This is a genomic window from Marinomonas pontica (assembly GCF_026191375.1).
Lineage (GTDB): Bacteria > Pseudomonadota > Gammaproteobacteria > Pseudomonadales > Marinomonadaceae > Marinomonas > Marinomonas pontica.
This window is the reverse complement of the sequence record NZ_JAODTL010000049.1, coordinates 1-57671: the sequence shown is the minus strand read 5'-3', so window position 1 is coordinate 57671 and position 57671 is coordinate 1. Positions and strand designations below refer to the sequence as shown.

The 57671-nt window shown below is 42.2% G+C and carries 48 protein-coding genes, 6 tRNA genes and 3 pseudogenes (1 of these 57 running past the window's edge); 14 read left to right on the top strand and 43 right to left on the bottom strand.

The features are described 5' to 3' along the window. A protein-coding gene (gene dndD, locus N5P32_RS13535) for a DNA sulfur modification protein DndD (protein ID WP_265729559.1) crosses the window boundary here: on the top strand, positions 1-1560 show its 3' portion. The gene continues 429 nt to the left of window position 1, outside the view; only the last 1560 of its 1989 coding nucleotides appear in the window; its start codon lies off the left edge, out of view; its stop codon occupies positions 1558-1560. Positions 1561-1614: 54 nt separating this feature from the next. Further along, positions 1615-1986 carry a DNA sulfur modification protein DndE gene (gene dndE / locus N5P32_RS13530; protein WP_265729558.1) on the top strand — a complete coding sequence of 124 codons (372 nt, stop codon included), beginning with the start codon at positions 1615-1617 and terminating at the stop codon, positions 1984-1986. A gap of 49 nt (positions 1987-2035) precedes the next feature. Here the strand turns inward: dndE and N5P32_RS13525 are convergent, their stop codons facing one another. The 9 genes from N5P32_RS13525 to uvrB all read right to left on the bottom strand — a co-directional run bounded on the left by N5P32_RS13525 (position 2036) and on the right by uvrB (position 16535). Then, positions 2036-2365: a hypothetical protein gene (locus N5P32_RS13525; RefSeq protein WP_265729557.1), complete on the bottom strand. Its 330-nt coding sequence runs from the start codon at positions 2363-2365 to the stop codon at positions 2036-2038. 5 nt (positions 2366-2370) lie between these two features. After that, positions 2371-3207 (bottom strand): DGQHR domain-containing protein, encoded by an 837-nt coding sequence (locus tag N5P32_RS13520; protein WP_265729556.1) that lies wholly within the window; start codon positions 3205-3207, stop codon positions 2371-2373. Beyond that, a complete protein-coding gene (locus tag N5P32_RS13515) occupies positions 3173-3571 on the bottom strand; it encodes a hypothetical protein (RefSeq protein WP_265729555.1) in 399 nt (132 codons plus the stop codon). Before N5P32_RS13515 ends, N5P32_RS13520 begins: the two co-directional genes overlap by 35 nt. A 196-nt stretch (positions 3572-3767) precedes the next feature. Then, positions 3768-11033: a DNA phosphorothioation-dependent restriction protein DptH gene (dptH, locus tag N5P32_RS13510; protein WP_265729554.1), complete on the bottom strand. Its 7266-nt coding sequence runs from the start codon at positions 11031-11033 to the stop codon at positions 3768-3770. Then, positions 11014-12339 carry a DNA phosphorothioation-dependent restriction protein DptG gene (gene dptG, locus N5P32_RS13505; RefSeq protein ID WP_265729553.1) on the bottom strand — a complete coding sequence of 442 codons (1326 nt, stop codon included), beginning with the start codon at positions 12337-12339 and terminating at the stop codon, positions 11014-11016. Before dptG ends, dptH begins: the two co-directional genes overlap by 20 nt. Positions 12340-12341: 2 nt before the next feature. Beyond that, positions 12342-13931, bottom strand: coding sequence for a DNA phosphorothioation-dependent restriction protein DptF (dptF, locus tag N5P32_RS13500; protein ID WP_265729565.1), 1590 nt, complete (start codon positions 13929-13931; stop codon positions 12342-12344). A gap of 196 nt (positions 13932-14127) precedes the next feature. Next, a tRNA-Val gene (locus tag N5P32_RS13495) sits at positions 14128-14204 on the bottom strand. 82 nt (positions 14205-14286) lie between these two features. Beyond that, a complete protein-coding gene (locus N5P32_RS13490) occupies positions 14287-14475 on the bottom strand; it encodes a hypothetical protein (RefSeq protein WP_265729552.1) in 189 nt (62 codons plus the stop codon). A 32-nt stretch (positions 14476-14507) separates the two neighbouring features. Beyond that, positions 14508-16535, bottom strand: a complete 2028-nt coding sequence (gene uvrB / locus N5P32_RS13485) for an excinuclease ABC subunit UvrB (protein ID WP_265729551.1) — start codon at positions 16533-16535, stop codon at positions 14508-14510. 247 nt (positions 16536-16782) lie between these two features. Between uvrB and N5P32_RS13480 the strand changes: the two genes are divergently transcribed. Further along, complete coding sequence (locus N5P32_RS13480; RefSeq protein WP_265729550.1) at positions 16783-18474, top strand: SulP family inorganic anion transporter; 1692 nt, start codon at positions 16783-16785, stop codon at positions 18472-18474. 65 nt (positions 18475-18539) lie between these two features. Here the strand turns inward: N5P32_RS13480 and N5P32_RS13475 are convergent, their stop codons facing one another. From N5P32_RS13475 to ihfB, 5 genes are all read right to left on the bottom strand, one after another. Beyond that, entirely contained in the window at positions 18540-18854 is a 315-nt protein-coding gene (locus N5P32_RS13475; protein WP_265729549.1) for a ComEA family DNA-binding protein, read from the bottom strand. A 147-nt stretch (positions 18855-19001) separates the two neighbouring features. After that, positions 19002-19709: an orotidine-5'-phosphate decarboxylase gene (pyrF, locus tag N5P32_RS13470; protein WP_265729548.1), complete on the bottom strand. Its 708-nt coding sequence runs from the start codon at positions 19707-19709 to the stop codon at positions 19002-19004. A gap of 57 nt (positions 19710-19766) precedes the next feature. Continuing rightward, positions 19767-20936: a lipopolysaccharide assembly protein LapB gene (lapB, locus tag N5P32_RS13465; protein ID WP_265729564.1), complete on the bottom strand. Its 1170-nt coding sequence runs from the start codon at positions 20934-20936 to the stop codon at positions 19767-19769. 14 nt (positions 20937-20950) lie between these two features. Beyond that, complete coding sequence (locus N5P32_RS13460) at positions 20951-21274, bottom strand: LapA family protein (RefSeq protein ID WP_265729547.1); 324 nt, start codon at positions 21272-21274, stop codon at positions 20951-20953. Positions 21275-21348: 74 nt separating this feature from the next. Continuing rightward, positions 21349-21654 (bottom strand): integration host factor subunit beta, encoded by a 306-nt coding sequence (gene ihfB, locus N5P32_RS13455; RefSeq protein WP_265729546.1) that lies wholly within the window; start codon positions 21652-21654, stop codon positions 21349-21351. A 208-nt stretch (positions 21655-21862) separates the two neighbouring features. Here ihfB and ppa point away from each other — a divergent pair, with 208 nt between their 5' ends. Further along, a complete protein-coding gene (gene ppa, locus N5P32_RS13450; RefSeq protein ID WP_265729545.1) occupies positions 21863-22393 on the top strand; it encodes an inorganic diphosphatase in 531 nt (176 codons plus the stop codon). 100 nt (positions 22394-22493) lie between these two features. Here the strand turns inward: ppa and trxB are convergent, their stop codons facing one another. Together trxB and N5P32_RS13440 are read right to left on the bottom strand one after the other, a co-directional pair. Next, positions 22494-23447, bottom strand: a complete 954-nt coding sequence (trxB, locus tag N5P32_RS13445) for a thioredoxin-disulfide reductase (RefSeq protein ID WP_265729544.1) — start codon at positions 23445-23447, stop codon at positions 22494-22496. A 128-nt stretch (positions 23448-23575) separates the two neighbouring features. Then, positions 23576-24346 (bottom strand): HesA/MoeB/ThiF family protein, encoded by a 771-nt coding sequence (locus N5P32_RS13440; protein WP_265729563.1) that lies wholly within the window; start codon positions 24344-24346, stop codon positions 23576-23578. Between the two features lie 88 nt (positions 24347-24434). Here N5P32_RS13440 and N5P32_RS13435 point away from each other — a divergent pair, with 88 nt between their 5' ends. Beyond that, complete coding sequence (locus N5P32_RS13435) at positions 24435-25733, top strand: inosine/guanosine kinase (RefSeq protein ID WP_265729543.1); 1299 nt, start codon at positions 24435-24437, stop codon at positions 25731-25733. A 109-nt stretch (positions 25734-25842) separates the two neighbouring features. Here N5P32_RS13435 and N5P32_RS13430 read toward each other — a convergent pair whose 3' ends face one another. The 9 genes and pseudogenes from N5P32_RS13430 to N5P32_RS13390 form a co-directional block, all read right to left on the bottom strand. Next, positions 25843-26352, bottom strand: coding sequence for a chemotaxis protein CheW (locus tag N5P32_RS13430; RefSeq protein ID WP_265729542.1), 510 nt, complete (start codon positions 26350-26352; stop codon positions 25843-25845). 105 nt (positions 26353-26457) lie between these two features. After that, a complete protein-coding gene (locus N5P32_RS13425) occupies positions 26458-27324 on the bottom strand; it encodes a Tim44 domain-containing protein (protein WP_265729541.1) in 867 nt (288 codons plus the stop codon). Positions 27325-27335: 11 nt separating this feature from the next. Further along, positions 27336-28344: pseudogene (gene trpS / locus N5P32_RS13420) on the bottom strand (tryptophan--tRNA ligase). A 161-nt stretch (positions 28345-28505) separates the two neighbouring features. Next, a complete protein-coding gene (gene recD, locus N5P32_RS13415; protein WP_265729540.1) occupies positions 28506-30440 on the bottom strand; it encodes an exodeoxyribonuclease V subunit alpha in 1935 nt (644 codons plus the stop codon). A 109-nt stretch (positions 30441-30549) separates the two neighbouring features. Further along, entirely contained in the window at positions 30550-31836 is a 1287-nt protein-coding gene (locus N5P32_RS13410) for an exodeoxyribonuclease V subunit beta (RefSeq protein WP_409371107.1), read from the bottom strand. A gap of 974 nt (positions 31837-32810) precedes the next feature. Next, positions 32811-34106, bottom strand: a pseudogene (locus N5P32_RS13405) (UvrD-helicase domain-containing protein); the annotation flags it as partial. Continuing rightward, a complete protein-coding gene (locus N5P32_RS13400) occupies positions 34103-35665 on the bottom strand; it encodes an exodeoxyribonuclease V subunit gamma (protein ID WP_265729538.1) in 1563 nt (520 codons plus the stop codon). The gene N5P32_RS13400 and the pseudogene N5P32_RS13405, both read right to left, overlap by 4 nt. A 40-nt stretch (positions 35666-35705) precedes the next feature. After that, positions 35706-37475 carry an exodeoxyribonuclease V subunit gamma gene (gene recC, locus N5P32_RS13395; protein WP_265729537.1) on the bottom strand — a complete coding sequence of 590 codons (1770 nt, stop codon included), beginning with the start codon at positions 37473-37475 and terminating at the stop codon, positions 35706-35708. A gap of 114 nt (positions 37476-37589) precedes the next feature. Next, a tRNA-Ala gene (locus tag N5P32_RS13390) sits at positions 37590-37665 on the bottom strand. A 243-nt stretch (positions 37666-37908) separates the two neighbouring features. On the opposite strand from N5P32_RS13390, the gene N5P32_RS13385 reads away from it, so the two are divergent. Then, positions 37909-39135: an EAL and HDOD domain-containing protein gene (locus tag N5P32_RS13385; protein ID WP_265729536.1), complete on the top strand. Its 1227-nt coding sequence runs from the start codon at positions 37909-37911 to the stop codon at positions 39133-39135. Positions 39136-39210: 75 nt separating this feature from the next. Beyond that, positions 39211-39295: transfer RNA gene (locus N5P32_RS13380), tRNA-Leu, on the top strand. A gap of 58 nt (positions 39296-39353) precedes the next feature. Here N5P32_RS13380 and N5P32_RS13375 read toward each other — a convergent pair. Both N5P32_RS13375 and N5P32_RS13370 read right to left on the bottom strand, forming a co-directional pair. Then, complete coding sequence (locus tag N5P32_RS13375) at positions 39354-39785, bottom strand: acyl-CoA thioesterase (RefSeq protein WP_265729535.1); 432 nt, start codon at positions 39783-39785, stop codon at positions 39354-39356. A 104-nt stretch (positions 39786-39889) separates the two neighbouring features. Continuing rightward, the gene (locus N5P32_RS13370; RefSeq protein WP_265729534.1) at positions 39890-40327 is read right to left on the bottom strand and encodes a DUF4156 domain-containing protein; all 438 of its coding nucleotides are present in this window, start codon (positions 40325-40327) and stop codon (positions 39890-39892) included. Positions 40328-40504: 177 nt separating this feature from the next. Between N5P32_RS13370 and N5P32_RS13365 the strand changes: the two genes are divergently transcribed. Next, positions 40505-40702, top strand: coding sequence for a CPXCG motif-containing cysteine-rich protein (locus N5P32_RS13365; RefSeq protein WP_265729533.1), 198 nt, complete (start codon positions 40505-40507; stop codon positions 40700-40702). A gap of 110 nt (positions 40703-40812) precedes the next feature. On the opposite strand, the gene N5P32_RS13360 is transcribed toward N5P32_RS13365, so the two are convergent. From N5P32_RS13360 to N5P32_RS13325, 8 genes are all read right to left on the bottom strand, one after another. After that, positions 40813-40899, bottom strand: a tRNA-Leu gene (locus N5P32_RS13360). Between the two features lie 11 nt (positions 40900-40910). Further along, positions 40911-40984 (bottom strand) — tRNA-Cys (locus tag N5P32_RS13355). 22 nt (positions 40985-41006) lie between these two features. Continuing rightward, positions 41007-41081, bottom strand: a tRNA-Gly gene (locus tag N5P32_RS13350). Positions 41082-41177: 96 nt separating this feature from the next. Further along, on the bottom strand, positions 41178-41738 hold the full coding sequence (gene pgsA, locus N5P32_RS13345; protein ID WP_265729532.1) for a CDP-diacylglycerol--glycerol-3-phosphate 3-phosphatidyltransferase: 561 nt from the start codon (positions 41736-41738) through the stop codon (positions 41178-41180). Between the two features lie 45 nt (positions 41739-41783). Continuing rightward, entirely contained in the window at positions 41784-43607 is a 1824-nt protein-coding gene (gene uvrC, locus N5P32_RS13340) for an excinuclease ABC subunit UvrC (protein WP_265729531.1), read from the bottom strand. An 18-nt stretch (positions 43608-43625) separates the two neighbouring features. Beyond that, a complete protein-coding gene (locus tag N5P32_RS13335) occupies positions 43626-44267 on the bottom strand; it encodes a response regulator (protein WP_265729530.1) in 642 nt (213 codons plus the stop codon). A 120-nt stretch (positions 44268-44387) separates the two neighbouring features. Next, positions 44388-45038, bottom strand: coding sequence for a replication protein P (locus N5P32_RS13330; protein WP_265729529.1), 651 nt, complete (start codon positions 45036-45038; stop codon positions 44388-44390). A 64-nt stretch (positions 45039-45102) separates the two neighbouring features. Next, entirely contained in the window at positions 45103-45912 is an 810-nt protein-coding gene (locus tag N5P32_RS13325) for a DnaT-like ssDNA-binding domain-containing protein (RefSeq protein WP_265729528.1), read from the bottom strand. A 230-nt stretch (positions 45913-46142) separates the two neighbouring features. Between N5P32_RS13325 and hpf the strand changes: the two genes are divergently transcribed. The 6 genes from hpf (at position 46143) to N5P32_RS13295 (ending at position 48761) form a co-directional block, all read left to right on the top strand. Continuing rightward, a complete protein-coding gene (gene hpf, locus N5P32_RS13320; RefSeq protein WP_265729527.1) occupies positions 46143-46460 on the top strand; it encodes a ribosome hibernation-promoting factor, HPF/YfiA family in 318 nt (105 codons plus the stop codon). A gap of 171 nt (positions 46461-46631) precedes the next feature. Continuing rightward, positions 46632-47285, top strand: coding sequence for a Bax inhibitor-1/YccA family protein (locus tag N5P32_RS13315; protein WP_265729526.1), 654 nt, complete (start codon positions 46632-46634; stop codon positions 47283-47285). Positions 47286-47401: 116 nt separating this feature from the next. Next, entirely contained in the window at positions 47402-47794 is a 393-nt protein-coding gene (gene tusD, locus N5P32_RS13310) for a sulfurtransferase complex subunit TusD (RefSeq protein ID WP_265729525.1), read from the top strand. Between the two features lie 3 nt (positions 47795-47797). Continuing rightward, complete coding sequence (locus tag N5P32_RS13305) at positions 47798-48145, top strand: DsrE family protein (protein WP_265729524.1); 348 nt, start codon at positions 47798-47800, stop codon at positions 48143-48145. 2 nt (positions 48146-48147) lie between these two features. Then, positions 48148-48435, top strand: coding sequence for a DsrH/TusB family sulfur metabolism protein (locus N5P32_RS13300; protein WP_265729523.1), 288 nt, complete (start codon positions 48148-48150; stop codon positions 48433-48435). 5 nt (positions 48436-48440) lie between these two features. Then, on the top strand, positions 48441-48761 hold the full coding sequence (locus tag N5P32_RS13295; RefSeq protein WP_265729522.1) for a TusE/DsrC/DsvC family sulfur relay protein: 321 nt from the start codon (positions 48441-48443) through the stop codon (positions 48759-48761). Positions 48762-48881: 120 nt separating this feature from the next. Here the strand turns inward: N5P32_RS13295 and cobA are convergent, their stop codons facing one another. The 8 genes and pseudogenes from cobA to N5P32_RS13250 form a co-directional block, all read right to left on the bottom strand. Further along, complete coding sequence (cobA, locus tag N5P32_RS13290; protein WP_265729521.1) at positions 48882-49649, bottom strand: uroporphyrinogen-III C-methyltransferase; 768 nt, start codon at positions 49647-49649, stop codon at positions 48882-48884. A gap of 40 nt (positions 49650-49689) precedes the next feature. Next, entirely contained in the window at positions 49690-50991 is a 1302-nt protein-coding gene (serS, locus tag N5P32_RS13285) for a serine--tRNA ligase (RefSeq protein ID WP_265729520.1), read from the bottom strand. A 96-nt stretch (positions 50992-51087) separates the two neighbouring features. Further along, a complete protein-coding gene (crcB, locus tag N5P32_RS13280) occupies positions 51088-51459 on the bottom strand; it encodes a fluoride efflux transporter CrcB (RefSeq protein ID WP_265729519.1) in 372 nt (123 codons plus the stop codon). 27 nt (positions 51460-51486) lie between these two features. Next, positions 51487-52827: a replication-associated recombination protein A gene (locus N5P32_RS13275; RefSeq protein WP_265729518.1), complete on the bottom strand. Its 1341-nt coding sequence runs from the start codon at positions 52825-52827 to the stop codon at positions 51487-51489. Continuing rightward, positions 52827-53456 carry an outer membrane lipoprotein chaperone LolA gene (gene lolA, locus N5P32_RS13270; RefSeq protein WP_265729517.1) on the bottom strand — a complete coding sequence of 210 codons (630 nt, stop codon included), beginning with the start codon at positions 53454-53456 and terminating at the stop codon, positions 52827-52829. Before lolA ends, N5P32_RS13275 begins: the two co-directional genes overlap by 1 nt. 53 nt (positions 53457-53509) lie before the next feature. Then, a pseudogene (locus tag N5P32_RS18285) lies at positions 53510-56216 on the bottom strand (DNA translocase FtsK). A 175-nt stretch (positions 56217-56391) separates the two neighbouring features. After that, entirely contained in the window at positions 56392-57249 is an 858-nt protein-coding gene (locus N5P32_RS13255; protein ID WP_265729515.1) for a hypothetical protein, read from the bottom strand. Positions 57250-57476: 227 nt separating this feature from the next. Continuing rightward, the coding region (locus tag N5P32_RS13250) for a hypothetical protein (RefSeq protein ID WP_265729514.1) at positions 57477-57671 on the bottom strand (195 nt) is incomplete at its 5' end.

The following is a 57671-nucleotide window of genomic DNA, read 5'->3' as shown; positions in this document are numbered from 1 at the left end:
GAACAAAAACAAAGTTTTTTAAACGAACTGATCCCTATCGGCGTAGCTGACCTCTTCTTCTTTGACGGAGAAAAAATTGCCAACTTGGCTGAAGACGAAAACAATGCTGTATTGGCAGATGCAATCAACCGGCTATTGGGTATTGATATAATCAACCGCTTAAAAGCTGACTTGTCTGTATACCTGCGTAGCCAGAAAAAAGACAAAATGCCCGAAGATGTGCAAGCGCAGATCAACATCTTAGAAGCTATGTACAAAAAACAATACAACCTTTACCAAGAAGCATTATCTAACCTTGAAAGCAAAAAAATCGTACATACAGATCTTTTTGCTAGAAAAGAGCGCCAATTACAGACTGTTAATGAACTAGGTGGTGCTTGGGCGAGCTCTCGGCAGGCGGAAGAAGCAAAGGAGTTACAACTTCGTGAAGAAAAAAATAGCACTACTAATCAAATCAAAGCCCTACTGGCTGATACAGTTCCATTGAGCTTAGCTAAAACGCAAATCGATGCGTTGTTACAGCAGCTAACAGCTGAACAAAAGTTAAAAAAAGAGCGCTTAATTGAAGAAGAACTTAACGCTAGAATTTCTGCTATCAAACAATCCTTACTGAAGTCACTTGGTAGCGATTTCCAGCAACAGATTGAAAGTACAATCGAGGCTCAAAAACTTCAAGTCTCTAACGACTTCGATATTATTCACGATATTTCAGACTCTGAATTAAGTCGCTTACTACATATCGTTAATCTAGTCGTACCGAAACAACAAGCAGAAATGGAAACACTCTGCACTCGATTAGAAAAAATCGAAGGTGAACTAGAAGCCAGTGGAATTAATATTTCTCGTGCACCAGAAGAAAAACGTATCGAAAGCTACGTGGAAGAACTTAGTAAAATCGATAAAAAAATTGGTGCTATCGGATCAGAGATTGAACAGCATACCAAAGATGCCAAAGATGCCTTAAAGCTTGCCATGGACGCATTACGTAAGCTACGCGATCACGAAAAGCAATACAGTCTCAGCTCATCAATAACAAAAAGCATTTCTCTAGCAGAGAATACACGAGATCTATTATCTCAATTCGCCGTTAAAACTCGTGAACGTCGCATTGCAACATTGGAAAAAGAGTTCTTAAAATCCTTTAGCAAACTTGCTCGGAAAGATGATCTGCTTATCAAAGCACGTATCAACCCAGAGACCTATTCTGTAACTTTACTCGATAATAATGGCAATGCTATTGAAAAGCAGAAACTGTCAGCTGGTGAAAAACAGATTTATGCGATTGCCATGCTGGAAGCATTAGGCCGTACATCTGGTAAGGCGCTGCCCATAATCATTGATACACCTTTAGGACGTTTAGACTCTAAACACCGTAAAAACTTGGTGAGAAACTACTTCCCTACCGCAAGCCATCAGGTACTAATCCTTTCGACGGATACAGAAGTGGATGAAGACTTTTATCAGGAGCTTGCTCCAGAGGTTTCACACGCATTTGAAGTCGAATACGATCCACAAGACGGTTGCTCAACATACAAAGAAGGTTACTTCTGGCGCGCCTAGGCGCCAGCAGTAACTTAACTCATTAAATAATATAAATTAAGCGGAAACCAAGACATGTTGCCACAGAAAATGAAAATCTCCGACAGAGCCTTTACATCATTACGCCGCCTGCAGAACAACACAGGATTAACAGTAAACATTGGTGCGCGCTTGGCATTTTTTTCATCGATTGAGAGTGGACATACTTGGCAAGGCGAAGAGATTGAGCTTAAACAGCGTGAGTTGGATAAATACACATGGCTAGGCGACCACGTAAATTTAGTGGAAATGCTACTAAAACAAAAGTACCCAAACCTTGATGAGAAAGATTATTACAAGGCCTGGGCGAGTCATATAAACGATGGATCTCTTATTATAGAAAGCAAGCAAGGCATAATGGATATATCAAGAGAGATTTATAAAGCCTCTTCTTTTACTGTTGACTAATAACTTACCTTCAATTGATTCATCAATTAAAATTTAAAATAGATGACTCTTAACTGCTACCCTTTAATATTCTTTTTACTTGAGATTTTCCTATACCAGAAAAATTAAATGTTCCTTTATGTAAATCATCTATTTTTACATTTTCCAAAAATTTAAAATACTTTGATACTTCGTTAACATTTTCAATAGGTTGTTTTTGAAGAGTTTCCTTAAGAACCTCAAAGAGAGCTAAAAAACCAATGGTTTTTGTCGTGACCAAATCGGGGTTATCGAGCCAACCTAATGACTTTATTGTATCTAGGTAAGTTATAATAACTGTAAAGATATCCTTGTCTTGTCTGTTTATATATAAATTCCTAAGGGGAGCATTACTTCTCAAATCTTTTAATCTTTTACGTCCAGTAGAACCAAAAAAACCGATTGATGGATAGTATATCGGTCTTTTGTCGCATCATTTGTTATGAGTAAGCAAATAGACTCGACAATACATGCTGTAGATAAAAACCATTTGTGGTGTTTTTCATCTCCGTCAATAGATGAGTAAATATGGCCGTAAAGAGGGGATTTTTTATCTTTATTTAAGATTCTTGAAAAGTATATCGCCAATGTATCTGGAGACCAATTATCAATATCGGTATCTTCTAAATCGTATCCAAACAATTCATAAGCAACACTTTTATCTACTTTCTTTTGATTATAGTTAATTGATGTAAAAACCTCAGCTTGCTGCGCAAATGCCAAATCTAAATATACGCTACACAACACATCAAAATCTTCGAAACTATTGCTCTTGGCGGCCTCTTTTAAACCTTCTACTCTGTGTTGGCCATCAATAATAGATGCTAACGGTTTATCTGTAGGAATCTGCAACTTATTGTCAATAACTTTCCAACGTAAATCATCATTATCAACAAAATTACCTTCATTATCAAAGTTTGCGCTGAGTATTATGGGACTTGGAAAAGTAGCATTTGTAGCTCCTGTATATAGAGCTATTTGCTTTATACGCTCATCCTTCAACTTTCTTTGCACACCTGATAATTTGCCATTTTGATTGTATGCAGCCATAGAAAAGGTAACTTTCATTAACTTAGAAGCTGGTATTTTGAATACATAAAAAACACCTAGTGGTTGCTCTAATTTTATAGTGGTAGAATCGTAATACGGCTCTTGTTGCTTTGATTTTTTATCCATTGGTAATAGCTTCCATTGATGTGTCATCTTTATCACCGTCAGGTTTCCACTTAGCGGTTGGTTTAAATTCTTCTTTGGATGAGGAAAGCATAATCCAGAGCCCCCAAGTAACTACAACACAGAAAACAATCAAACTAATTTTGTTTTGGGACAGTGAAATATATAAAAGTGTAATTATAATAATCAGAACCACTACACCTAATACTGTACAATCTCTCAGTAAATCGTGCTTATATGTATTATCTTCTATATTCTTATATTGATTAATAAGTGCTATAACTCCATCTATAAGTACTGTTACTAAAAGTGGAACTATGTATGTAAATAGTGCTTCAGGTGTGTAGAGGCTAAAAACGTTATCCCAGCTCCAGACAAAAGAAGAACTGAGCATTGAGTAGTTTATCCCGAAAGTCCCCACAGGGATGAAGATAAGGAAAAACACTATTATAAACAATCTCGATTTAAAAGGTTTTAAAAATAGTTTCCAAAGATGCTCTATCATTTAACGGCCTCATTTTGGTAAACATAATGCATATAATTTCTATATGCATCACAAATTAATTCTTTTAATTGTATTAAAAAAAGTATCATATACGATCTCCCAATAAGGAGACCTTAACAACCCTAGCTCCTTGCTCAACAACACCATATTCATTCATATGCAAACCAACAGAGATACATTCACCTTTTTTCAACTTAGCCAACTCTTGTAACCAAGCTTTTTTACTTGAAGCTGGTACAGCCTGTTCTAATAATTTTGCGTAGCTATCAATCTCTGTTTCAGCAGGAGCAAAAAATAATTTGTGGGCGGCTTGAAATAGGCGATCCTGTTCATCTTTTTTCAAATTACTTAATGTTTGTGTCGCAAGAATTAACGACAAACCATATTTACGCCCTTCAGTTAACATTTTACCTAAAGGACTATCTAGCTTTTGATCTAAATTTTGAACTTCATCTAGTACTACTGGTAGAGGTGTATTCTTACTTCCATTTGTGCATGCATAGGAATATAAATCCCAAAGAATAAACTCTGTGGCTAATCTCCATATATCTCTGGATAACCTAGCAAGTTGAATTAACCTAGTAGTTGGATGTTGAGATTTAAAAATACCTTCCCAGCCTTGAGATGACTCGTCACAAGAGAAAAGATTGGCTCTAACCATAGGGTTAAGCTTATTAGCTAATGCTTCACCATGCTTACCTTCTTCTTGTAAGTCTGTTAACATCCTTACAAAGTGGTAATCGGCTCCATATAGATCAATACCTTTTTCAATTACTTTTATTAAGGTCGGTAACTGCTGACTCCCTATATCTGAATAAACGGCATTAAATACTGATGCTACCCTAGAAGCTACATCGTGTGATTTATCCGAAATTTTAAAGCCTGCAACTTCTTGAGTTTGTTTACTAAAAGGATTTAATTCTAATGGTTTATGAACCACTAAATCTGTTCTAGGTTGTACTTTATTTGTAAATTCAGGCTCAAGTTGTTCTGGTAAAAAACCATTGGTATAGTCTATTACCATCGAATTTAGTTGGTGCTTGGCGAGTTCCATCAATAACCCCTGAATGCAATAGGTTTTACCTTGTCCTGAACGACCAAAAACAATTAAGTGTCTATTCGCTAAGTTTTTATTGCCATACTCCCAATAAATGGGTTTGTGATTATCTATAGCCTGTCCAATTAAAACCCTACAACTTTCAATATTATTTTCACTAAAAGATTTTGAGCTATTGCTAATTACATTCTCGCTTTCAGAAGTAAAAAAACTATCAACGGGAATGATAGGTAAAGAGTTAATCGATTTGCTTTTATTAATTAATTCTAAAGATTGTTCGGCATTTCGCATCACATTAGTTATTTGATCAAAGCACCTTTTCAATACATGTTTATGGATACATACTTTTTCGTTTACTAATAAAAAAGCTTCTTCACGAGATGTAGAGTTGTCTAATGCTTCTCTGCAAATATCAGATAGTCCGGAATATCCAATATCATTTTTAGAAATAAGATTTTGTATAAAGTGATAATGCTTATCAAAACTCATCGAATGAGCTTTTAGCAAGGAAATATAGAAATATTTGTTATACTCTTTATTCAAGCGCTTATTTAGGTGTGATTGTATTTTTTCACCTTCAACAATTCGAGTTTCATTTTCAAGATATTCGAAAGCTAAACCCAGTGTGCCTTCTATATCTACACCATTAAATGCATTATCTACATGTGCGTAATGACTTTCATCAATGCGGACGATTACACCATCAGTTAACAGCTTATCTAAATAAAAGGAAGCATGACCAATTGACTGACTCCTGATTTTAGATGCTACATCCTTTTTAGAAAGCATTTTTAATGAGGTTTTAAATAAATCAACTAACACTGTCTTTTGAGAAGCAAGAGTAAATTCACTATCTAAGCTAACTGTATCTGCACCTGACTTACCATTAAAATAAATACCAAAGGGCTCGCCAAAAGCTCTGACAATATGTCTTACTATAAAATACTCATCAGAAAAGCCTATAGGCTTATATATATCAGCATGAAGGTTAACCGAGTTTCTTCCTGAGTGCTTATGTTCATTCAATTTTGAATAAACTTTACTTAATATTTGTTGCTTATCATCTTCACTAAGATTTAGGAAAGATATGTGCCTATAAGTTCCGCGATCTATTTGATATACATATTCTTTATCTGTTGCACGCATTAAATTAGGTTCTAATCTATCTACAAAAAACTTAGAACTTGATAGATGCTTTTCATTTGCATGCTTTTGTATTGATTCCCATACCTCACCATTTGGAAAGTCTAATAATGCATTAGTTATTCCTGGGACTTTTGATAAGGCTCGTGGTTTAACCTCTTCTTTATTTCTTTCAAGAATACCATCCTGAATCCAAATTGAAATTTGATTTTCAGCTATGGCTAACTCAATATTCATATTCTCATATAAATACCAAGACAAGTCTTCAATATTGGCAGGAGACTTATTCCATATCCAAAACTCTTCAAATACAGCTTTATTGAGGTTTGGGGATGTAACTTTTGTTATTTCATTTTCATTTAATGCACAACAAACTTCTAAAAACGAATAAAAGTTCTTATCTGTATTAAAATACTCTCGTAGCGAAGGGAATAAAGGTGCCCTTAACTCGCTAAGGTTCGCTTTGGTAATTGCCCATATAACTTTTGGTGAAATACTTAATTTAGCGATGAAATTCTTTTTTGCTTTTGATTCAATTTGTCTAATTCTTTCCCTCGTAATATCATAACTTTTACCAATCTCTTCAAGAGTTTCACTAGTACAATTGACACCTAAGCGTCTAGATAAAACATCATTATCACGTGTATTTTTTTGTAAAAAATAACTTTCGAGATCATTAATTAGGTAAGTTTCAAGATCATCTAGTGGGAGATCAAAATCCTCTAATTGTAGTGGGCTATCTTCCTGAAGGCTAACTGAAAAAGAGCCTTGATTTAAATGGTTAGTGAATTCGAAAAACCTATTCACTTTTGTTTTCCCAAAACCATTTATCTTTTCAAGTGATGGAACTCCGATATCCATCACTTGATTCACTGTTATATTTTCACCAAACTCTTTTAATAGGGTATTAACTAAAGCTCTATACTCATTAGTAACGTTGATGGTGCTCAGCTTAGGTGAATCGACATCTATAACTGGTTGTTCTACATTAGCTGTAGTTTTATCACTTGTTAAAGCTTCCTTTAAACGATAAAAAGATAAAATATCTGAGGACTCAAAATTTTCAACATGCTCTAAATCACTTTCTTTTAATGATAGTACATCTGTAATGTTTATATCTTTTTTAAAAAGGTTTAATAATTTTTCTACAATATTTTCTAGCTGATTTGGATAATCAAATTTTGCCACACTCTTTTGTAGAGCTTGGTTATTTACAGCATCTTGAGGCGTTGTATTTGTGCTGTCTTCAATATTTGTAGGATAGGTTACTTCAACAGAGCCTTTATCTTCTAAGGGCTGGTTGATAAAAGTGGTCAGTTCACTCTTAAGTAAATTTAATTTACTTATTTCTGGATAATCAGACAGCTTTTGGTATTTATTAGACAACTCTTCTATAGAGTTCTCATGGATCATTTTGACAAATTCATGAGGCAAGCGAAGCTTTAAAACATTAATTTCTTTATCTAAATCACTTTCAATTCGAGATCGTTCCATGCCTTCATTGACTGCTAGAGCTATACCTGCCGGATAGTTAGATAGGTCACAAATCTCATAATCACCTTGTAATAAAGAGTCAGGGTTATTACGTATTTTTGAAAAATAACTTTTTGGAAAAACATTATATAACTCAAACTTGTCAATTTGAGTTAAAACTTGCTGGATAAATAGCGAACGATACACTTTTCCTTTAAATGTTTTTGGCTCAAGTAAGCGCTTCATATGATCGGCTAATGCTTTAGTTTGCTTTACCGCCTTGGTAAAATCAGTTCCTGTCTTTCTAGTTTTTACCTCTAAGGGTAATAATACAAGTTGATCACTTTTAATTCCCACAAACAAAATATCGTCAGATAATGCACCTGTAGTTTTATTATGTAATCGAGCAGAAAAATCATTATCTTTAATTTCTAAGCCAAGATTGCCAGTGACTCTAAGCATTTCCCCTACCGAGAGAGGAATCCAGGTAATATCGCTCGTGATAAGTAGACTCGATAAAAACTTATACGCTGCAACAATCCCTTGCTTTTCCTTTATTTGTTTCTTGGTGTTTTCAGTTTTTTTCTTACCGGATTCTTTAACAATGCTTAATAACCATTGCCCATTTAATGCATTAAAAGAATTAATTAACTCATCAGATTGGCTTTGTAATAAATCTTTATAAAGGCCAACACGAGAGGATACTGTTATGGCATCATAAGCTACTGAGTTGGTATATTGATCTGCGTAGTGGATTAATATTGTATCTTTGGTATCGAAAAATTCTAGAGTCACCTTCGGGTCAATGATGCAAGTCCATAAACTTGAATCATATGACTTAGATAATTTATCTCTAAACGTATCTTTAACTGCAAGTACAGGTACGTTACCTTTTATGTATTTAGCCGATTTATCTCGATACGCAAAAAGTAACTGGTTATATAAGGAGGCTAAACTAAGAGATATATTCTCTGCTTTTACATTCTTCAAGCCAAAACCAGTGTAGAAAACTTCATTTTCTAAATAAGAAGCTTCACCAGATAAAACACCATTACATACAATACCTGATTTACCTTCATTTACATTATTTGATCGCAGAGTAACTTCTTCATTATTTTTGAAAAAACTTAAATGTGCGTAATCATAATCAGTAAATTCTCTTACTTTATGAATAGTGACATTTTTTCTCATTTTTAATATTAGGTCATCCAGAACATCTTCTTTATCTGAACCATTTAAGCGAACTAATTCACGTAGTTCTTCAATTTTTCTTGTTTCAGAAAACTCTTCAAATGCAGTGAAATGATATTGCTCATCGTATACATTAACTTGTATCTTCTTAGCATTACCTTTTGTTTTTTTATAGTAGTTTAAAATCCCCTTAAAAACGTGTGAGTTCCTTTGATTATTTATTGAGTTTAAAATTAAAGGCGCATCTTCACTTTGTTGAAATAACATATCAAAGCATGTCACAAAGTCTTGAATTTTCTCTTGTACTAACGATGATATGTAGTTATTTCCAGAGTCTTTTTGTGGGACGACTTCTAACCAAAGTTTGTTATTACTCAATGCTTGCGTTCTAACAAACCCTTCACCTTCATCAAATAATACAGGTAGCAGGCCCGCGGCATTAAACTTATCAACAGTCGTAGGCGGTACATGAATAAAAGAGTTTGTATTATCTACAAGTCTTAATTTGGCAAACTCTAGAGCATATGACAAACAAACAGGATGGAAAGGACTAAAAAATTCTTCACTCCCCTTTTTGATCATTCCTAATTTCATTAAGTTACGGCTTCTTTGGCTTAGTGCTTCTTGAGGAATACTATCTAATTCAGCTTTAATATTAAGAAGTACAGCTTCAATTAAATTAAGCAGTTCAGTAGGCCAATTAGTAATAGATAATAAAGTCTCATTTTCTGTTAACCATAAAAATAATGTTTTATATGCTTGTACTACTTTAGGATAGTCGTTCTCTATATCATTTAGATACAACGAGTTGGAGGTTTCATCATCAAAATATAAAACACCTTCGCTGATGATTTTATACTCATCAATACATAGTTCTTTTGCTTTTACAGAAAGCTCCTTCTCTCTTCCACTGATAATAACTCTTGAGTTTGATGGTTTGTATTTAGGTATTCTGTCATTATCAAATATATCTATGCCTCGTTGTGTATCAAATAGACTAGGCAATTTGACACTTTCAATAACTTTTGTACCTGTAATGCTAATAGGTAAATGGTAGTCGTTTAAAACTAACTCAAAATTACCTAAGATATCTCCTTCATAGCTTTGCTTGAAGTTAATTTCTTTTATACCCTCACAATTAATTTCACTTTCAGAACCTGTAAAGTTATGAACATTAAGGTTTTCTGGATTGAGGGATAGTTTATCTTGAACATTTTCAAGAATGAGTTTGCCTTTATTCCTTTTTATTTCAATTTCTATTTTTTCAAAAAAGTTTTGTAAATAGAAAGTTTTCTGTTCGACAAAACAACAGTTGAATTGAAAGCATTCTCTTTGAGAAGGACGCATAATTTTCAACTGTAGAAAAATAGGTTTACCATCAAATGCTATTTTTACATTTAGTGTTGAATGTTGCTCATGATTAGTAGTACTTATGCCAATTTGATTCTTCTTAAAATCACCATGAAGAGTAATTTGGTCTTGTTTTAGTGCAGGCTCTCCTCTTGTCATCCTTATCTTTAATTCAATAATTCCAGGAGCTACTTCACCTATTAAGGATATGTTTTTTCTGGCAGATCCTACCTCAGAAAGTCGTTTCCAATCTTCGAGTTTAGAGCCGTTAATCTCGATATCAACAAGGTCTAAGTTTCTATCCTTATTCCGTTCAATTTCAGCCTCTATTTCTGAAAAAGTTCTGTCTTTATATTCATTCTTATTTTTACCTGTAAATTGTTCTTTAATAAAGCGCTCACTAAAGCCTTTATCCTCCAGCTGTCTTTGTAGTTCTACAGGTTCTTCTCCAAAGTCATGTACTATACCGCTAATTATTTTTGACAAAATAGCATTTTTATCTAGTTCTCTCTTAAGTTCTTTTTCATTACTAATATCTGATAGTCTTGGCTCTGGAAAAAATCCATGTTCCTTTAGGTCAATTCTTTCTTTATGGATAGATTTATAGAGAGATTCATAACCAAAAATACTTAGATTTTGATCTTTAATTTTCCGTTCTGTGCTAGTGACTAAATATTTAAAAATTAACTCGTCTTTAATCCCTTTCCCATGTTTTATTAGTGCATCATTCACATATCTAGGTGTGAATACACTATTGTTTAAACTTACATCGATAAATGTAGATGTAAGTGTCTCTAATGAACTATTGTTGATTACAAATAAGATTGCATTGTCAACATCATTTAGCGCATCTCTAATGCTAGCAATATAATCTTCATGATTCGAGTTATTATCTTGATCACCTAGGTGGTGTAACATGACAATAATTTTTTTACCATTTTCAGTCTCTATATAATTCAACGTAGATTTTCCAATGACAAGAGGTTTAAAGTTTAAATTTTTAAACCCGTTATACAACTGAAGTGATTGTGCCGGATTAGAACTGATAAAATGATATTTAGTATCTATTGAATTTGACGTTGTTATAAATTGACAAAACAACCCAGCTAAAAATTCTTCAAATGGTAGTTTTGACATAGACTGCATCCCCGCTGTCACTTAATTTTTCGATATTTCCTACATTTTCGTAGAATTTCAATAAGGCTTTCTTGGACATAATATCCAACCAAATGCCACGTTCTTTAAAGCCTTCAATTACATCATCAATAAGAAGTTGGCTTTCTAATGAGCCACTTATAATTAGATTAGTAAGCAGTAATAACATATTGGAATTTAAAACAAAATATTTACCAGCAGCCTTTCTATCAGTAATAAACTCAGCTGCGAATTTTTTTTCAAATATTTCAACGACTTTCTTATTAGCATCTTTTCTTGATGTTTTTTCGAATATTTGTTTCTGTAAATTAAGGCCGGAGTTAACTGCTGCCTGAAGTGAATCTTCATGCCTATAACCCTCATCAAACAGTTGCCCTATACATTGATTAAGCTGATTTACTTTAGGAAAAAAATCACTACTATTAATTAACTTCCAACTTGGCTCTTGTGATAGCTGGCTAAAATAACCTAAGTAAGGAAAAAGATACAAAGCAATGCCATTTGTTTTACTAAATAAATGATCGTACCCATATTGATTACATTCATGCCTTTCTTTACTTGCCCTCTCTGTTTCTAATATAAAATAAAGAGGTTTAGCTGTAGGCGTTGTGTATCGATTACTGGGAATGCAAAGGTGCTTGGTTAGTTGAGTTAAATATAAAAATGTATAAATATTTATAAAACCTTCTAACTCGCTTAAGAAATAGCTGGGATTTTTTGTTAGCGTTTTAATGTCTTTTGAAAATGCTTCAGCTAAAAATGGTAAATAGGTAATACTACCTTCATTGAAGGTTTTAGTTTTACAAAGCTGTTGAATTTTTTCTATCAATAATGACTCAAGCGGGTTATTTCCACTAGATATTAATTTTTCACTTAAGGGTGATATTAACAACCCCTGAACAATTTTTATCATTGTTTTGGTTCTAGATGTTAGCGTTTCTTTGTTGCTCACCAAGTATGCCAATGGCGTGATGTTATTTATAGCATTTGTGGATAGGTAAAGTTCATCAAATACATCAACTAACTCACGGGTATCTCTACTATTTCGAAAAGACTCTAGCACTTCTTCTTTTAGCTGCTCTCGATCTCTTTCCCCTAATGATAATTGAAATAAATCTTCTATAAGTGATTGATAAACTCTATCCCAATCTAACTTATGATCTTTAAGTGTCTGAGGTCCGATGGGTAAGAATTGATCTGCAACATTGCTATATGCTGAACTATTATTGTTTTCTACAAGTTTCTTTACATCTGAAATAGAAGATTCGATAATACTAATATGTTCCATTCCTATACCTCAACTGTATATCTACTTCTATTTTTACTAACAGAAATAGTTTTATTATTGCTTATCAATTTCATTGATTCGGTTTTTATAGTTCGGTCTACAATATGTGAAATAAGCTCATCAAACTTAGCAATAGTTTCTAAGTTTTGACGGTTGGGTCTAAAACCATTCGAGATAAAAACAGCTTGAATCATTGTATTGAGATCAATATTAAATATATAGACAGGTTCATTGTTTATAATTAGCGGAATTGGGATTATGTCTGTTGATTTTAATTTATGACTTTCTATCCAGTCTAAGTCTGCTTGAATATTCACCTTGTTACAGATTAAATAATCTTTTAGCTTTCTACTAACGATAAAGCCATCAACCTTAAAAGGTAAAAGTCTATTAGAGTATTCCAATGCAGAATTAACTATTAACTCTTCTACAATGTTTAAACATAAATCTTCGTCTTCACTCGTTAGTTCACTTTTTTGAAATATATTAATTAAACTCAAGTAATTTGTGAGCGATTTTTGTAAAAATGTTTTTTTTGAGAAATCAGCTAATGATGATTTTAGAGTTTCTTCCCCCAAGAGATATGCGGCTCTCACAATTCCTTCAGGGGTTAATATGAAGTTAGTAAAAGATGTCAGTATGTTAATGTCATCTTGCACTACAGATGACAAAGTTTGAGTAGTATATTCGAGGTAAAAGCTATCTAGTACTTGACTGCGTAACTTAATCGGATCTAATTTCGTAAAGCATCGGCTATATTCATTATCAAATTTAGTAAAAACATTTCCAACAATGCCATTTTCATTTTCCATTGTTAATATTTGATAGATAAAATCCACGAAAATTCGGGGGATAAGGAATTGCTCTTCTAAAAGTCTCGCTAATCCAAATAGTTCAATTAACTTATTTTGAAATGAAGGTAACGATAAAACCTGAAAGTTTTTCGAAACGTAAGAGTTTTTTTCTAATTTGTAGCATTTATAGAAAGGGTTATTTGGTGATTCTTCCGTGAGTTTACCTAGAAATTTAGATATGAAATCTGAGGTTATTTTGGAAGATGAAAAATTTAATCGTGGATAACATTCGAAATCATAAAAACTAACTGTTTTTGATACAAAGCCTTTTATATGTCTATTTTTAAAATAATCTTCAAAAGACTCTTTGATATCATTATGCCGATTGCTTCCTTGCTTAATATACTTTTGAAGCATCCCAATGTTGATACCAATAGCTAAAGGTTTGTTGCTTAGCTTAAACAAATCAAACTTTTCATCTAAACAGTCTATAGCTGATTTGTGTTGGCTATTACTATGGGTGGCATCTAAATGGAAATCGATTGAATTACAAAATTTTTTGTATAGCTGAGTCAAGATTTCAGATTTTCCATCTCCTGAGCTTCCACATAAACAAATAATGCTATTAGTGTGCGTCCGTGTCAACGCGTCTTCTAATGCACCTTCAAATTCGGTCTGAATATCAGGAGTAATATAAAGATGATCTTTTAGCTCTTGTAGTTCATCTACAGTATTATCTGTGCGTAATGTTGATACAGAGTATTTCGAAGACTTTGAAAGTACACTAAATGCTTCCACTAATTTCAATTTTTAATCCCTATTAATCAAAAAAAGTTTCTTTTACTATACTGTAAAGGTCATGCATTTTGCTACATTTTTGAGGAATAGGACACAAATGGGCCAAAGGTGGGACAAAAATGGGCCAAAATCAGATACAAAAAAGCCGAACACTGGGTTCGGCTTTCGTAACTTACTGAGGAGTAAGTATAAATTTTGGTAGGACTAAGCAGATTCGAACTGCTGACCTCTACCATGTCAAGGTAGCGCTCTAACCAACTGAGCTATAGTCCTAAAAAGTGTTGGCTATTATACGCAGAGGTTTGGTTTTGACAAGCCCTCGTTGGTATTTTTTAAAGTCTTTGTTTTCACACCATTATTCGTTAACTGGAACGAGCAATTCATGGCCAATCACTTCGTCTATTAAACCATACGGCACTTTGTATTTTTTACCTTTAAACTTAACGAGCGCATAGTCATAGCACATTTCGATGACGGTGCAATTCACTATCACGCCGTTGTCGATAACGCGGACTATATTGTAATTCCGTAAAGTGATGGCCATTTTAGGCTCCTTTTTGTTTTCAAACCTAAGGTCTAGGACTCTCCAACGTCTTTTAATTTTTTCTGTAGCTGGCGAATCTGATCTCGATAACCCGCCGCCAGTTCGAATTTCAGCTCTTCAGAAGCTTGAATCATTTCTTTTTGCAGTTGAATCATAGCTTTACGTACTTGTGCCACGTCTTCCATGCTTTCCACTTGGTAATCTTTGGCGGTCTCGGCGACTTTTTTCGCCTTGCTGCCACGCTTGCCTGCGCCAGGGTTGTACGCGCCTTCCATGATGTCTTCAACGGATTTTGTAATACCGGTTGGCGTAATACCATGTTCTTCGTTGTAGGCTTTTTGTTTTTCACGGCGACGATCAGTTTCACTGATCGCACGTTCCATGGAACCCGTGATCCGATCCGCGTACAAAATGGCTTTACCATTCACGTTACGGGCGGCTCGACCTATGGTCTGGATGAGGGATTTTTCAGACCGCAAAAAGCCTTCTTTGTCCGCATCGAGAATCGCAACCAAGCTCACTTCAGGAATGTCTAAACCTTCCCGTAATAAGTTGATCCCAACCAAGACATCAAACTCACCCAAGCGTAAATCACGAATGATCTCGACACGCTCAACCGTATCAATATCTGAATGAAGATAGCGCACACGAATACCATGATCACTCAGGTAGTCACTCAAGTCTTCTGCCATACGCTTTGTCAGCGTTGTCACGAGCACACGCTCCCCAATAGGAACCCTCAGGTTGATTTCAGACAGTAAATCATCCACTTGAGTAGCGACTGGGCGAACGTCTAAAATCGGATCGATCAACCCAGTCGGACGGACGATTTGCTCCACTACCCAGTCTTGATGCTCTTCTTCATATTTCCCCGGTGTGGCGGAAACAAAGATGGTTTGAGGCTTAATTTGTTCCCATTCTTCAAAGCGCATTGGACGATTATCAAGAGCCGAGGGCAAGCGGAAGCCATATTCCACTAAGTTCTCTTTACGAGACCGATCACCTTTGTACATGGCGCCAATTTGCGACACAGTCACGTGAGATTCGTCGATCACCAACAGTGCGTTAGGCGGCAGATAATCAAATAGCGTCGGCGGCGGTGAGCCTTCTTCACGACCAGACAAATAGCGAGAGTAGTTTTCAATCCCTGAGCAATAACCTAGCTCTTGCATCATTTCCAAATCGTATCGCGTTCGTTGATCAAGACGCTGCAATTCGACAAGTTTATTAAGGGATTTTAATTGCTCAAGTCGCTGGTCTAATTCTACCTTGATACGGTCAATTGCCCCTTCGATTGTTTCTCGTGGTGTGACGTAATGCGTCTTTGGGTATATGGTCACACGGGGCACTTTTCGCAATGTTTTATTGGTTAACGGATCAATCATCGATAAGTTTTCGACTTCATCATCAAACAATTCGATACGAATAGCCGTGTCTTCAGAGTCTGCAGGAAACACCTCTATAACGTCGCCGCGAACACGAAAATTACCGCGCTCCAATACCAAATCATTGCGGCTGTATTGCAGTTCAGCCAAACGACGCAAGACATCTCGCTGGTCTATTTTGTCACCGCGATCAAGATGCAACATCATTTTTAAATAGGATTGCGGATCCCCCAAACCGTATATGGCGGAGACAGTGGCGACAATAATAACGTCGTCGCGTTCCAGTAAGGCTTTGGTCGCTGACAACCGCATTTGCTCTATGTGTTCATTGACCGAGGCGTCTTTTTCAATAAAGGTATCGGACGCAGCCACATAGGCTTCAGGTTGGTAATAGTCGTAGTAGGAAACAAAATACTCTACAGCGTTATGAGGGAAAAACTCTTTAAATTCGCCATATAACTGTGCTGCCAAGGTTTTGTTGTGCGCCATGACAATGGTTGGGCGTTTCACTTGCGAGATAACATTGGCAATGGTGTAGGTTTTACCCGACCCCGTCACCCCAAGCAGGGTTTGATGAGCCAAGCCAGCTTCCACCCCTCGAACCAATTTTTCAATGGCTTTAGGCTGGTCACCCGCAGGCGAATAAGATGAAACAACTTGAAACTCTTGCGACACAATTTTTTCCCTAGGCTTTACTATCGACCCCGTAGATTAACAAATTTTTTATTTAGCGTCTGATGTTTCCTCTCATATTCTTGCCCCATTGAGACAAAAAAAGACTCAAAAAAGAAAACACCCCAGATTCGACTTTACCAACCAAGTCACGCTATATAACATAAGGGGATATACTTATACCTAATAATTCAAAACGCTTATTTGTCTTTTAGGTGGCCTTTTTTCGCATCTATCCTGAGCACGCTTCATGAACAAGCTTGAAAAATACTTGCCAGCTTCGGCATGGATCAAAGAGTATTCACGATCTAAACTGCAAGCAGATATCCTGGCCAGTTTTATCGCCACTATTCTGCTGATTCCACAGAGTATGGGGTATGCCTTATTAGCGGGGCTGCCTGCTGTCGTTGGTTTGTACGCGGGCATCATTCCTTCTATTTTATATTCTTTATTTGGCACCAGTCGCACTCTGGCTGTAGGGCCTGTCGCCGTTACCTCCATGATGACAGCCACTATTCTAGCGCCCTTTACAGTATCTAGCAGCGATCATTATGCCGCTATCGCTATCATGTTAGCGTTTTTATCCGGTGTTTTTTTGATAATGATGAGTCTGCTAAAAATGGGCTTTTTGTCCAACTTATTAAGTCATCCGGTTATTTCTGGTTTTATCAGCGCTTCTGCTATTTTGATCGCCGTTGGGCAATTCAAACATTTAATTGGGGTACAAGCCCAAGGTAATAATCTTATTGAGTTGGGGCAAAGCATGATGCTGCATATTGAAGACATCAATATGCCGACTGTTATTTTAAGCATCATTTCCGTGCTTTCCTTAGTCCTTCTCAAACGCCATCTAACCACTACCCTAAGCAAGCTTGGATTATCGGAAAACACCGCCAATATGTTGGGTAAATCTGGGCCTGTCATCGTCGTAGTTGCTACTACCAGCTGCGTTGCTGCTTTTTCTTTAGACTCATTAGGCATCAAAATTGTCGGTAGTATTAACAACCATTTACCTACTATTCCTGTTGAATATTTCACGCTTGATACGCTAATAGACCTGTTACCGGGCGCATTTTTAATCAGCATCGTTGGCTTTGTCGGCTCTGTTTCTGTTGCTCAGTCCTTTGCCGCAAAACGCAAGCAAAGCATCAACCCGAACCAAGAGCTTGTTGGGTTAGGATTAGCAAATTTAGGAGCCGCGTTTAGTGGTTCTTTTCCTGTGACAGGCGGATTCTCTCGCTCCGTGGTCAACGTCAGTGCTGGAGCAACAACGCCTATGACAGGAATATTAACAGGGCTACTCATGCTTTTTACGCTGCTGTTTTTAACGCCATTGTTTTATTACCTGCCCACTGCCGTGTTGGCAAGCTGCATTATCACGTCAATCCTTCAACTAATTGATTTTAAGGACTTTACTCGGCTTTACCGATTTTCTAAACAAGAAGCATTGGGTCTGTTGGCCACATTTTTTGTGGTGCTGTTTATCAGCATGGAAACTGGAATCATTGTTGGTGTCTCGTTGTCATTGTTGTTCTTTCTTTGGCACACGAGCCACCCACACATTGCCGTGGTTGGTCGACTGCCAGGGACAGAACATTTTCGTAACGTAAAACGCTTTGATGTGGAAACAACGCCTAATATTATGACAGTTCGTATTGATGAAAATTTGTTCTTTGCGAATGCCAGAGTACTGGAAGACTATGTCTTAACCCTCGTCTCTCAACACAAGAACACAAGACATTTAATTCTGATGTGTAACGCGGTAAACATGATTGACGCGAGTGCATTAGCGAGTTTAGAAGCCATTGATGACAGATTAAAATCCGCAGGGATTACATTGCATTTGTCAGAAATCAAAGGCCCCGTAATGGACAAATTGAAAGGCTCTAGCCTGATCGAGAACCTCAGCGGTAAGGTTTTTTTACACAACATCAGGCGATAAACGCTTTAACGGAGCGCCAAGCAGAACTCACTTAGTCTGTGCTTGGCGTCCTTTAGAATATCAATTTATGGTTTTTTAGCAGACTCTTCACTAACAACACGAATAAGCTCTTTGTTGCGTACTAAAAGTCCCTCTCCTATTCCCTTCACACTAGACAACTGATCGACACTTTCAAAGCGGCCATTGGCTTCACGGTAGGCCACAATGGCCTCTGCTTTTTTCATACCCACACCAGACATCACGGCAGAAAACTGTGCGGCTGTAGCGGTATTAATGTCCAAGGGGGTCGCGGCAAACACGGAGAGCGGCATAAAAGCCAAAGAAACAACAAGAAGTGAACGAGCAATACAAACGCGAAAAATACGATTTACATTCGTCATAGAAACATCCTTTTTAAACTCTTTAAAAACGCAAAGACGGCATCATGCCAATAAAAAACCACTTTCCAAATCAACAATACAGTAGAAGTAGAAAGTGGTTTTAGAGTAAAAGCTTTTTTAACAAACTGCAACAGTCGACAGTGTGAATTAAACCGCCACACCCAACTCTGCATTTGCTTGAGTCAGCACAGCAATGGGATCTTGCGCTTGTGTAATGGGGCGACCTATTACCAGATAATGACTGCCTGCGGCCATGGCTTCAGCTGGTGTCATAATACGTTTTTGATCTCCCTGGTCCGAACCCGCAGGTCGAATTCCCGGAGTCACCAAGACAAAGTCTTTGCCCAAATCCGCAGACAACATACTGGACTCTTGAGCAGAACACACCACACCGTCCATACCGGAAGATTTAGCCAATGCAGCAAGACGCTTAACATGCTGTTCAGGCGTTGCGTCGATACCGATTTCAATAAGATCCGTTTGATCCATGCTGGTCAACACGGTAACGGCAATCAATAAGGTGTTGTGGTCCGTCAATTTTTGCAACGCATTCGCCGAGGCTTCCATCATACGACGCCCACCTGAGGCATGAACATTCACCATCCACACGCCCGCTTTGGCCGCCACACTTACCGCATTTGCCACGGTATTGGGAATATCATGAAATTTTAAATCAAGAAATACATCAAAATCTAATTTATGCAGTTCATCCAAAATGGCAGGACCCGATGTGGTAAACAGCTCTTTACCGACTTTGACTCGACACTGTTTTGGGTCAAGTCGTTTCGCCATCTCAATGGATTGCGCCATGGTTGGGTAATCTAGGGCAACCACTATAGGGGATTGGCAGCTCATTCAGTGTCCTCTTTCTTCAGTTTCTATCAATAATATGTTCGTATTGGCTGGATGGAGTTATTCACCTTCCAAACCATGAATCGGCTTAACAACACCCCAATTTTTACAACTCGGGCACTGCCAATGTAATTGGTGACCAGGAAAGCCGCATTGACGGCATTGGTATTTGGGTTTGACTTGAACCAGTTGATCTATGAGTTCAAACAAAACCACTAAATGCTGCTGGTTATATCCTTGGGAATCGGCAAGTTGCAAACTGATCAACTCTTTAAATCCCTTTATAGTCGGATGCAATCTCAGCTGCTCAACCAGGAACATCTCAGCATAATCTTTATCGGTTTCCATATAATGCTGAACCAGCGCCATAATCAGAGCCGTTGACGGCTTTTTCTGGTTCTGTTCCTGCAAAAATTTGATATAACCGCCGCTCCCCCATATTTTTTGGTAACAGGCTTTTAACTGGGGGATGATAATGGAGATAAACTCTGGGTCTTGCTCTACCGCATGTTTCAATTCTTTAATAGCATCGCGGTAACGGCCTTGATGGTTCAACACATCAGCAGCACCAATACTGGCCCGTATACAGCTAGAATCGACGTCTAATGCCTGTTTGTAATGCTGAAAAGCCGGTTTCCAATGCTCTTTTTTTTGCATTTCTTGCGCCATCTCACAATGAAAATGCGCTAGCCGCTTTATTTCTTTCTTACTCGGTGTTTCTTTAATCAACTCAGAGCCAATCTGAATCGCTTTATCCCAACTTTGTTCAAACTCATAAAGATCTACAAGCAACGCCAATATTTTCGGCTGAAATTCCGTTTTACGAGATGTCGAAGCCATGTTTAGCAACAAACGGCCAGCACGATCCAACAGACCTGCCGACATAAAATCACTTGCCAACTCCAGCTGCACCATACGCATTTCACGTTGTGATATTTCTGGACGAGCCAGTAAGCTTTGATGAATATTAATCGCCTTCTGAATTTCACCCTTTTTACGGAATAAATTGCCTAAGGTAAGGTGAATATCAAAGGTGTCAGAATTGACTTCTAATGAATCAACAAATGCGTCGATTGCTTCGGAGTGTTGGTCATTGAGTAAATGATTAAGACCACGAAAGTAGTCCGTTGGAATGCTTTTTTTGACTGATTTATTTTTTTTGGTCGGGCTTTTTCGGCCCATTGCCCAGCCAACAAAGAGGGCGACAAACAGAACCAAAAACAATCCCATTTCAGTCAACTCGATTACTCCTTCCCTACAGAAAGCTCTTTCGTAATAGAGGCTTTACGTAGTGCGTCGACTTCGTCACGGGCTTTTTCATATCGTCTCGTCAATACTCTGATCTGTCGTTCACTGCGCAAATACGCAACAGAACTTACCAAAAGAGCCACACAAGCCCCCACTGTAAAGGACAAGATAATATACAAGGCGACACTGAGTTCTGGCCCTTGCCAAAAGACAAGATCAAGAGGAATAAGTTGCGGATTACGGATGGCAAAAAACACACCAACGGCGAGAAAAAAAGTAACAAGAACGATGTAAATAACTCTCTTCAGCCATTTAAGCATAAAACAACCTACCAACATTAGAATGGCGATATTATGCCGTGATAGCTCAAGAATTTCGAGGCATAAGATGTAAATTAGTTAAGTTCATTAATCTCATCATCAGGCAAATTAACCAACTCTCTTAGCTCTTTACCTGGTTTAAAATGCGGCACGTATTTCGCACTTAGATCAACAGATTCACCTGTTTTAGGGTTTCTGCCAATTCTTGGCGCTCGATAATGCAGAGAAAAACTCCCAAAGCCTCTTATCTCAATGCGTTCACCATTCGCTAAAGAATCAGACATATGTTCTAGCATTGCCTTAATAGCTTGCTCTACATCTTTCACTGGCAAATGGGATTGCTGATCGATTAGCAGCTCTATCAGCTCAGATTTTGTCATTACTGTCCTCGCGACTATAATTTGATCACAGTGTAAGACTAGCTAAATTCAGAAAGAAAGCAATAAGTTAACGTATTTTAAGGCCGTTTTTACTTATTTTATTCCATGGAAATAGAGAATATTACGAATGGACTGCTTCCACAACTAGCATAGAAGCACTCTAGCTTTTATAATATCGCCAATATTTACCACATTGGAAGAAATTATAATGAGCTATCACAATATCCCTGCAGGCAAAGATGCGCCAAATGACATCAACGTAATCATCGAAATTCCAGCTCAAGCGAACCCAGTAAAATACGAAGTTGACCATGATATGGACGCGCTTGTTGTTGACCGTTTTATGACTGCGCCAATGTTTTACCCTGCTAACTACGGCTACGTAAACAACACGTTGGCAGACGATGGGGACCCAGTTGACGTATTGGTTATTACACCGTACCCAGTGGTTCCAGGTTCCGTCATTCGCTGCCGTCCTGTTGGCGTATTGAACATGTCTGACGAAGCTGGCATGGACGCAAAATTGGTTGCCGTTCCTCACGAAAAACTAAGTAAAGAATACGGTCACATCCAAGACGTGAACGACATTCCACAATTGCTACGTGATCAGATCGAACATTTCTTCGAAAACTACAAAACCCTTGAAAAGGGCAAGTGGGTGAAAGTAGAAGGTTGGGCGAGCGCAGAAGAAGCGAAAAAAGCCATCGTTGAAGGCATTGAAGCATACAACGCTCAGTAATTCGTTTGCTCTAAACGCGTTATTGAAAACAAAAAAACCGATCCTTGGATCGGTTTTTTTGCCTCTGACATCGTCCTAATTTGGCTTTCGCCTAAAAGAACTATTCTTGAGAGTCTAGAAAACGCTCCGCATCCAGTGCAGCCATACAGCCAGTACCCGCGGATGTAATTGCTTGACGATAAATGTGATCAGACACATCACCCGCTGCAAACACGCCTTCGATGCTTGTTTGAGTCGCGTTTCCGTGTGAACCAGATTGAACTTTCAAATAGCCATCGTTCATCTCTAATTGACCTTGGAAAATGTCTGTATTTGGCTTGTGACCGATCGCCACAAACAAACCTGCAACCGCGATGTCTTTCATTTCGCCAGTTTGGTTGTTTTTAATTCGCACACCAGTCACACCAGCATCATCGCCCAACACTTCATCCAGTTCAGAGTGCCATTCAATTTTTACATTGCCATTTTTGGCTTTTTCTAACAACTTATCAGACAGAATTTTTTCTGAGCGAAATTTATCTCGACGGTGAATGACGGTCACTGTTTTCGCGATGTTAGCAAGGTAAAGAGCTTCTTCAACAGCTGTGTTACCACCACCAATAACGGCTACATCTTGGTTACGGTAGAAAAAGCCATCACAAGTCGCACAAGCCGATACGCCCTGCCCCATGAATTTGGCTTCACTTTCCATACCAAGATATTGAGCACTGGCGCCAGTTGAAATAATCAAGGCATCACAAGTATAAACACCGCTGTCACCTTCCAAACGGAAAGGGCGGTTTTGCAAATCTACTTTATTTACGTGGTCAAAAATAATTTCCGTTTCAAAACGCTCAGCATGCTTACGCATACGCTCCATTAATTCTGGACCTTGCACGCCTTGATCATCACCTGGCCAGTTATCTACTTCGGTGGTTGTGGTCAACTGACCACCCATTTGCATGCCTGTAATCATCACAGGATTAAGGTTCGCGCGAGCGGCATAAACAGCGGCCGTATAACCAGCTGGGCCAGAACCTAAAATCATTAATTTCGCGTGTTTCACATCGCTCATGTCATTGCTCCTGTAAATGAATGCTTGCCCAACACCAAAAATGGCGGGCTAAAAATACTGTGGTGAATTCTAACGAAAATTCGCTGGAATACTTAGAGAAAAATATTAATTACTAAAATAGGGACTATCTATGAGTTTTCAAGCATCCCATTGTTTTCAATTACGCAAGCTGAACACTCTGGGTCCTGAGTTAAACGCATTTCACGCCAACTTCCCTCAAAGCCGTCAAAAAGTCTCAAAACGCCATGTTTAACCCTTCCGCAACCACTTGCTAACTTGAGCGCCTCTAGCGCTTGATACACACCTAACAAGCCAACCACAGGCGCGACAATGCCGCTTTCATTGCAACTCAACTGATGATCAGATAAAGAAGGATACAAACACTCATAACAAGGGGTCGATTCTCGACCATACAAAAAACTGACTAACTGCCCTTCCCAACGAATCGCAGCGGCACTGACTAACGGTTTTTTTCCTGTCATACAAGCACGATTAATCGCTTGCCTAGCCGTAAAATTGTCGGTGCAATCCAACACAACATCCGCGCGCTCCACTGCGTTTAACAGACACTCACCCGTTAAATTCTGCGCAATGGTTTCAACTTGGACGAGAGCGTTCTTACTCGCAATTTGCTTCGCTGCCGCATCAACTTTATTTACGCCGATCTGGTTTTCATCATACAGAACTTGGCGCGGCAAATTACTGCTTTCTAGTTGGTCGCCATCCGCCAAAATCAGCTGCCCCACTCCGGAAGTGGCCAAATACGTAGCCGCAATGTTTCCCAAACCTCCTAAACCAATCACCAAAATTTTTGCTTGTGAAAGGTTTAACTGTCCTTGAATATCGAAATTAGGCAATAACAACTGCCGACTGTAACGATCTAACTCTGCTTCGTTCATTTTCACCTTACTTTCTTGTTAGTTATCCTGCCCGACTGGTCAATTCTTTGCTAAACTCGCTACATTATCTTTATCCACGAGCATTACTATGAAGTTTCCCGGCAGACGCAAACTCAAACACTATTTTCCTGTATCTCAACCAAAGCCCGTTCTGCCGACATCGGAAGTTCGCCCCGATAAAGATACCTACATTGTTGGCTTGGACGAAACCATTGTCGATGTAGTTGCCAATGTCTCTGATCAATTTTTGGACACCTTCAACATCCAAAAAGGCTTATCGAATCTTGTCGATGCTGACACCGCTTCCGCTATTTATAGTGAGCTCACGGCACAAAACAGCATCTCAGACCATTTTGCTGGCGGCACCATTGGCAACACGATACACAACTACTCGGTACTGGCCGATGATAAATCTGTCTTGCTTGGCGTCATGTCGGCCAACATTACTTTAGGGTCACCAGCTTACCATTATATTTGCCATACCAGCAGCAAAGTCGATATGAATCACTTACAAGGCGTTCCCGGTGACATTGGTCGTGGCATTACTTTAATTACCCCAGATGGCGAACGCACTTTTGCTATCGCCCCAGGCGATATGGACGAGTTAGATGTTGATCACATCCCAGAAAACATCATAGCTGGCGGTGCAGCATTGGTCACTTGCGCGTATCCATTACGTCACCAAGGCAAACCCATCAAACAAGCCATGCTAAAAGCCTTGGAATATGCTCATCAGCATAACGTGCCAACGGTACTAACACTGGGTACAAAGCACCTTGTAGAAGACAACCGCGAAGAATTGCTCGAACTGATTAAAAACTACGTCAATGTTTTAGCAATGAATGAATTAGAAGCGGAAGCATTAACAGGCTTTTCGGATCCTCTGCAAGCCGCCAGTGCAATTTTAGACCATGTCGACATGGTCTTACTCACCGCCGGTCCAGATGGTATGTATTTGTGCGGTCATACTGATAACGACCTAAAACGCGAAACCACCAACCCAATTAAGTCTGGCAGCTTAGCCGATTTTAACCGCTGGGAATTCAGTCGCCCAATGTTACGCAAAGCCTGTAAACAGCCAGTAAAGGTCTTTTCTCATATTGACCCTTATATGGGTGGGCCCGAAAAAATCCGCAATACCAACGGTGCTGGTGATGGCGCATTATCGGCTTTGCTGCATGATATTTCCGCCAATCACTTTCACAAAGAAGCAATTCCAAACTCCAGCAAACATTTAGCTTCGTTTCTTGCGTATTCTTCTTTTGCGCAAATCTGTAAATATTCCAATCGTGTGAGTTATGAAATACTGGCTCAAAATGCGTCACGCTTATCGAAAGGATTGCCAGAGCGAGAAGACAGCTTAGAAGAAGCGTATTGGGAAAGATAAGTATTAACCACGATTTATAAACAAATCGCAGACATAAAAAAACCATGCTCAACGGCATGGTTTATTTGAATTTGCTTTAAAAAATTGGCTTTGAAAACCGTTTTCGGGCTTAGTTCATCGCTTCTATGCCAAGCGCTTCATTACGCTCAAACATACGGTTCAGCTCAAGTAAAATAACCAATTCTTCTTCTTTCTGATAAACGCCTTGAATAAACATCAAAGCTTCATCATTACCAACACTAGGGCTTTGCTCAATCTCACCTTGATACAAGTAGAATACTTCTTGAACCGCATCAACCAACAAGCCAACTTGTTCGCCGTCGTGTTCAATGATGATGATTCGAGTATCGTCTGTGATCGTACACTCAGGCAAACTAAAACGCACACGAGTGTCGACAACCGTCACGACATTACCACGTAAATTAACAATACCTAATACATAAGATGGTGCACCAGGAACCGGAGCGATTTCGCTATATCGCAATACTTCTTTAATCTGCATGACGTTAATCCCATAGGTCTCGTCAATCAGTTTAAATGTCAGGTATTGCAACAACTCACCTTTCTTCGTTTCCGACAAGGCGTTACCATTTTCTTTAATAGGCGCTAATTCAGACATGGCTCACATCCATATTCAATTTAATAAGAGTAATGTAGAACTCATCACAAGCTTTGTCTAGCTTAAACAATATGTGATGAGTCTACGAGCAAAGTTAAGTAACAATTAGTTGTCTTGTTGTATACCAACTATTGTCCAGTTTGCATTAGGCTCAGACATGTTCTTTTCCAAGTGCCAAATTTCATTGGTATCGGATGTCTGATCCCCCTCTTTAATCCAGCCAGAAAACTGCAAAGAAATGGAGGCAATAGAACCAATATATTCACCACGAACCAGTTCAACCATCAAGGAAATCACTTCGGTGCGAGGCTTGTCATCACCATGTGTTGCACGTTCTGCAACCAAGAGGTTGTAAAGTTCTGGGCTAACGTAATCCAAGATCTCATCAAAATTATTGTCATCCCATGCTTTTTGCAAAGCGATGTAATGATTTTTTGCTTCTGCGACAAAAGCTTGCTCGTTAAAACCAGGTGGTAGCTTAATCTCAGGCTCAGCACCAAACCCAGTCATACCGGACATTGGAGAAGGCTGAACACTATCACGAGTCGAATTTGGCATTTCGCGGAACATGCCATTTGTCCCTGCCGCGTTAGCTTGAGCAGCACGACGTTTTGGCGCGATGAAGAACTTGTAAATCAAGAAGCCAATCACAGCAAATAACAAAATATCGCCGAAAGAAATGCCATCAAATGCACCGCTTCCTAGCAAGGCCGCAAAAATACCACCCGCCAACAAGCCACCCAACAGACCGCCACCTAAACCACCTAAAAAGCCAGGTTTTTTAGCACCGGCCGCAGCAGCTGTAGAATTGGTTGTACTTGCTGGCGCCGCTTTCGGCTTAGACACAGAAAAGCTTTTACCAAAACTTTTGCCACCGCCAAACTTTGATTTTGCTTGTAAATCAGCGCTATAACCACCCGCGCCAATTGCCAAAACAAACGCCATGAACATGGCAAATACGGTTGTTCTCACAAAACTCTCCTTTATTTAAAATTGACCAAACCGACGGCACTGCGTAAGTCTGATATCATGCTACGTGCACGAGCTCGCGCTTTTTCAGCCCCAGCTTGCAGAATGTCTTCTACGTGTGCAGGATTGGCCATCAACTCAAGGTACTTTTCACGCGGCTCACTCAGTTGACCATTAACTAGAGCAAAAAGTTCCTTCTTCGCTTCACCCCATGCAATGCCGTCCGCAAAGTTCTGACGCATCTGCGCCGTTTGTTCAGGGGTAGCAAACGCCTTATAAATATCAAACACGGTAGAATCATCTGGGTCTTTCGCTTCACCAGGTTCTAACAAGTTTGTCTTGATCTTATTAATCCCTTTTTGCAGCTTTTTCTCAGTATCAAATAATGGAATGGTATTATTGTAACTCTTACTCATCTTACGGCCGTCTAGGCCTTTCAGAATAGAACCTTCTTCACCAACAACCGCTTCAGGTAAAACGAAGTGCTCACCAAATAAATGGTTAAAACGCCCCGCTATGTCGCGCGCCATTTCGATATGCTGAATCTGGTCACGGCCAACAGGGACTTTATGTGCGTTAAACGCCAAAATATCCGCTGCCATTAATACTGGGTAACAAAACAAGCCCATAGTAATACCAAAATCCGGATCTTGATCATTGGCAAGGTTTTCATCAACGGCGCCTTTGTAAGCATAGAGCGCGGTTCATCAACCCCTTAGCAGTAACACAAGTCAGTAGCCAGTTTAATTCGGCAATTTCAGGAATATCAGACTGACGGTAAAAAGTTGCTTTATCGGTATCCAAGCCACACGCTAGCCGGGTCGCCGCAATTTCTAAACGAGACTGTTTCACACGTTCAGGATCCTGACACTTGATCAACGCATGATAGTCCGCAAGGAAGAAGTAAGATTCCGTATTGTCTTGACGGCTTGCTTCGATCGCTGGACGAATTGCTCCCACATAATTACCTAAATGCGGAGTGCCTGTGGTGGTAACACCGGTTAAAACAATTTCTTTTGCCATTGTTGTTACTCTTTCCTACTAAACTGGATGTCTAAACTGTAAACGCCGCTTACCCTATCACAAAAAAACCATGGCAAGAATCGCACATTTCGATTATTTAGCCTGATGTTTTACAAGCTTTTTTGATGCGTTTCTCATTAGTGGAGGCGAATACATCAATATCAATCCCAAAGCGCGCTAACAAGCCCAGAATATCGCTGAATGCGTGTACTGGTTGCTGCCCGAATGAGTCCGCTCCCTCCCCACAAGGTGAACGATTTTTTCGCCCGAGTGATGCCTGTATATAGCAATTCTTTGGTCAAGACTGGCGATGGCGTCAAAGGCAGCAACAAAGCAACTTGATCAAACTCAGAACCTTGGGATTTATGCACTGTCATTGCAAATACCACTTCAAATTCACTCAAACGACTCGGCAGCAAGCCGGTAAAAGAGCCATCAGGCTGCATAAACCAGACACGAAGACGCTGAAATTCATCAGGCATACAAAGACCGATATCACCATTAAACAGCCCCAATGCCGCATCGTTTCGGGTTAGCATCACGGCTTTCCCTGGATACCAAACATGCGGGTCTTTTACTCGCCCACGCTGATAGAAGTATTGCTCTAGTTGCGCATTGATCTTCTCGACACCAAACTCGCCTTGGCGAACCGCGGTCAAAATCTGATAACGGGAAAACACCTCATAGAGCTTGGTAATGTCTAGATTCTGGCGCACCGCCTCCCAATAGTTATCGTAACCTTTAGCAAGAGTCGCAATATCAGCTTTAGTTTGCCCTTCTTCTGGTACTCGCCACTCTACATCGGCGTAATTAGATTGAAGACAACCCAATACCGCTTGGCTATCACCTGCGTTCATCGCTTTTGCCAAATGACCGATACCGCTATTCGCATCAAAGCGATAACTGGTGCGCAGCAATGTCAGCGCTCGACTTATTGGCGGTGCCGACGGATTACCAAACGGCGCCAGATTTTCCCCAGTAAGATAACTTAGTCGCTCAGCCCATTCTGGTTGAAAGTAAACCTCTTCGATGCCATAAGATAAATCCCCTAACACACTGCCCGCTTCTACCGAGGCGAGTTGATCTTTATCGCCTAATAAAATCAGTCGAGCATGAGGTGGCATGGCATCAATCAACTTCGCCATCATGGGCAAATCCACCATGGACACTTCGTCCACCAGCAACACATCCAGATGCAAAGGATTTTCTTTATTATGCTTAAATCGACTACGCCCAAAATCGCTACCCAATAAGCGATGTAAGGTGCTAGCTTGTTCAGGAATGGCACGTTTAATGTCATCGCTTAATGGCAAATCCGCTTTGGCCTTTGAGATGGACTCCGTCAATCGCGCCGCCGCTTTACCGGTTGGTGCGGCCAGCTCGATACGTAACAACCTACCTTCCGCAAATGATTGAGCCACCAGCAAGGCCAACAAGCGAGTCACAGTGGTTGTCTTGCCAGTTCCGGGACCACCGCTGATCACAGAGAAAGGCAAACTCGCCGCATTGGCAACCGCGACTTGTTGCCAATCCACTGTATCGGATTGGTTAGGGAATAGTTGCGCTAACAAATCGGCATTCACAGCATAAGGCGCAACAGAAAATTGACCTTTAAGATAATTCAGCACCTGTTGTTCATATTGAAAATAACGATACAAATACAAACGCGTGCCTGCCAATACCATAGGTCGTTCAGCTAAGCTTGTCGCAGAAGACACCAAGCGACTTGCTTGCAGAGATTCGCACCAAGCAGAAACGCTATTTACGCCGCTAGGATGTAATGCCGTTCGTAACTCGTCTAAATCAATACCTTCTGGCGGACGTTGCCAAATGGTCGCTAGATCGATACAAATATGCCCCGCACCAAGATACGCACTGCACAAAGCGCCAGCGATATAAACCGCGCTCTTATTGTCATCTGGATTGCTTTCTTTCGCATGTTGCGCCAGCTGCTCAATCCACTGGCAATCAATCGCTCTTAACACGCCCTTGGCTTGCCAAGCAGACAAACTGAATGACGTCGTAGCAGATGGACTTTCCTCAAGCGCTTTTTCATCAAGAGCGTCGAGCAAACCTAGCTGATTAGAAAAGTCCATATTGTACCGCCTCGTGATTTTCTGGCTTATCGCTTTCGCCACTAAACAGCTTGTCTAAAGCGGTAACATGCTCAAGACTTAAGCGGCTTTGGAAAACACCGCTTTTTGTTCAGGCTGCATACCGCGGAGAAACAAATACACCACGCCACCCACGTGTTTTTCGTAATCGTAGTGTGGCAAACGCTGCTTTAACAAGCGATGCAACGCCAAGGTATAAAGCTGATATTGCAAATCGTATCTGTGCTCGGCAATGGCATGAACCAATTCTCTCTGGTTCGTAATCAGCAAAGTCGTCGCCCAAATAGTTCGATTTATAATCCAACACGTAATAGCGCCCTTGGTATTCGAACAGCAAATCGATAAAGCCTTTTAGCATGCCTTTTAACGGACGATCCTGAATCATTGGCGCAACACGAGACACTTCATCGTGTTCGCGAGAAATACGATCCAATTGCAAAGCATTCATGCCAGTCACCGGAATAAAAAACTCCATCTCTTTTCGGCAAGCCGATGGCGACAAACTCCCTAAACTCATTCCCGCCATTAGCTCAGTATTCACTATGTCTGGCAGCCATTCGCTCAATACATCTTGCCATTCATCAAAACCCTGACGTTCATAAAAATCCGCCATTAACTTATGGTGACTGGTTTTTAATAAATCGTTAAAGCTCGGATTGCTCGATACATCATGAAGCGCTTTGCCTTCCAGTGTGTCATGCAAGAATGTCCCCGGCTTGGCGCCTTTGGGGAAAGTAAAGCGATTTTGCTCTGGCGCTTCTTGACTGTCTTTTACATCAACGTCTTCCGCCAATGGATCCAGCAAGCGTGTGGTTTCATCCAAGCCAGGCACACTTTCGTCGTGTTGCTCTTTGTCTTCTACCACCAGCGAGGAGTAACTTCCCACCCACCAATCTCGTTCCACGCGTCCGGTAAAGGCTCTTGCATGAGGCTCGGTCAATTGCGCCTGATCCATCTTGAAGCGCGGCAAACGCGGTGGTTCCTCAGGCAATTCCAGCAAGCCCATTTGTCCATTTTGGTAGCGCTCACAAAGACGTTCGATACTTGGGTACAAGTCACCAGCTTCCAGCGGCTCGCCTTCGCTAATCAAAGCGCCAACGCCACTAAGGTGAACATCTGATACAGCGCCATGGGATTTATTCGCGCTTTTACCCACTTCCATTGAACCAATAAAACACGCCTCTTTGGAACGCGTTAACGCCACATACGCCAAGCGAATTTCCGCTGCGTACAGTTCTTCCTTATGAAGCTCGGTTTGCGTTTCATCAGGATCAATAGCAATCCACAATTGCTGTTGCGCATCGTGATACAAAGCCGATTTTTCTTTATCTCGATATGGCGTAAACGCAAACGGCAAATACACGATGGGGTATTCCAAGCCCTTACTTTTGTGAATGGTGACAATTCGAACCAATTCCGCATCGGTTTCAAGGCGAATCTTTTGCTCGTCACTGTTGCCGTTCGGGTTTTGAATCGCCAATCTGAGATAGCGTAAAACCCCTTCTTTAGAATCCAACTCAAGGGACTTTTGCTGTAACTTTCTTCGGTTAAATGCAAAAAGTCGGTTAAGCGGCGTTCACCACCGGTATGGCTTAGCATGTTCGCCGCTAAAGCCACGTCCTGCATAAACTCGCGCAACATGGGTAACAAGCCTTGTTTGTCCCAGATTTCTAGATAATCACGGAAAGCTTGCCCCCATTTTTCGTACACGACATCGTCGTGATTCAGCGTGTCCAAGTCTTCCAATGACCAATCGACCAAACTGGTTGCCAAGGCGGAACGCAGCTTGCTTTCTTGCCCATTGGATAAAATCGCCGTCAACACGATCAGTAGTTCTCGCGCCTCAACGGTTTCAAATACGGAACCTTTATCACTCAAATACACGCTGGCAATACCACGTTGGCGTAACGCGTCTTTTAGGGCATTGGCTTGGCTAAAGTTGGTTACCAACAAGGCAACGTCTTTTGGTCGCACGCCTTGGCCATCAATGAGCGCCTGCCCTTGCTGACCTTCCAGTAAGATTTCATGGAGATGCGCCGCGCAGGATTCCGCCATGGTTTGACGATACTCTTTCGACGAAACTGGCTCGTCACTGCGTTGATACAAAAACTGTAGTGCGGCTTGTGTTTGACCTTGTCGAGAAAAGCCACTGGCAACGCCACGGTCCTGTACTTCCACGAAAGGAATTCCCGCTACTCGAAAGGGTTCCGCTTGCGTAGTAAAAAGTCCATTAACAGACTGAATCATGGCCGCAGAAGAACGATAATTGATCGCCAAAGAGTACACAGCGTCTACCCGTTTTTTTGCTGCCAGATAGGTATAAATATCCGCGCCACGAAAGGCATAAATTGCCTGTTTAGGGTCGCCGATCATGATCAAGCCTAGCGTATTTTGGTCCACTTGCGCTGACGCATAAATCGTCGAGAAAATCCGATATTGCACCGCATCCGTGTCTTGAAACTCATCGATCAGAGCAATGGGATAAAGGTGACGAATACGTTCGGCTAACTTGCCTGCTTCGTCTTGCGTTAGCGCCACATCGAGAGAAGTTAGCAAGTCTGTGAACGTCAGAGATTGTGTGCTGCGCTTCCAGCGCTTCATACGTTCTTGGGTTTGTTGCCAAAGTTGAGTCAGCAATACCGCTTTTAATCGCCCCGCATCAGGAAAGCTTTCCCGCAAAGACTGCACCAAGCCAAAAAATTCGTGCGCAGGCAAATCGCCGCCTTTGCTCAATCGGCTAGCGTGCTCATTGGTATCAAATTTTTCGAGGCTTTTGTCTAATTCAAAACGCGAGGAACGCGCCCATTGCGTCATAGCCTCAATATCTTTCGAGGGGTCTTTGCGCCAAAAAGTGCGCTTAATACCGCTGCGCTCAAGGGCATCAATAATATCTTGCGACTGACTCAACCACATGGCGCGCACCGCCGCCATGGTTTCTTGAGCCTGACTTAACGCACTTTCCCAGTCGTAATCTGGTACAGCGATTTTGGCGTCAGGCTGATTATTCAGTAAATATAAGTCTTTCAACAAGGCGTCTGGATTCGACCAAATTGGCTGAATCAAAGCCGCTTTGGTGTCGTCCATTGGATAAAACACACTACGCCAAACGTCTTTCACTGCCATAGACAATGGCGCCAGCTCGTCGGTCTCAATGGTTTGTTGGAACAACATGCGGCTTTCAAACGCATTCTGACTCAGCATGCGCTGACAAAAGCCATGAATAGTGAACACCGCCGCTTCGTCCATTTGCTTTTCGGCGTACAGTAATTTTTCAATGGCGCCAGCGCGTTGTTCGGCTGACATTTGCGCCATCCAATCCGCGAGAAATACATCGCCACTTTCGCCCTGCAATAAGGCTTTTCGCGCCACGCGTATGCGTCCACGAATACGGGCTTTTAGCTCGGCGGTGGCGGCTTCGGTAAAGGTCACCACCAAGATTTGATCCACTGTCAGCGGCTTGTCTAAATCTGCGTTATTTCCAGATAAAGACGGCCCAGTTGGCACCAGCAAGCGCAAATACAAGTTGGCAATAGTGTAGGTTTTCCCCGTGCCTGCACTGGCTTCGATTAGACGTTTGCCAAACAATGGGAAGGTTAAGGCGTTGAGCGGCTCAGGAATGAGAGTTTGTGGCTCTGCGGAATGACTCATTCCATCACCTCCAAATGACGATGCATGGGCAACCAAATTTGCTCACACAAGGCGACAAATTGTTCCTTTTGGCGATTTAAATCAGGGAAATAACGCTGCCAATAAGCATCGTCTACCTCACTGCGAGTAAAAGCACTGCTGTTGTCTTGGTAAGGCTTCAATGTTTGCTCCCAAGCGATATCCGCGTCTTCTTGCGCTTTGCTCGAACAATAGCTTTTACACCAGGCGTCAGCACTTTTGGCCGGTAAGGCAATCGGCTGACACAAGCCTTGCTGCAATAACGCCAGCATAGTGTTGAGATAGTCTTGAGCATCCTTCGGCGGGATAACAATAAAACTGTGCTGTAGCAATTTACCCGTTTTGCTCAGATTAATAAGATGATGCTGCTTGGGCGTACCTTGAGCACATAAAGCCAAATGCTCAATCCACGCCTGCATTTTTTGATGGGCGGATAAATCGCCAATGCGATAAGACAAGCGTGTCGTCGCCGTCGGCAAATCCAACCAAGCTTGCAAAACAATACTGCCAAGGGCCAAGTTCACTTCAATCGGTTCACATTCTTCTAATGCATAACCTTGCAACACAGAAAAAAGCTGCTGACATTGACCGCGACTCTGCTGCAAAGACAAGCGACCCAGCGCGCCATAAGGTAACGCGCCCATCAAAGATAAACGCTCGACAAACTGATCTTCATCGCCTTTTAGCATGGCTTGCAACAAACCTTCGCGCAGCTGATAACCCGCCAAGCCATCCAGTGCGAACGGTTCGTCTTCTTTCTCTTCCTCTTCTTGCAAGCTCAAATAGGCTTTTAATCGACGCTGGGTGAAGTAACGCGTCGGATGGCCAATAAAACGCGACAACTCATCAAGGGCAAGCTCTAACCTTGGCTGCTCCAAACCATCCAACGGTGAAAACTCGAAATGCTCATCATCCATAGGAACACTCAACAAAGCTGGCAACCATTGTTCGTCATAGCTGTACAAACGTTTATCAGATGCCTGCGAATTGACATCTAAAGACGGTTGAGACGAATAATACGCCGCGTTAAATGGCTGCAAAGGATGTTCAAGAATCAGTTTTTCTAACAAGGCTTTCTGTGCATCGTCTGGCGCTAATGCTTGATCGCCTTCAAACACACAACTTTGGCCGATGTATTCCAGCAATTCACTTACTAAGATAGACGGATTTTTCTCACTGTTGTCTTGAATACTGCGACCCACATAACTGATATAAAAACAATCTCGGGCAGACATTAGGGCTTCAAGGAACAAGTATTTATCGTCTTCTCGTCGGCTTCGGTCACCACTGCGATATTGCCCAACCATCAAGTCAAATCCCATCGGTGCAACACTGCGAGGGTAATCCCCTTCGTTTAAGCCCAATACACAAATCACTTTAAACGGCACAGACCGCATGGGCATCAAGGTACAAAAGTTCACTCGACCTGCTAAGAAGCGCTGACCGCCTTGAGATTCTTGCAACAAAGGCGACAACAACTGGCGGATAACTTGCTGATCCAACGGGGCGTCAAAATGCGCTTGTTGCCATTGCAGGGTCAAGGCGTCAAGCTGCTTAGTCAGTAAGACCTGAAAGGCATCGTCATCTTTCTAATAAGAAGAAACGCTCTGCCAAATAATACAGAGTCGAAATCCATTCTTTCGGCGCGAGGGATTCCATCAATTTCGATTGAGCATCATTAATAGCGACCAAAAATTCAGCCAGTTTACCGGCCACTGACGCTTCTAAGCCTTCCACATCACCGTAACTTAGCGTGCCTTCCCAAATATGGTCGTGACCCATGGCGTAACCCAGCAACATGCGACGCACGCCATTCAGCCAAGTATGGGATTCTTGTATTGGCAGATCATGTTGCTGCGCGGTTTTGCCATCTAGCCCCCAACGAATACCCACTTCTGTCGACCATTGGCGAATACGCTCTAATTCATCGGCGGTTAATTCAAAACGCGCCAACACCGCTGGGACTTCTAATACGCTGATCAATTCGGACAAGGTGAAACGACTTTCGCCTAAGCCAAGCAAATACAAATAGGCGTCAACAATTGGGTTTTCCATGCCGCCAGATTGGTCAATCAAGGCAAAGGGAATCTGCTTTGATCTTCCGAAAACAGCCTTAACAAACGGGCTGTAAGTATTCACATCGGGCAACATGACAATGACGTCTTTTGGCGTCAAACTCGGATCACTCTCGAACATCTGCAACAACTGATCATGCAAAACCTCCACTTCCCGTAACGGACTGTGGCAACGATGTACACGAATGCTTTGATCATCTGCCGCAACGGGATGCCGATAGTCAGCGTTGGCAATGCTGGCGTCTCGCTCTTGTTTCGAGCCATGATTTTCTAAAGTCAGCACATCTTGCTGAATCCATTGCAGCAAACCACTCGATTGCTCACGCAGATAATCTTCAAATACTTCTAGTTCGTTGTCAGCCATTTCTTGCAGCTGCGCAATGTAGTCTCGGCCTAAACGCCCCCAGCTGGCTAACAAAGGATTGGCGTCCAAATGCAAAGTATCGGTGCTCAATCCTGGCTTGAGGGTTTGGCGTTTTATTTCTCGACCTAAGTAATGCTTATCAACCACATCGCCCCAGTAAAAACGACAAGGGTTCTGTAAAAATAAATGCACATCAATCCAGCCAGAAGCGGCCAGAACGCGAAGAGATTCAAGGGTATTCGGCGGCAAAGAAGACACACCAAAAATAAAGATTCGCTCTGGCACGCCAACAGGTCGGGAAGACGATTGTGTGGCGTCATGCAAAGCTTCAATCAGATTACCTCGATGATAAAGCGAGGTTCCCTGCTGGCTGATATCGGTAACCAGATCACGCCACAAAATGGCTTGCCAAGGTTGCTGCTCAAAGATCGCTTTCAGTTTAGAATCTTGTGCTTCGCCACCTTCCCAAGATTTGATCCAATCTGGGCGATATACCAGATATTGATCGTAAATATCGGCAATGCTGCTGCATAACTGGAAGCGGCGGATTTGTGTGTCGTCTTCTTTAAGATACCAACTCAGCGCTTGAAATTCCGGTTCACCGAGACGAGTATCCAACAGGCGCATCAAACGCCACACTAAGAAAGGTTTGTTAAATTCGCTTTGCGAAGGAATATCGTCCAAGGTTTGCGCAAAGGTTTGCCAAACAAAGGTAGAAGGCAGAGGAAACACCAAACCTGCGGCAATGGAATGCGACTCAGCCAGAAACATCTTCAGCCATTGCGCCATACCGGGGTTTTGCACCAAAATGGATTCATCATCAAAGGGGTTTTCTGGTGGTGAAACAGCTAAAATTTTGGCAAGTAACACGGCTAAATCCTCTAGACGGTTACCTGTATAAAGTTGAAACATGCACGAATCCTAGGCTTCAAAAAGGATCTTAATAAAAATACCATTAAGCCTAACCTTGGATGCAACAAAAAAGAAGAACTGAATGATTTAATTAAAAGAGAAAAGGAAGTTGATTGGTGGAGCCTAGCGGGATCGAACCGCTGACCTGTTCGCTGCCAGCGAACCGCTCTCCCAGCTGAGCTAAGGCCCCACAAAACGCTAAGCGTTGGTGGACTGAATGTCCTGAGAAGATCAAAGATTATTTGAACGCGGTGAATTTTATGGATGCTTTTAATAGGTGTCAACCTTTTTGACAGACTATGAATTATTTTTTCCCAATAATTAAAAAGCATTTCACCACATTCCTCGTTGCCATAATCCAGAAAGGTATGTTTTGATACCCCCTATTTTGAAGAACTAGAACAACAACTAAAAAGCAATAAAAGAGAAGTATATGATCGAATTTCCAACGGTCTTAGATGATCTAATGATGGCTCAACAACCAATTTTGAAAAAATCAAAAGACATCTTTGGTTATGAGCTTTTATTCCGTGGAAAGGACGCCTTAAATGCCAATATTTCGGACGGAGAATCCGCGACCAGCCAAGTATTGGTTAACTTATGCATTGGCATAACCAAGCTAGAATCGCAACTAAGAAAGCCTTTTTTTGTCAATATGACAACCGATTTAATGCTGTCTGATGCCTTCTTCCCGATCGATCCAGATACCGTTTACATCGAAATCCTAGAAAGCCAACAGCTCACACCAGACTTCTTTGAGGCCTTAAAGAAATGGCGATCAGCAGGCTATCGCTTTGCACTAGACGATTATCAGTTTGACGCAAATTACGAAGCTTTATTACCGTGGATTTCAATTGTTAAAATAGATGTATTAGCGACTCCGCCAGAAAACTTCCTGGTTCAAATCGCCGAACTAAAAGCCCGAGGCTTAATCCTGCTCGCCGAGAAAGTCGAAAACGTCGAGATGTTCGAACTCTGCAAAAAAATTGGCTTTGACTTATTTCAAGGGTATTTCTTGCAACGACCAGAACTGATCAAGGGCAAGAAAATAGACTCCGCGACTCATGGCGCGATTGAATTGGTTAATGCCCTACAAGACAAAGACATTAGCATCGAAGCCATTACCGAGCTGGTGGGTAAAAATCCAAAACTGTCCTATCAACTATTACGAATTTTAAACAGCCCAGTCTGTGGCGTGTCCAAAACCGTTGTATCTATTAAAGAAGCGGTTATATTTTTAGGTTTAGTTCAACTTAAAAAGTGGGCATTGCTCATCACGCTCACGTCTTCCACTAACCAGCCTAAAGCCCTGTTAAAAATACTCCTCACTCGGGGTCGTTGCTGCCAACTACTGGCGCAAAGCAACCAGTCAGATTTAGCCGACACAGCGTTTATGGTCGGACTTATGTCAGGCATTGACGCAGTATTCAACGTTGAGAAATCCGTCGTGCTGGAACAAATCGCCCTAGATAAACATTCTAGGGCTGCCATTATGAGCCAAACCGGAGAATTAGGCAGCTATTTAAGCCAAACACTCAATTGCGAAGAACAAAACTGGGATGATATCCAATCCATGACCCCACAAAAAAGAACAACCTTAAACAGAGCATTTTTAGACGCGATGTTGTGGGCCGAGGAAGTCATGCTATCGATAAATTAAAAAAAACATTTATTTTTCACTTAAACGATTGACACTCTTAGAAAAAAACATAGAATACGTTTCACCTTTTTCAAGGCCAGTGTGGTGGAATTGGTAGACACGACGGATTCAAAATCCGTTGCCTTCGGGTGTGGCGGTTCGAGTCCGCCTACTGGTACCAACATTAAAAAAGCGCTTACTTCGGTAAGCGCTTTTTTTGCTCTCAATTTTCCTTCAGGTTAATAATCGTCAAATCCATGCAGCACATAATCTGGTAAATCTTCTTCTTTTGGGATCGGCGTCGATGCGCCACTCTCATCAATCGCAACAAACTTGAACATACCTTCCGTTACTTTTTCGCGCTGGCCAATTCGGCCGCGGCGAACCCATGCTTCCACTAGGATATTCATGGAAGTACGACCAACGGATTCAACCCTGGTATACACCCCCAAAATGTCGCCAACTTTTACAGGACGGATAAAACTCATCCCATCCAAGGCTACCGTCACCACACGAGACTGCGCGCGCTGCCCTGCACAAATCCCTGCCGCGATATCCATTTGAGACACAACCCAACCACCAAAAATATCACCCGCAGGATTAGTATCCCCCGGCATCGCCACCGTCCTAGTCGTAAGACGACCTTTTGCCTTTTCTTCTAATCCCGACATACCACACTCTCACCCAGTTTCGATCATTTACTTAAAAATGCACAATTCAAAAAATAATATCACAAGGCCGCAAAAACCCTTATATAGCGCAGCATAAAATGCCATTACTTTTCAGCTGACAACTCATAATGAATCGCCGTTCCTGTCACCTCTGCAGTTGGAAAAGAAAAGCTCGAACCAATTGATGTACCAACACCACCCGCACTGCTGACGGCAACTCCCACACCGGTGCCTAAACGCCGAAAAGACAACTGAGTAACATCGTCCAATATCACGCCATTCGCACCAATCTTGGCGGCTTGTTCTTTCAACTCTTGAACGGCTTTCTCTTTTCTGGACTCTTCCGTAAAGCCACCATCACTGGACGCCCTCACCGTGCCAATCACTTTATAGTCAAACGCAGGCGCCTCCTCAAAGATCGTCACCTGCTCCACCTCAAGCTCTGGCATCTGCTGCCCCGTCACGACGTGAGACCCAGTAGAACAGCCAAGCAACAGCACAGGTAACACCAATACAGACAAGCATTTAATAGAATTGATCATCACAGCACCTCACCTTAGAAGCTTAAATAATAACAGTCTTACACAAAGACCACGAAAGCAGATTGATAAAAGTATGAATATTCCACCAAAAGACAAACCAATAAACCCAGCCTCGTCTATGATCTAATCATAGAGGCCAAAAAAGCAAAGCAACAAAAGAGAAGTAAGAGGCACACCATGAACGAAATCATTGAAAAAGACATCACTTGCCCATACTGCGGCGAGAGCATTGAAGTCATTATTGAAACTCTGGACGAAAGCCAAGAATACATAGAAGACTGCCAAGTCTGCTGCCGGCCGATCACCTTCAACATCGACACAGCCTTCGACGGCTCAACCTCGGTGTCGGTTCACTCAGAAAATGAAACTTTCTAAAAACACGAAGCAACATGAAAATTGACAAAAAGAGAAAAACAAAAGGTACTTTAAAGGAGTAAATCAGAAGAGAGTTTATAAATTTCAGGCATAAAAAAAGGCACCATAAATGGTGCCCGGGACCGGAATCGAACCGGTACGCTCGTTAAAGCGCAAGATTTTAAGTCTTGTGTGTCTACCAATTTCACCACCCGGGCATATCTGACATTGGAGGCCGGAGTCGGAATCGAACCGGCGTTCACGGAGTTGCAGTCCGCTGCATGACCACTCTGCCATCCGGCCTTCTATCAGATTATCTTTTGAATGGAGCGGGAAACGAGGCTCGAACTCGCGACCCCAACCTTGGCAAGGTTGTGCTCTACCACTGAGCTATTCCCGCGTCTCAAAAGACGGTGCCTATTCTATGTATTTGAGCTTTCACGTCAAGGAAAAAATCCAAATAAATAACTAACTTAGGCACTTTTTTCAAATCTGTTTAGTTTTTGTTCGACTCTTTGGACATGAGTTCTGGCCATGCGGCTTTTAGATAAATGTACATAGACCAAAGCGTTAATAAGGCCGCAGCAATTAATACCACCTCACCAATATGAGCCACCAGCGTGTCTGGACGGCTTCCTAGTAATATAAAAATCGCTAACATTTGCATGGTGGTTTTTAGCTTACCAATATAGGACACGGCAACACTGGCACGCTTACCCATTTCCGCCATCCATTCACGCAAGGCCGAAATAACGATCTCTCGCCCTACAATAACGGCACTGGCTAACGTCAACAACGGGTTGGCGTAACTCGCGACCAGCAAAACCAAAGCAATCGACACCATCAGCTTATCCGCCACAGGGTCAAAAAAAGCACCGAAGGCTGAGGTTTGATTTAACTTTCTCGCCAAGTACCCATCCAACCAATCTGTGATGGCCGCCAACGCAAAAATAACAGCACAAGTATGGTAACGCCCTTCCCATGGCAAATAGTAAATTACAACCAAAACAGGGATCATAAAAATCCGCACGGAAGTCAATATATTCGGTATGTTCATCTTATTCCTAATAATTACGCCAAGTGCACCAACACTCAGCCAAGCTTAACTTTTATGAAGGTAGAGATAAATTTCTTCGGCCTTTTTCGCACTAATGCCTTTCACTTTAGCAATGTCTTCCTGACTGGCTGACAGCAACTCTTGATAGCCACCAAAGGCCGTCAACAACTCTTTACGACGATTCGGCCCAATACCCGGAATGTCTTCCAATACTGAATGACGACGTTTTTTATCTCGTCTACGTCTATGGCTCTTTACAGCAAAGCGATGCGCTTCATCCCGTATGTGCTGAATCAAATGCAACGCCGCAGAATCTGGTGGCAATACCACTTCGTCTTCTTTCGAACCAATGTACAAGGTTTCTAGACCCGGCTTACGGGTATCGCCTTTTGCGACCCCCAGTAAAAAAATATTCACCAGTCCCAATTCTTTTAGTACATTTTCCGCTTGCGTTAGCTGACCTTTACCACCGTCAATCAATAACACATCAGGTGCTTCTAACTCGCCACTTTTGACACGCTTATAACGACGCGTCAGGGCTTGTTTCATGGCACCATAGTCATCACCCGGTTCAACACCTTCAATGTTAAATGATCGATAGCGTTTTTTATCTGGTCCGTCAGGCCCGAATACCACACATGAAGCCACCGTTGCCTCACCACTGGAATGACTAATATCAAAACACTCCATGTGTTTAGGCGCTTCAGGAAAACCCAATAGTTTTTGCAGCGCTGTAATACGACTAAAATGATTGCGTTTATCTGACAAACGCGCCTGCAAACCCTGCTCCGCATTCAACTTTGCCAAATCCAGCCAACGAGCTCGCTGACCTCTGACATTGCTTAGCACTTCTATTTTTTTCTGCGTGGTTTCAAAAATACCTTCCACCAGCGCATCACTGTCTTCTAGTTCATGACTAATGATAAGCGTCTTAGGTAACTCTTGAATACCACCCAGATAAAATTGCGCAATAAAAGACGATAATAACTCGCCTTCACTGATTTCGATCGGCATTTTAGGGTAGTGACTTTTACTGCCAACGACTTTACCTTTGCGCACCATCATCACATGCACACACAAACCGCCGGGCTGAATAATAGACGCAAGCACATCAGCGTCTCCCGTTTGTCCGTATACATGCTGTTGTTCTTGAATGTGTTTCAGCTGAATAATTTGATCGCGCAATTCAGCGGCTCGCTCAAACTCCATGTCTGCGGCGGCCGCGCTCATTTGAGCAGTGATTTCAGCCGTCAGTTCTTGGTCTTTCCCTTGTAAAAACATACGCGCGTGACGCACGTCTAAATCATATTGCTCGTCACTGATCAGACCCACACAAGGCCCAGAGCAACGTTTAATCTGATACTGCAAACATGGGCGGGAGCGATTCGAGTAGGTGCTGTCTTCACACTGACGCACTTTAAACACCTTCTGCATGGTGTTTAAACTCTCTTTAACTGCACTGCCACTTGGAAAAGGACCGTAAAGCGTTCCCTTATCCGTTTTATCGCCACGACGAAACAATAAGGCTGGGTGTGGGTGGTTCGACAACAGAATGTAAGGGTAGGATTTATCGTCGCGCAAAAGAATGTTATACGGAGGACGATGTTGCTTAATCAGCGTTTGCTCCAAAAGCAAAGCTTCTGTTTCGCTTTTGGTTACTGCAATTTCTATGGTGTGAATACGACTTACCAAGGCCATGGTTTTCGTCGTCAATCCGGTGACGCGAAAGTAGCTCGCGACACGATTTTTAAGATTCTTTGCCTTACCCACATAAAGCAACTCACCCTTCACGTCGTACATGCGATAAACGCCCGGACGTGTGGTTAGATTGCTAACAAAATGCTTTGGATCAAATTCTGAATGGCTCAAACAAACCTCGTTCTTCGCCTACCCCATACCAAGCACATTATAACGGATGGCCAAATGAATCAGCTCAACGTCACTATCAATACTTAATTTGGAAAAAATTCGAGTACGGTATGTACTCACTGTTTTAGGGCTCACATTAAGTAGCTCGGCGATTTCATTGGATTTTTTACAATCGATGATCATCTGAGCAACCTGCAATTCTCGATCAGACAACTGCCCTAGAGGCGAGCCTTCGCCATCTATTGAAAATTTAGACAGCGCCATTCGCTGGGCAACGCTTTTAGAAATATAATGCTCACCTTTGGAGACAGCCTCTAATGCTTCTAAAATCTCTGAGGTTTTTGTCCCTTTTGTCAAATAACCTGATGCGCCAGCTTCAAGCAATTTCACTGGGTACAAATTGTCTTCTAACGCCGACAACGCGATGATTTTAATTCTAGGGAAGAGACGTTTAATTTCTTTTGTTGCTCCCAATCCACCAATGCCCGGCATATGGACATCCATCAGCACAATATCCGGTTGCAGCGTCTTACTTTGCACTATGGCATCTTCACCACAATGCACAACCCCAACCACATCCACACCATTTACATCCTGTAAAACACGACTAATACCTTGGCTAACCACATCATGGTCGTCAACAATCAATACCTTTAACATAACAACCTCACCAAACTGTCCTATATATTGTGTCGACCTCACCTTAATAAGGTGAGGTCTCGCACACAGCATCCTGCTATTTACCAAATTATGTTATATAACAAACAGAAAGACACCCCATTATTCTGGCAAAGTGTCTTTGTAACCCATTTTTTGCAATGCTTGCTGACTCATTTCTCGATATCGAATACGCACACCCGTGCCATGAGTCTTTTGAGTGTAATAAAGTAAGGGCACTATTTGCTCTTCTTCTACGCCTAACTCAGCCGCAATTCTGCTCGCCAAGCCCTTTACGTTAAGCGTCTGCTTATCTTCGATCATAATAACCTTCGGAATCACTAAGCGTTCACCCGCAATAACACGGTCGACCACTTTTAAGTAGCTTTGCTCAAACAACGGCCAGCTAACTCGCTCTTCTTCCGATTTTAATTTGTACCAACCGGTGTCTGACCCCGCAAAAAACACCGCGGGATGACTCCATTTATATTGCAAAGGATCCGTTCGACAAGCACAAGCCTCAAGATAGGCAGTACGAGGATCCGCTAAGCCATACGCTTTGTAGGCGGTATTAATTAACTTTAAAAAATCCGCAATGGTTGGCGGCCAAGCGTGGACTTCTTTGGTTCGCTCAACGGCGTAGGCTAACAAAGGCTCTTGAAAGCCTTTTAGAGCAATCGCCCACTCTCGTTTTGCTAATTTCACTTCATCTGTGGTGCTGTATGCCGAGGCAAATTTGTGCGTATAAATCGCCTTAAAACGAGCAAACAGCATATTTACTAAAACACGAGTTTGTTGCTCAGCCTCCGTCGGCCCCGACTCTCGCGCCGCGCCATACTCACCAGTCTGTGTCGTGGATGTTGTTGAGGGCGTCGCTAACCTGTTCTCTAGAGGTTTTAGTAAATTTTGAACTGCCTGAGGTTCCTTCATATGAAGACCTATCCGATTGTTTGTATTGCCACTGACGTTTTACGTATTTAAAAAATTCGCTGTTCCAAGTTCTCACGTTTTTGCGCTGTTCTTTGATTCTGAGTAAGAACTCAGTCTGCAAAGACAACGCAAATTCACGGGCGATACCCGCTTGCCCTATTTGCTCTAATGTTGCCTCTTCAGGCTGCCACTGATCTGGCTGTCGAGCACGCTCTTTCTGTTCTAAATATAAATCGAAGTCCGTCACGCCGCGACGGTCATTCACAACCGGGGGCGAAAATGGCGCATCGTATTGTCGAGCAGGCTGTTTCGCAGGGTAACTTTTTGGCTGAGGGGTAAACTCTTCCGGTTTCTCCCGAGACGCTTTATGAAGACGATCCATCTTGCTCATTAATGAATCTTCTTTTGCCGTTATCTCTGGTGCAGGCGATACCGCTTGCGCCACTTTTTGAGAGGACGCCAATTGAATTTCGATCACTTCTTCCTGACGCTGAAAACTTAATAGCTGACTAATTTGCAAATTCGCCAATAAACGCATCAACATCGGCACTGTCCAGAACGGCAGTTGAGCACTCAGCCGGCTCATTTCAACACGCAATAGCGTTGAGTTAGCGAGGTACACCTGCTGCTTTAGAAAAGTCAGCAATACGGTTTCCTCTAAGCCTATCTGAGCCGCCATTGAAAATGATATCGGTAATGAATAGTCGTTATCCAACATAAATCTCGCTTCGCATAATTAGCACAACAGTTTATCAAAAGCCTTACCCATAAGCACGACAACCTTCATGCAAAGCATTCATATTTGACAAGGCATCTAGGCAACTTTGACAGCATTCAAAAACCCACCTATGCTGAAACTACAGCAACATTGATTTCAATTTACCTGTCGTCTTTTTTAATTTGAACTCTGTTGTCTGCCCTGCGAACGTTACTCTGGAGGCAAGTAGTATGCACACTACCAAAATTTCTGGACACCATATCGACGTCACCCCAGCAATCAAAGACCATATTAATGAAAAGCTTGAAAAAGTATCCAAGCTGACAGACCAAATAACTTCCGTTAATGTCACCCTATTAAAAGACAACAAATACCAAAAAGCAGAAGCCAGCCTACATCTTCCTGGCAAAGATATTTTTGCGGCGGCGTCTTCTGAGGATCGACTTTTTCACGCCATAGACGACATGGTTGACAAACTGGTACGACAAATAGACAAGCATAAAACCAAACAAAGCAGCAGCGTCCACAAAACATTGGAGCCCCATTAAACACCAAACTAAAAACACCAAACCAAACTGAGTCACAGTTTGACTTAAAAACACCGATCAATGCGGTGTTTTTTAGTATTTGGGGTTTAATAAACAATCTAACTTGAAGTTTGGAACTTTCGCACGCATATTAAGTCTATTGATAGTCTTAAACCCTAAAGGAGTTAACTCATGCGTTACACAGAAGCCCTTTCGACACATACGTCACAAGCGGCAAATAAAACGCTCCGCAATACTTACGGACTGTTGTCGCTTACCCTATTGTTCAGCGCCTTCACTGCGGGCATGAGCATGGCTTTCAACTTACCCCATCCTGGTCTAATTATTACTCTAGTAGGCTTTTATGGTTTGCTTTTCCTAACACACAAATTTAAAAACAGCGCCGCTGGTATTCTGTGTGTATTTGCTTTGACTGGCTTCATGGGCCTTACCCTTGGCCCCATCCTAAGCGCTTATATGAACATGGCAAACGGTGCGAGCTTAATCATGAGCGCTCTAGGCATTACTGGCCTATCGTTCCTAGGCTTGTCTGCTTACGCATTGGTTTCAAAGAAAGACTTCAGTTTCCTTAATGGATTCATCACGGTTGGCTTCTTTGTTTTGTTATTTGCTGTGATCGCTGGGATTTTCGTTAAAATGCCAGCATTACAAATCTTTATCTCAGCGGGTTTTGCGCTTTTCTCTGCGGCAGTTATTTTGCTGCAAACCAGTGAAATCGTCCGCGGTGGTGAAACAAACTACATTATGGCGACCGTCAACTTGTATGTTTCACTGTACAATATGTTCCTAAGTGTATTATCACTTTTGGGTATGTCTCGCGACTAATCGCAACGTACCTCACTATAAAAGGCCGCTGACTGCGGCCTTTTTTGTGTGTAAACTTCACAAAATAACTTACAAAACAAAATAACTTTCAAAGTCCGTTCAAAGGTTAGATTGCAATGCAATACACGCTGCTCATCACAGGCTCACCTTATCAAAGCAAAGCCTGCCACTCTGCGCTTCGCTTTATAAAAGCCGCCGTCTCCAAATACCCAAATAGCATAAAAGGGGTGTTCTTTTATGAAGACGCTGTGCTTGTTGGCAGCCAAATAGCACAACCACCAAGAGATGAGATCAACCTCACCAAAGAATGGCAAGACATCGCTGAGCAGCAAAACATCCCTCTCTATTTGTGCATTGCCGCGGCCGTAAGACGCGGTATCATCAACGAAAATGAAAGTCGTCGTTATGCGCTGGAGCAACACACTTTGGCAAAAAACTTCCAGCTTGAAGGATTAGGAACACTTGTTGATCTAATGAACACCACCCATAAAATCATTCAGTTTAGGTAATCCATGAAACACACTCTCATTCACCTAAACGCCAGCCCTTATACAAGCCTAGCCTGTAAAGAAGGTTTAGACCTTGCTCTGGTTCTGGCCACGTTCGAGCAACCTGTCGATTTATGCCTTTCTGGCGCGGCGGTAGCAATTTTGTCCGACAACCAACAGCCAACACCAGAACACGGTAAAAATCTACATAAGCTGTTAGCTGGTCTGGAGTTTTACGACATTGAAAACGTCTACATAGAAAAAGCCAACGCACAACTTGAATCCAATACAACTTGGCAAGGCGTGCAGCCGCTTGATGAAGTCGAGTGGCAAACGATGTTTTCACAATACCAACAGGTTTTCCGGTTTTAATTATGCGACTACACCAAATAAATCAACTCGATTACCCTGCAACACTCGAGGCAACGTGGCAAAACAGCGTGCAAGCTGGCGATCAAATACTACTTATTGAAGAAGGCTTTTTAAGAACCATTCAGCAGACTAGCCTGATACAAACACTCATAAACGCGAAGCAAGCTGAGCTATATTATCTAAAAAGTGACGCAGCAGCCTACGGCCTATCACCAAAGCTAGGCATCGCCCTCTCCGATGAAGAATGGGTCGAGTTAACCTTTAGCGCAGAATCAAACATTAGTTGGTAGTCGATATGACAGAAAAGACGTTAGTTTTAGACGAAGAAGGTTATTTGCTTAATCTACAAGATTGGACACCAGAGCTTGCTAATCAATTGGCGCAAGAAGTTGACATTGAGTTAACGGACGCACATTGGGAAATTATTCATTTATTACGAGAATTCTATCAAGAGTTCGAAGTATCCCCTGCCATGCGCCCATTAGTCAAAGCGGTATCAAAAAAACTCGGCGCCGAAAAAGGTCGAAGCATATATTTAATGACGCTTTTTCCCGGTAGCCCGCCGAAATTGGCCGCCAAAATTGCAGGGCTTCCCAAGCCCGCAAATTGCTTATAAATAAGACAACAAACCATGTAGGTCGGCCTTTAGGTCGTCAAAAGCAGGATCACACCAAACCAGAACCTTTGACGCGCTAAAGCACGACCTACAACACCACTAAATGACATCTCGCCACAACTAATACTTTCCGTACCATTCTAGTTTTTCCTGCAGCGAGACAACTTCACCAATAATCAATAAGGCAGGCGATTTGGCTTCGTTCACCACGGACACGTCATAAACATCTTGAATCGTGGAGGTAAAAACGCGCTGCTCCTTTGTCGTGCCTTTTTCAACAATAGCCACAGGCATAGACGGCTTCATACCAAAGCGAATCAAGGACTGACTAATATCTTTAAGGCCAGTTAAGCCCATGTAAATCACCAAGGTTTGTGCAGGATGAACCAACTCTTCCCAAGGCAATTCCGTCGTTCCGTCCTTCAAATGCCCCGTCAGAAAGCGCACAGATTGCGCGTAATCTCGGTGTGTTAACGGAATACCCGCGTACGCTGCGCACCCAGCGGCTGCAGTAACACCAGGAACGACCTCAAAAGGTACCCCCTCTTCAATAAGCTCTTCTAATTCTTCGCCCCCGCGACCGAATATAAATGGATCGCCCCCTTTCAGGCGCACCACCATACGGCCTTCTTTTGCTTTGGCCGCGAGCAAACTGTTTATTTCTTCCTGTGGAAGGCTGTGCATAGACTTCGCCTTCCCTACGTACATTTTTTCTGCTGACTCAGGAATGAGCTCAATAATTTCTTTGCCAACCAAGCGATCGTATAAAACCACATCGGCCATTTTTAGCAAACGATGTGCCTTTAACGTCAACAACTCAGGATCACCTGGACCCGCACCAATCAAATAGACCTTGCCCGTCATAATGTCAAATATCCACTCATACAAAAAAAGCCTCCTTTGAGGCTTTTTTATTAGAAAATGTAGCTTACGCTTTTTTCAAAACCGTCTTACCGCCCATATAAGGCACTAGGACATCAGGAACACGCACACTACCGTCTGCATTTTGGTAGTTTTCAAGCACTGCCACCAATGTACGACCTACTGCCAATCCAGAACCATTCAAAGTATGTGCCAATTCAGGTCGGCCAGTTTCAGGATTACGCCAGCGCGCCTGCATACGACGAGCCTGGAAGTCCCACATATTTGAACAAGATGAGATTTCACGGTATTTGCCTTGGCCTGGTAGCCAAACTTCAATGTCGTAGGTCTTATGGGCAGAAAAACCAAGATCACCGCCACACAAGATCACAGTTCGGTAAGGAAGCTCCAACTTCTTCAAAATAACTTCCGCATGACCAACAAGCTCTTCAAGCACTGCTTCAGAGCGGTCTGGACGACACACATGCACCAATTCTACTTTTTCAAACTGATGTTGACGAATCATGCCGCGAGTATCTCGTCCGTAGCTGCCGGCTTCACTGCGGAAACAAGGCGTATGAGCCACGAATTTTTTGTGCAAATCAGCGTCATTTAAAATCTCATCACGCACTAAATTGGTTACAGGCACTTCGGCTGTTGGAATCAGGTAAAGATCGTTATTTCCACTTTCTTTGTCCACTGGCACTTTGAACAAATCGGCTTCGAACTTAGGAAGCTGGCCTGTCCCTTTCAAAGAATGGGAGTTAACTAAATAAGGAACATACACTTCAGAATACCCATGTAAATCCACATGAGTATTAATCATGAATTGCGTTAGAGCACGATGTAGGCGTGCTAAGTCAGAGTGCATCACAGCAAAGCGAGAGCCAGTAATTTTAACTGCCGCTTCGAAATCCAGCATTTCCATCGCTTCACCAAGATCAACATGGTCTTTTGGCTCGAAATCAAACGCTTTAGGCGTTCCCCAACGACGAACTTCAACGTTATCGTCTTCTGACTTACCCTCAGGCACAGAAGCATGAGGCAAGTTTGGAATGCCTTCTAACAAGCTTTCTAGCTCTTCTTGAACTTGAGTCAACTGTGTTTTAGCCGCTTCAAGGTCATCACCCAGCGTTGCGGTTTGTGCTTTTAGCTCAGCCGCTTTGTCTTTGTCGCCAGACTTCATAGCCTGACCGATGTCTTTGGATACCGAATTTCGGGCTTGTTGCAACTGCTCCGTTTCTATTTGAATGGCTTTACGACGCTCTTCCAAGGAAGAAAAAGTCGCCACATCCAACTCATAGCCTTTCTTTTTAAGTTGAGCCGCAATGGCTTCTGGGTCAGCGCGTAATGCTTTAATGTCTAACATCGGTGCAACAATATCCTTCAAACAATGTATAAAAATAAATAAGGGCGTTTTCTGCCAGTCACTTGTACAGGCAATTTTAACCAACAGCAAAAAACATCAGAACAAACGGGTCACCGTCATACCGACAGCCAAACCCAACACCCCCAAAATGCAGCTCAATAATAAATAGCTTATGGCACTTAGCCAAGCCTGCATATTAATAAGCGCGACAATTTCTAACGAAAATGTCGAAAAAGTCGTAAATGCGCCCAAAAAACCCACCATAACCAAGGGGCGATAGGGTTCTAACGATGGCATACGCTCACTAATCACGACGAAAGCAACCCCCATTAATACGCAGCCAAGAACATTTACTAGCATCGTGGCAAAAGGGAAATGGTGATGCCAGTAAGAATTAATACACTTTGTCATGCCATAGCGACTTAGCGCGCCAAACGCGCCGCCCATAGCAATCATGAAATACATCATATTGTGTTCCTGTGGAGAAATAAGAAACTAGTCAGATAAAGGGTTGTAACGCTGCAACGGACTTTGATCATCCAAATCGGACAACCAAGCCAACTTATCATTAATTTTTTTCTCTAAGCCACGGTCTGTCGGCTCATAATAACGCATACTAGCCAACTCTTCTGGTAGGTAGTTTTCACCTGCGGCGTACGCATGCGCTTCATTATGCGCATAGCGATACTCGTCGCCATGCCCCATACTTTTTGCTAGCGACGTTGGCGCATTGCGCAAATGCACTGGCACCTCATAACTTGGCTGCGCGGCCACATCCGTCATCGCCTGATTAAATGCCTTATAAACCGCATTACTTTTAGGCGCGCACGCCATATAAACAGCCGCTTGAGCAATCGCACGATTACCCTCTCCTGGCCCAACTCGCTCAAAGACATCCCACGCGTTCAAGCCAATTTGCAACGCCCGCGGATCGGCATTGCCAATATCTTCTGAGGCAATCGCCAACAGACGACGCGCGATATACAAAGGGTCACACCCTCCATCAAGCATTCTGGCCATCCAGTACAAAGCACCGTCCGGTGAGGAACCACGAACCGACTTATGAAAGGCAGAAATCTGATCATAAAAAACATCGCCTTTACGATCAAAACGACGTACGCTGCCACCCAAAACATCTTCTAGTTGCTCCTGGGTTACCTTGCTACCGGGCTCTACCAAATCAGACAAAATCTCAAGGAAGTTCAGCCCTCGACGAATGTCACCATCTGCCGCTTGAGCCAATACAGACAAAAAATACTCGTCTATCTGAAAGCCATTATTCGTATCGTCAAGATTGAGCAGCGCTCGCTGCAACGCCAACATCACCTCGTCGGCGCTGGGTGTTTTTAGTCGGTACACCCGCGCTCTTGATAACAGAGCAGAATTCAATTCAAAGGCGGGATTCTCCGTCGTCGCACCAATGAATAAAAACGTACCATCTTCAATAAACGGCAAAAAAGCATCTTGTTGAGATTTATTAAAACGATGCACTTCATCAACGAATAAGACCGTCTGGACACCATTCATTTGGCGCAGGTTTTTCGCCTGATCCACCGCCGCACGAATGTCTTTCACCCCCGACATAACCGCCGAGATCTCAATAAATTGCGCATCCAATGCATGAGACAACAACTGCGCAAACGTTGTTTTACCAACGCCAGGCGGCCCCCATAAGATGAAAGAGTGACAATGACCCGTTTCAACCATGCGTCTTAAAGGCTTTCCAGGGCCAACAAGATGTGACTGACCAATATAATCATCCAAACTCACAGGACGCATTCTGGCCGCTAACGGCTGGTACCCTCCTGTTGAGATGTCTGAAAACAGGTCTCTCATTACTGACCTTCTACAATAACATCGACATTGGCTGGCAAATCCAATACAAAATTCTCTTTTGCCACGCCATCATGCGTTTCAACATTTTTAAATTCAATGACCGTGGTTTGGCCAAGCGCATCCACAATGCTCATTGCACTGATCACCTCGTCACGAAAAGACAAGGTCAAAGCTTGGAACAACTCTTGGTCTTCTTTTGGTTGCAAACGAAATTTCTCTTGCCCCAGCATCGCCACAGTATAGTGAGGTAAAACCTCGGCAGCGGGTCTGCCCAATAATGCCGCAGGAGAGTTGCCTATTGCGCCAGAAAGCGGCTTTTTGGTTGCCTGCTCTAAATCCACATCCCAGACAGTAATGTAGTTCCCGTCAGAAATAATGCGCTGTGAAAATGGTGTCACACTGTCCCAGACAAACTGATTGGGTTTCGCCAAAAGAAAAATTCCTTCACTGGCTTGAAGTTGCTTCCCCTTTTCATCGTAAGTCACCTGACGAAATTCGCCTTCAATATTGCGGTTCATTTCCAATAAACGCTCTATTGAATCCGAGGCGCTGTCTTGAGCTTGCGCTGTCATTGCTTGAATACACACCATAAAACCAATAACCGCAACGCCAACTATTTTTTTAACCAAAATACTTCTCCAAAAATACACAAACAAAGGCCTTAAAAATTTTACGCTAACCTTTACTCTGGAATTAAAATATCTCTTTGCCCATTGGTGCCCATTGGGCCAACCAATCCAGCCGCTTCCATGGCTTCTACGAGATTAGCCGCCCTGTTGTACCCTATTTTTAATCGACGTTGTATAGAAGAGATAGAAGCTTTACGCGTTTCAATGACTATTTTCACCGCTTCGTCATAAAGTGCGTCTTTATCTTCACTGTCGTCACCTGACATTAAGTCTTCTGGATTCACCACAACATCGTTTATGTATTCTGGCTCCCCACGCTGTTTCCATTCCTCAACCACAGCGTGCACTTCATCATCGGAAACAAAAGCGCCATGAACCCTGATAGGAGTTGGCAAACCGGAAGGAAGGTACAACATATCCCCCATGCCCAATAACTGATCGGCTCCACCTTGATCAAGAATCGTTCTAGAGTCAATTTTAGAGGACACTTGAAACGCCATACGCGTGGGGATATTGGCTTTAATCAGACCAGTAATAACGTCCACCGATGGGCGCTGAGTCGCCAGAATCAAATGAATGCCCGCTGCTCGCGCTTTTTGCGCAATTCGAGCAATCAACTCTTCGACTTTTTTACCAACGATCATCATCATGTCAGCAAATTCATCAACGATGATCACAATGTAAGGCAGTGGCTCTAGATGCGGAACCGTTCGAGCGACACCGTCTTCTGAAAACATCGCCATCTCAGGCTGCCACAGTGGATCCTCTATGGGTTTACCCGCATCCATCGCATCACGTACTTTTTTGTTGTAACCCGCAATGTTGCGCACACCGAGCTTCGACATCAACTTATATCGGCGCTCCATTTCATCTACCGACCAACGCAAACCGTTTGCCGCGTCTTTCATGTCTGTAATAACGGGCGTCAAAAGGTGAGGAATGCCTTCATAAATTGACAATTCCAGCATTTTTGGGTCAACCATGATCATACGAACTTCGTCTGGCGTTGACTTCAATAACATGCTTAAAATCATTGCATTCACACCAACAGATTTACCAGAACCCGTTGTCCCCGCCACCAAGACATGGGGCATTTTGGCCAAATCGACCACCACAGGCTCTCCAGAAATGTCATGGCCAAGAGACAAAGTTAGAGGGGATGAAGACCGATCATAGGCATCACAATTTATGACCTCAGAAAAATACACCGTGTCCCGTACCTGATTGGGGATTTCAATGCCGATAGTGGATTTACCCGCAATGACTTCAACCACACGCACACTCATAACACTTAAAGAACGGGCAAGGTCTTTTGCTAAATTCGTGATTCTGGATACTTTCACACCCGGTGCTGGCTGAATTTCAAAACGCGTTATAACTGGGCCTGGGTTTACCTCAACCACTTCGGCTTTCACACCAAAATCCTGTAAACGTTGTTCCAATAATTCCGACAGCGCCAGCAGCTCATCTTCAGAGTAACCGCCCTGCTTTGGCTTTGGTTTCGTCAACACGGCACGATCTGGCAGGGAGTAACCCTTCTCTGCTGGCTGTTTAATACTCTCTGATGCCACAGGCCCAGAAAGAGAATCCAACTGCTTGGCTTCCGATAGCGTTCGAAACGCTGGCTTATGTGCAGGAGGAATAACAAAAGGTGAATCATCTTCAAACAACATGGCATCCGCTTGCTCTTTAGAAACAGTAGATGAAGGCATTTGGATCTCGAGAAGGTTCTTGATCTGTAGCTGAATTATCAGTCACTGGCGAGGCGCTATCCGCCGCAGTGTTTGGTTTAGATTTTGGCGTATCCCAAGACTCTTCGATGTAAAGTGTATCACCAAAGTTTACCTCATCATCTAGAGACAGCTCATCCAGACCACCAAACTCAGGTTCTTCATGGAGTCGGTTCGACGACGCCTCCGTCACAGCATCTTTCGACGATTTGTTATTTGATTTAGACAATAAAGACAAAAAGCCAAATCGAGACTTTTTACCTTCCTGCGTATCCACATCATTGGAATCATCCAACCCAATACGGTCCGCCTGTTTCGTTTCAGCCGTGTCTTTTTTAGCTAAACGCCTTTTTCTGACGATGGCAGGTTCTTCAATAATATCATCAACAGCCTCATCTAAATCCGCATTTTGCTGATGTCTCAATTCTTGTCGAGCTGACCATTTTTGTCGAACATGCATCGTAAACGCAAATGCCTTTTCACCCAATCCATCCATCAGGCTTAACCAATGCAGTTGCGCCAACAAAGTAAAAGACAACACAACCAGCGCGAGACTGACTAACGTTGCTCCGTCATAACCAATAAAGCCATATAACACAAGCCCAAGGCCACGCCCTAATATTCCACCCGTACCATACTGGAGGGTAGGTTCACCAACCGTATGCAAAAAACACAACACAGAACCAAAAGACAAATACAGAATACTGCCAATAGTACATAACAACGCATTATTAAGTGGCAGCAGGGAATGCGGGTTACGCCATATAATAATGGCAACCCAAAAAAACAAAGGAGGCAATGAATAAAATAAAGAACCGAAAAAGCCAGAGGCGAGATCAGCAATAATAGCGCCAATGGGCCCCATCGAATTTTGAATAGCCGCACCACTGCCAGAATAAAACCAACCAGCATCATTGGGGCTGTAGGTATAGGTCGCTAACCCGAAAAAGAACAAACACAAAAGCGCAGCAATAAACGCCGCCTGTTTAGCAAACATATCCCAAATTGGTGATCGTACCGACTCACTCATTTTTTCTGACAAAACGCGCCTTCCTATTTTATGCTAATCCAAACAAACCACGCTCCATTCTGCGGAGTCATAAGTTGGCTAAGCTTACCATAAAAAAAGCCAACCCAAAGGGCTGGCTTTCGCTTTAACTCGTAAAGGTATTCTCATTTTTCAGAGAAGACCTTTAGGGAATCGCTTAGAAGTTTGCTTTAACACCAACTTTAGTAAGCCCAGAGCCTAGGTCACCTGCGTAGTTTTTCACGTAATAAACTAGGTCGCCCATAGCGTATTCACCAACGAAGTAAGTACCGTTGTTTTCAGCTTCCATATCGCTTGAGTATTCAAGAGTCAAGGTCAACGCTTCAGACGCTGCAAACGCAATAGATGCAGTCATAAGTTCAACATCGGTATCGCCAGTTGCGCCAGATGCACCTGAGCCGTAGTTCAAAGAAACAGTCGCTGGACCAGCAACAGTTTGAACACCAACGTTAACAGCGTTAGCATCGCCTACTGCACCACCAGAGATACCCGCTTTGAAGCCACCAAAATCTGCAACGTAAGATGCAGCAAAGCCGATTTCACCATCTTCTGTACCAGAAGCTGCAGTTGCTTCAAGAGCTACTGTTAGCTCTGGAGAAACCTTGTAACGGATACCAGTGCTATCAGTATCACCAGAAGTACTTAGATCAACACCACCGTAGTACTCATCCATACCCATGAAAGAGCCAGTCGCTACAGTACCGTCGAAGCGACCGAAAGAAACTGCACCTTGTTTTACGTACAATTTCTCAAGACCGATATCTACGCCTTCACCAGCTTCAGCAGTACCGCCGTTAGTTGCAAATTCAAGTTCAGCGTAAACAATACCAGTATCAATTTGAAGCTCTAGTTCACCTTCATTTGTACCACTAAGTTCGCTAGTGCCATTATCATTAGTTACATATTCAATGCCAGCATTACCAGTGATGATTGCATCAGCAGCAAAAGTAGCAGTAGAAACGGCAGCAGCAACAGCAGATACCGCAAACACAGAAGCAAGTTTAATCGCTTTCATTCAAGATTCCCCTTTATATTATATTATGTGGTCTTGTAGACCTTTTGACTGATTTTCGTCTAACCAAGAAACGTTGTTAAATCAACGACTCGTGTATCTTAAAACCGATCAGTTTCACTTTTGTGACAATTGCCAAAAAAGCAAATTATCTGTAGTTCCCAACACCGTATTCAATGATCTTTTCGAACTACCGTTTAGGACTGCATCGATTAAAACCAAGTTTTCCATTACTGGTCAAGCACTCCTTGCACTTTTTTTCTCTTTTTTTTCATTTTGCCCCCTTTTTTGAGTGAAAAACACTCAACCAGGACATCAAAGAACAAAAAAATCGATTTTTCATGCACAATGTAACGAATTAAGCATAACATTGTGTCAACAAGTCGCAAGTCGAATACCTTTTCTTCCTTACTTTTCATATCGGT

Bases quoted from the DNA above. Each gene is read 5' to 3' on its own strand.
- N5P32_RS13275 (WP_265729518.1), bottom strand. From the start codon at position 52,827: ATGAGAGACCTGTTTTCAGACATCTCAACAGGAGGGTACCAGCCGTTA.
- N5P32_RS13330 (WP_265729529.1), bottom strand. From the start codon at position 45,038: ATGCTGTTTGCTCGTTTTAAGGCGATTTATACGCACAAATTTGCCTCG.
- trxB (WP_265729544.1), bottom strand. From the start codon at position 23,447: ATGAGCGATGTGAAACACGCGAAATTAATGATTTTAGGTTCTGGCCCA.
- serS (WP_265729520.1), bottom strand. From the start codon at position 50,991: ATGTTAGACATTAAAGCATTACGCGCTGACCCAGAAGCCATTGCGGCT.
- N5P32_RS13520 (WP_265729556.1), bottom strand. From the start codon at position 3,207: ATGACACATCAATGGAAGCTATTACCAATGGATAAAAAATCAAAGCAA.
- pyrF (WP_265729548.1), bottom strand. From the start codon at position 19,709: ATGAGCTGCCAATCCCCTATAGTGGTTGCCCTAGATTACCCAACCATG.
- tusD (WP_265729525.1), top strand. From the start codon at position 47,402: ATGCAATACACGCTGCTCATCACAGGCTCACCTTATCAAAGCAAAGCC.
- recD (WP_265729540.1), bottom strand. From the start codon at position 30,440: ATGGACTTTTCTAATCAGCTAGGTTTGCTCGACGCTCTTGATGAAAAA.
- N5P32_RS13305 (WP_265729524.1), top strand. From the start codon at position 47,798: ATGAAACACACTCTCATTCACCTAAACGCCAGCCCTTATACAAGCCTA.
- N5P32_RS13365 (WP_265729533.1), top strand. From the start codon at position 40,505: ATGAACGAAATCATTGAAAAAGACATCACTTGCCCATACTGCGGCGAG.
- N5P32_RS13335 (WP_265729530.1), bottom strand. From the start codon at position 44,267: ATGTTAAAGGTATTGATTGTTGACGACCATGATGTGGTTAGCCAAGGT.
- N5P32_RS13435 (WP_265729543.1), top strand. From the start codon at position 24,435: ATGAAGTTTCCCGGCAGACGCAAACTCAAACACTATTTTCCTGTATCT.
- N5P32_RS13385 (WP_265729536.1), top strand. From the start codon at position 37,909: ATGATCGAATTTCCAACGGTCTTAGATGATCTAATGATGGCTCAACAA.
- crcB (WP_265729519.1), bottom strand. From the start codon at position 51,459: ATGATGTATTTCATGATTGCTATGGGCGGCGCGTTTGGCGCGCTAAGT.
- N5P32_RS13325 (WP_265729528.1), bottom strand. From the start codon at position 45,912: ATGTTGGATAACGACTATTCATTACCGATATCATTTTCAATGGCGGCT.
- hpf (WP_265729527.1), top strand. From the start codon at position 46,143: ATGCACACTACCAAAATTTCTGGACACCATATCGACGTCACCCCAGCA.
- N5P32_RS13480 (WP_265729550.1), top strand. From the start codon at position 16,783: ATGAACAAGCTTGAAAAATACTTGCCAGCTTCGGCATGGATCAAAGAG.
- N5P32_RS13255 (WP_265729515.1), bottom strand. From the start codon at position 57,249: ATGAAAGCGATTAAACTTGCTTCTGTGTTTGCGGTATCTGCTGTTGCT.
- dndE (WP_265729558.1), top strand. From the start codon at position 1,615: ATGTTGCCACAGAAAATGAAAATCTCCGACAGAGCCTTTACATCATTA.
- N5P32_RS13315 (WP_265729526.1), top strand. From the start codon at position 46,632: ATGCGTTACACAGAAGCCCTTTCGACACATACGTCACAAGCGGCAAAT.
- ppa (WP_265729545.1), top strand. From the start codon at position 21,863: ATGAGCTATCACAATATCCCTGCAGGCAAAGATGCGCCAAATGACATC.
- ihfB (WP_265729546.1), bottom strand. From the start codon at position 21,654: ATGACAAAATCTGAGCTGATAGAGCTGCTAATCGATCAGCAATCCCAT.
- N5P32_RS13515 (WP_265729555.1), bottom strand. From the start codon at position 3,571: ATGCTCAGTTCTTCTTTTGTCTGGAGCTGGGATAACGTTTTTAGCCTC.
- lapB (WP_265729564.1), bottom strand. From the start codon at position 20,936: ATGGGATTGTTTTTGGTTCTGTTTGTCGCCCTCTTTGTTGGCTGGGCA.
- dptG (WP_265729553.1), bottom strand. From the start codon at position 12,339: ATGGAACATATTAGTATTATCGAATCTTCTATTTCAGATGTAAAGAAA.
- N5P32_RS13370 (WP_265729534.1), bottom strand. From the start codon at position 40,327: ATGATCAATTCTATTAAATGCTTGTCTGTATTGGTGTTACCTGTGCTG.
- N5P32_RS13490 (WP_265729552.1), bottom strand. From the start codon at position 14,475: ATGGCCATCACTTTACGGAATTACAATATAGTCCGCGTTATCGACAAC.
- N5P32_RS13300 (WP_265729523.1), top strand. From the start codon at position 48,148: ATGCGACTACACCAAATAAATCAACTCGATTACCCTGCAACACTCGAG.
- N5P32_RS13375 (WP_265729535.1), bottom strand. From the start codon at position 39,785: ATGTCGGGATTAGAAGAAAAGGCAAAAGGTCGTCTTACGACTAGGACG.
- N5P32_RS13475 (WP_265729549.1), bottom strand. From the start codon at position 18,854: ATGACGAATGTAAATCGTATTTTTCGCGTTTGTATTGCTCGTTCACTT.
- dptH (WP_265729554.1), bottom strand. From the start codon at position 11,033: ATGTCAAAACTACCATTTGAAGAATTTTTAGCTGGGTTGTTTTGTCAA.
- N5P32_RS13430 (WP_265729542.1), bottom strand. From the start codon at position 26,352: ATGTCTGAATTAGCGCCTATTAAAGAAAATGGTAACGCCTTGTCGGAA.
- N5P32_RS13295 (WP_265729522.1), top strand. From the start codon at position 48,441: ATGACAGAAAAGACGTTAGTTTTAGACGAAGAAGGTTATTTGCTTAAT.
- pgsA (WP_265729532.1), bottom strand. From the start codon at position 41,738: ATGAACATACCGAATATATTGACTTCCGTGCGGATTTTTATGATCCCT.
- recC (WP_265729537.1), bottom strand. From the start codon at position 37,475: ATGTTTCAACTTTATACAGGTAACCGTCTAGAGGATTTAGCCGTGTTA.
- N5P32_RS13460 (WP_265729547.1), bottom strand. From the start codon at position 21,274: ATGCTTAAATGGCTGAAGAGAGTTATTTACATCGTTCTTGTTACTTTT.
- N5P32_RS13440 (WP_265729563.1), bottom strand. From the start codon at position 24,346: ATGAACGAAGCAGAGTTAGATCGTTACAGTCGGCAGTTGTTATTGCCT.